Source organism: Mesorhizobium sp. WSM4849 (genome assembly GCF_055811385.1).
This window is the reverse complement of record NZ_JBVVPW010000016.1, coordinates 57,672-115,342: the sequence shown is the minus strand read 5'-3', so window position 1 is coordinate 115,342 and position 57,671 is coordinate 57,672. Positions and strand designations below refer to the sequence as shown.

Below are 57,671 nucleotides of genomic sequence, written 5' to 3'. Positions count from 1 at the left end.
TGCCTTGGCCGGCCCTTCTCGTCGAAGGCGTCGACCTTCAGCCAGCTGTAGTCGACAGCAAAGCCTGTCGCCCAGACGATCGCCGCTATCCCGGCCTCGGCCAGGTCGAGCTCGCGGACCGGATTGGTCACGCATTCCGGATCCTGGTCGACCCGACGGGCCGCGGGCTCTTCCGAGAGGTCGAGACGGTTGCGAGCAACATAGGCGTCGGCTTCATCCAGCAGCGACATCAAGCTTACGTCGCCGAGGGCAATGTTTTTCGCGAGATCGGGCGCGAAGCTCATCACGCCGTCCTGGTACTTGCTTGTCATACCGAGGAGCGTAAGCCCCTGCGCGGCCAGACGACCGAAGTCGATCGTCTCGCCGCCGCGCGCGCCGCTCACCGCGACCGTGACGTGTTCGGTGCCGGGTCCCGGGGTCTCGGCGTCCCACTTGCCGAGGACGCCCAGCCACCATTAGAAATCGCGCCCGCGATAGGCCCGCGGCGGGCGATCGTGACTGGGATCTGGAAAGGTCCGGTCGCGGCGACGATGCTGTTGGCTTCGATCACGCCGTCCGTCGTCTCGACGCGGAATCCGGGCCGCCCGACATTTCTTTGCCCGAGTTGACCTCCACGCCGTAGCGGATCGCGCATTGATTTGCTTTGCATAAGCGACAAAATAGTCGGCGACCTCCTCCTTTGGAGGCAAAGTCATCGGGACCGGTCCCCGGAAACTCCATGCCCGGGAACCGGTCATACCAGGCCGGGCCATTGGCAACGAGGGAGTCCCACCGCTGCGAGCGCCAGCGTTCGGCAATGCGGCCGCGTTCAAGAATTAGATGAGGCACCCTGCACTTGCTCAGGTGCTCGCTCATAGCCACTCCCGCTTGGCCGCCGCCGACGACAAGCGTGTCCACTTTTCAAGAGTCATATCGTTCCTTTTCTTCCTGCCCAGGTGTCTGCGAATGCGGCGGCGGTCTGATTCTCGATTTACTGAATGGACCCAAATGCGCAAATTAGCATTTCCTGTGCCAAGGGTTAGCCTGTCCCTAATGTTCGGAGGGATTGCCGATGATGTGCAACGGACGGGATGTCCCGGATCAGCACCATTGGAGAAAAGTGATCGAACGGATGTCTGAATTTTTTGCCGTTCCCGCTCAGATCCTTTGTTCCTAACGTCGGCGTGCGTTGCCGACGCCGTTGTCTTCGGCGATCTCTACCCAAGAAGATCCCGTGGGGGGCCTTCGGGAAATTCGTCTCGGTCATTGGTTTGGTTGAAAGTAGGGACCCTGTCGGGTGAGGAGGGGCACCGGCAGGCGCGCCGCGCCTAAGTCGACCCGGATGGCGACCTAACAGCGATGGAGGCTGTAGAGACGTCGACACGGCCGCACAGCAGCTGGCGCACACACGACCGAATTGATCCTATCCCGATCCCGCCTCTCTCACCCGCCTCCTCTTCGGGCTAAGGCTTGAGTTTGATGACCGGCTCCATCACTGCGAAGACCGCGTCGTCCGGTAGGTGGCACTTGATATTATGGCTACCGGCAGCATTCGGACGGGCGGAACCTCGCGCTCACAAATTTCTCTGGGAACCAGATGCTTGCGCGGACAGCGCGTCTGGAAGGGGCAGCCGCTCGGCGGATCCATCGCCGAGGAAATGTCGCTTTCGAGCACAATGTGTTTCTTGACGACACAGGTGTCGGCAATCGGGCTCGCCGACAAAAGTGCATCGGGTCGTAGGGCGGCGACAATATCTGCTCGACGATGTGGCCCGAGATACGTGACCACCACACGGTCGGCGGTTTGGCATCTCGAATGTTCAGATGATTGGTGGCCGCCGCAGTGCAGTGCCATGCGTACTGCTCGGCGGAAAGGCGAAATGCAGGTGGGAACATTCATCGTGCAAATGAGAGCATAATGGCAATCGATTAGAGCGATGACTCGACGAGCGATATATGGCGGCGGTTCGTCGCTCGTGGCTGCATCTGGGAGAATTGAGATCAAAAAACTCATCCTACAGCTGAAACGGTTTTTTAGCGGTCAACCAGCTTCCGAAACCTTCGGCAACGAGCGCGATGTTAGCTTGGGTTCCAGTGGCATCGACCGGATCGCCGATTGCGAAGGCGACAGCCAATCTTCGACCCGGGAAAGCGATCACGGATCCTGCGGCGAGAAGGCATGGGACGAACTCTCCGGTGACAATGGCCGCGACGAACCGCGCATTTTTGGGAGGGACAATGACAAGCTCTGCGGATCCGGCGCAGATGTTCTCTACGCTGGAAGCAGCAAGCACTATCTGACCGCGGGCGTTCACTCACGGCTCCAGGATCGGATGAGCGGCTTCGACCCGAGGTTCGGGTGGAAGCCGCACATCATCGTGCTCGTCGATATCGAACGAGATACCTTCATTTTTCATAGGGTGGGGTTCTACAGAGACGGTTTTGGCCCGAACTCCGTCGACAACGCCAGCGTAGTGTCCGGCTATCCTGCGAGCTGGTTTTACAACGGCAAGCCACGTAGGGCCTTTGCCTCGGGCGCGCCGGACAGCGGCGCACCACGGCGCACCGCAACCATGCCGGCCGTGGCCGGAGACCAGAAGGGTTTGCCCTCCTGCGAGATCATTATCTTTCCCTTTAAACGAGCATGATTCCGAAGCGTGACAATCGGTCACGACCATTAGAGGAGCTGATCAAAAGTCGTCTTTGGCTTCCAACCGTGCTTGGTGGCCGCCTTAGCAGCCCCCGCCAATCGGCAGGTCCACCTCGGCCGGACCGAAATAGCCGCTTGTATCCGGATCAGGGCCTGTTACTCCTGCGTTAGCGGCCTACCTCGTCAATGCCTTCCTCTTCCAGACGATCTCCCTCCCAACACGCCTGAAGGCAGCCTCGACAAAGCTGCGGACCGAATGCGTCCCGCGGTCGCGAGCACAATCGTCAGCTCGTGGTGCTGCAGGATGCGCCAGGAACGCGAGCGGTTAAGTTGAGTGGTGTACCCTAGGCATCAGAACTGGGAGGACTCCGTTCCACTTTCCGCCTTGCGCATGACTGGAGAGATTTCCGGCGGGCGTCGCCTCCCGAGCAATGCTTTTCATGTTCAATGATTGTTTCGATGGAGCGCATCTACGGTATGAATGCAGGCATCACCGTTGAGCTTCGAACAGCATCGGTGCGGCTCCGGAGCCGTCATCGAGCCAAAAACAGCGGCAATGTCGGCTTTTCAAAAGTCCATCTGGTCACACCGCCAAACAGCCGCTCACGCAGCCGACGGCTGCCATAAGCGCCCATGACTATCATGTCGGCGGACGTGTCGATTGCGTGCTGCGCAAGCACCGTGGCCGCCGGTTTGCCGGCACTTGGCAACAGGTCAACCGACACCCGAGCACCGTGCCGAGTGAGATAGGCAGCGATGTCGGCTCCAGGCTCCGCGCCGTTCCCGTTATAGTTCGCCTTCGGATCGACCAGGGCAACACGAACTTCCTCAGCAGCGCATAAGACACCCAGCGCTTCCCGAACCGCACGGGACGCCTCGACTCGCGAATCCCAACCGACCAGGACGCGCCGTGGCCACAAGGTCGCCTCAGTGCCCTTCGGCACAACGAGCACCGGCCTTCCCGTATCGAACAAGCAGCCGTTGACAAGAGGAGGTCCGAGATTCTCGTCATTGAGGAGACACGGTCCGATGATCGTGAGGTCGGCGCAGAGCGCCCGCTGTCGTGCCACTTCGCCCAGGCTTGCCGGATCGCAATAGTCGGTGTCAACGTCATAGGCGAGCGACATAGCTCTCAGCAGTCTCTGGATATCTTTGGAGCGTCTTTCCATTCTGGCCACGTCCTGTGTAAATCGATCGATTTGTCGAAACCGATCATTCAATCTGGCAATTGCCTGTCCACGTCCTCCAGGCCATTCGGGGACACCATCTCCGATCGACGGATACGACATAAGCAGCATCGGAGGCGGTATAACCAGTACGGAAAGGTGCGCGCCGACTTCGGCACACAAGCCGGCGGCAATTCTGACGTCCTGATCGGAATTGTCAGCGCCGGTCGCACAGAGTACGCTTTTAAAAGCCATTTGCCTGCTTCTCCTGAGTATTCGTTTAGGGCGTTTCAGGCCGCAAGACCGGCTCACCGCGCGAGGGAATGGAGTGGCACCACACCCGCACTTGATTCAGTCGTCCGGCTTCTCGAGCGAGTAGCCGGCCGACCTGACGGTGCGGATGACGCTGCTGGGCGAAGCCGTTTTCAGGGCTTTTCTGATCCGGCTGATATGGACATCGACGGTGCGTGGACCGACATGGATGTTGGACGGCCAGGCCGCGCCGATAAGTTCGTCCCGGCTAAAGACCTTTCCGGGAGCTTCAATCATAAGCCGCAGCACGTTGAACTCGATGGGTCCGAGGTGGATGTCGTGGCCATTGCCGCGAACCCGGTGGGCGTCGAGCTTCATCTCGAGGCCGCCACAGGAGAGCCACCCGCCGTTTTCAAAGCCATTTGCGCCCCGCTTCGTCAGCGCCAGTCTCGCCCGTAGACAGTCGAGCAGCTTGGCCGGGGCGATCGGCCGCACAAAGCTCTCGTCAATGCCAGCCTTCAGGAGATCGAGGTGCTGGTTCTCGGCGCCGGGCGCGATCAGGGCAATAATCGGCAGCCCGCCGGTCCGGGGCTCGCGCTTGAGCCGGGCGCAGATTGCAGACCCGGTTATGCTCGCTGGCCCGCAGTCCAGCACCACGGCCTTGAATTCCCGTTCGTCGGCCAATGCAAGCGCTTCCTTGGCGCCGCCTGCCGGCTCACTGGCGAAGCCGTCCACCTCCAGTATGTGGCTCAGGAACAGATAGAACTCGGTATCATGCGAACAGATCAGGACAAGTGGCTTCATCGGCGCTACCCCAAGAGCCCCATCGGCCCGGACCGCGTCGGCTGCGCAGGCTGGCCATGGCGGCTGCTCAAGACTTGTCATGACCCCTTCGCTCGACACCTGCTCTCATCACGCGCGCGCTACCTCGGGATAGGTTTCGATGGCTGCGATTGCGTCGCCGACCAGTTTCGTGCCGGCCTCGGCGAGCTTGCGGAGGGTCTCGAAGCCGAACCGATGCACGTCGCGCAGGGTCTTGGACAGAACGACCAGACGCCCGGCGGTGAAAAGCACGCGCCCGAAGCCCTCATGGCTCATTTCGATCATCGGCGATGCCATCAGGCCGGAGCGCTCCTCGATCGCAAGGGCGACGGCAGTGTAGAACTTGTCGAGCCTCCACAGCACGTCCGGATCGGGATCGCCGATGATTGGAATCGTACGGCGCTGTTCCTTGCTGACGATGAAGTCGGCCAGCAACTCAGCGTCCGCTTTGCCGTCCCATGACCCGTGGGAATCCTGAGCCCGGATCAGCCGCACGAGGCATTTGACGAACGGGCTGGCAAGGGCCGCCTCGTCCTCGTTGACAGCAGGGCTAACCGCGACTTCAAACATTTCGCTCTTCCTCGTTTCAGTCCTCGTCCTCGAAGGACGGTTTCTCTCCGGCGACACCAGCTTCGGCCAGCACCTTGCGCAGCCAGGGCGGAGGACATGTCCTCAGCATCGTCTGCGTGCGCAACAGCACCTCTTGGATGGGTTGTGGCTGCGGCACCTTGATTGGATGGATTTTTGCCGAGACAAGCTTGGCTGCCGAAGGTCCGCCGATCGCCAGACAAAACAGGAGGTGGCAGCCCTTCAGCGCTTCCACCTTCGGTGCGATGCGGTCATCCCCCTCGGTCCGATGTTTCCCCCTTTCGTCGGAGACGTCGTCGAAGGCAAGGGCTTCCAGGAGGTTCCATTCCTCGCGCGTCACATCGTAGATGACAAAGCGCTTGGCGGACCCGAAATGTGCATTGAGCTCCTTCATGTCCTGGGTTGCGATTGCCACGCGCAAAGCGCCTGCTTGTCGTTCACGCATCGGACCTTGAACCTCGTCAGTGACGAGTGAGAGGCGACGAACGGGGCCCACCTGGCGTTTCCCGCTTGCGGAATGGATCAAGTTCCTCAGGCGTCGGCGCATGCCGGTCGGCTTGGAACATGTTGGCAACCTCGAAAACCAGATCACGGGTCCCTTGATAGAGGATTGAGAGCTTGTGCTGGCTGCCGAGCCGGTCGAACACGGGGAAGCCGACGCGCATGAGCGGAATGCCAAGGCGCTGCGACGCCTGGCGTCCATGTGAATGGGTGACCAGAAGATCAGCGCCGCCGGCAAGCGTTTCCAAATCGCCGAGATCGCCGATCTGAATCGACTCCGCCGGTACCTTTTCCAGAATTTCCGACATATCGGTCGTCGTGACCGCCGCCGCGATTTTGGAGCCCATGCCCGTGAAGAAGGTTGCGAATTGATAGAGTTGGTCTGGTTCAGCAGCGATAGCAATTTTCTTGCCTCCGAAATGGAAATGTCCGTCGAGCAGCGCATCCTGCAATTGCGCCCGCCGGCGGCGCACACTGGCCGGCACAGACTCGCCAGAAATCGTGGACAGCAGGGAAACAAACTGATCGGCGTCCTTCAATCCGGTCAGTGACTCGAACAGCACGTAAGGGACACCGGTCACCTTGTGCAGCACCTCGGCCGGCCGGCGCATATGCTCGCAGACGGCAATGCAGTGCTCGGCCGCGCCGAGCTCGCGGATGTCCTCGACGCTCGTACCGCCATAGGTGGTCGGGACCCAGTGGTCTGGTACAGTACCGTCAAGCGAGCCTGAGAGGTCCGGCAAAATCACCGGGTGCAGCCCAAAGCTTTCAACCATCTCGCGCAAATGCTCGATGTCAGCCACAGTGAGGTTCCAGCCGGGCAGGATTGCGATCTTCTTTGACTGGCGCGCCCGCTCGCCAGGCCGCGTAATGCCTTCAATCATCGCGGTGACAGCCTTGGCCCAGCCCTCTTCGAGGGCGCCGCTGAAATCCGGCGTGTTGGCCAGCACGATCTCCGTACCCGCGAGTTCTTCCGCCCGTTTCAGCCTGATGTCGGCGATGTCGCCGGCGGAATCTTCGCCCCGGGTTTCCACCAAAGCCGTCGTGCAGACCCCGATCAGCTTTGGCTTCGTGCGAGTCTTGAGATTGAGGATCGCCTCTTCCAGATTGTCTGACCCGCCGAGGATGGTTGTCACTTCGTCCATCGCGGTGGTCTGTAGGGGAATCGTTTCCTTGAAATGCCGCACGAAGAGCACGAGCGCGAAGCTGGTGCAGCCCTGGGTGCCGTGGAACAGCGGCACTGCGCCGTGGATCCCTAAAAAGGCCAAGGCGGCACCCAGCGGCTGTGACGATTTCAGTGGATTGACCGAGGCTGATTTGGTCTGGGCAAGGATTCGGGTCATCGGATTTCCTCAACACTCGCCGAAATCGTCGGCGTCGTGCCGGCGAATTCCTGGGCAGCGTGCACCGTCGCGGTCTCGTTCTTCGTGCTCGGCTGTTCGTCCTTCACATCAGGCCGGCAATCCCACGGGGCCCGCTCGCGCACCTGGCACCAGATCGGGTTGTGAATGGCGAGGTCGATCTGGCGTACGAGTTCCACCATGCCGTCGTAACCGGCGTAAGGGTGTTGGCGCTCCTGGTTGATGTCGAGCCAGGGCGTCTTGGCCTTGAGCGCGACGAATTGCGTGCGCCCACCCGACAGCATGATATCGGCCTTGCCTTCTGAGAGCATGGTGTAAAGGTCGCGCGCTGACATCTGCTCAAACATGTGGTTGTCGTCCTTGAGGATCTGTTTGATGCGCTCCTTGTCTTCGACCGTGGATTTCTTGACCGAGGTGCCCACGATCTCCATGCCGATCTCCATCAGCGCATGGACGACTGACCAGGACTTCACACCACCCGTGTTGAGCAGCACGCGCTTGCCTTGCAGCCCCCGCCGGTAGGCCTCGAGCTTCTCCCATGCAATCGCCTCCTGCTCAGCGATCAGCGTCTCTGTGCGGTCGAGGATCTCCCGATCGGCGCCCTTCCGCACCAGCAGCTCAGCAATTTTGCGGAGGGCTTCCGAGGTGTCCGAGATCCCGTAGAAGGAGCCCTCGAAGAAAGGGATGTCCCAGCGCTCGTCCATCTTGCGGGCTAGATTGATGAGGGCCGTCGAGCAGACCACCATAGCCGCCCGGGCGCGATGCGCGGAAGCAACGTCGAGATAGCGCGCGTCGCCCGGAATGCAGGCGCGAACCCGGATCCCGAGCCGATCAAGGAGCGGCTTTATCAGCCAGAATTCGCCGGAAAGGTTGAATTCACCAAGTATGTTGATGTCGTACGGACCGGCGTCGTCGGGTTCCACCGTGCCGATGACATGGTCGAGCAACGCCTCGGCGGCGAGCTTGTTGCCGAGGTTCTTGGAGCCGGCCAAGCCCGGCGCATTGATCGGGACTACGGCCAAGCCGAATTTTTCGGCGGCGCGTTTGCAGACGGCCTCGATATCGTCGCCGATGAGCGCCGTCACGCAGGTCGAATAGACAAAGACTGCGGGCGGCGCATACGCTTCCTTGATTTCGCGAATCGCCTTGAAGAGCTTCCGCTCGCCCTGCCCCATCACTACATCAAGTTCGGTAAGGTCGGTCGTGAAGCTTGTGCGCCATAAGCTGGGCCCAGACGAAGCTGCACCGCGGTTGTCCCAGGAATTGCCCTCGCAGGCGAGCGGCGCATGGACCAGGTGCGCAACGTCAGTGATCGGCTGCAGGACGATTTTGGCCCCGTCAAACGCGCAACCGCCCGCTGCCGCTCCCGGCGTCAGCGGGCTTGTGCAGCCCTCCTTGCGCGCCTTGGCATCCTTTCCACGGTTCTTGTCGCAGGCAGGCTCGTCGAAAACGTCCTGGATCTTGGCACTGAGCGAGGTCATCGCGTCAGTTCCCAAAGCCAATTCGGCAACGACCCGCCTGGGCGAAAAGCCGGCCGTGTGTTCTAGCGGGTGAGGTCATAGGAATAGTCCGTCACGCCCGTCTGGCCCGTCTCGCGATCGAGCTTGTCGAAGATCTTGTCGAGGATCGTCGTCAGCACGCGTAACCCGCCCTGGTAGCCCATGAGCGCAAAGCGATGGTGGTGGTGCCGGTCGAAGATCGGAAACGTCAGCCTGATCAGCGGCGTGCCGGTGTCGCGCTCCAGATACTTGCCATAGGAATTGCCGATCAGCAGGTCCACTGGCTCGGTGAAGAGCAGCGACCGCATAGCCCAAAGGTCTTTGCCCGCCCAGACCTGAGCGTCCTTGCCGAAGGGCGAGGATGCAAGCAGTTCCTTCAACTCGGCTTCCCACGCCGAGGTGCCGTTGGTGGCGAGGCAATGTGTCGGCTCGCCGCCCGTTTCCATGACGAAGCGGGCCATAGCGTACACGAAGTCCGGGTCGCCGTAGATCGCGTATTTCTTGCCGTGCAGCCAGGACTGGCTGTCCGCCATGGCATCAATCAGTCGGCCGCGCTCCAGCCGGATTGCTTCGGGGATTTCCTTCCCGGAAAGCGCCGAGATCTTCATCAGGAATTCGTCAGTCGCCTGGACGCCGAGCGGATAATGGAAGGAAGCCGTGGCCTGCCCGACTTGCCCGCAGTAGTCGAGGGTTTTTCGGGTGTTGTAGTACTGCAGTGAAACCGTCGCCTCGGCGTCGAGTGCCCCCTTCACCTCTTCGATCTTCGTGCCGCCGTCATACATGCGGTATTCCCCATCCGATGGCGTGTCGAACTGGTCAGACGCGTCCTGGATGAAGGTGTAGGACACACCCATCACATCGAGCAGGCGTTTGAGTTCCCGGTTGTTGCCAACGCAGAAGCCGTCGAAGCCCGGAATGACGTTGATGGTTCCCTTGGCTTCCGTGCGCTCATGGCCTTTCCAGAAGTGCTCCAGAATGCCCTTCAGCATGCCATCATAGCCGTCGACATGGCTACCGACGAAGGCGGGCGTGTGGGCAAAGGGCACGTCAAAGTCGCGCGGGACCGAATTTTCGTCTTTGGCGTTCTCGATGAAGCTGTGCAGGTCGTCGCCTATGACCTCCGCCATACAAGTCGTCGACACTGCGATCATCTTGGGATCGTAAAGCTGGTAGGTGTTGGCGAGCCCGTCGACCAGGTTCTTCAGGCCGCCGAACACTGCCGCGTCCTCGGTCATCGAGGAGGAAACCGCCGAAGCAGGCTCCTTGAAATGGCGCGAAAGGTGCGAGCGGTAATAGGCCACGCAGCCCTGGCTGCCGTGGACGAAGGACATGGTCCGCTCGAAGCCGGCGGCCGCGAACACCGCGCCGAGCGGCTGGCAGGCCTTGGCGGGATTTATCACAAGCGCTTCCCGGGCGAGGTTCTTTTCGCGGTATTCCCAGGTCTTGGTAAATTCGCCTTGATCGGTAACGATCTGATCCGGGTGCGGACATTCGAAATTCAGCTTCTTCTCGGCCAGCATTTGCCTGTATTCCGGCTCGCGGAACAGGGGAGCGTGGTCGAGAATCTTTTCGGCCGATTGCGGCATTGATATTACCTCTTTTTAATCTGGCCGCGCCATTCGGCAGCTCAGTACGTCGAGACGTTTGCGGTAATCCCGGGGCTCACAAGCCCGCGGGGTTCGTGGTCTCTCTGGGGAGACCAGGCCAGGACAGGGCGTCTATTCGGCAGCTATCGCCCGCCCACTGCGCGGGCTTTCTTTCCAAGGGGCCTGGTAGAGATCCCAGACCGGATTGTTGATGGCAAGATCCACGTCGCGTGCGAAAATGGCAAAGCCGTCATAGCCGTGATAAGGCCCCGAATAGTCCCAGGAGTGCATCTGACGGAACGGAATACCCATCTTCTGCACCGGGTATTTTTCCTTGATGCCAGAGCCCACGAGGTTGGGGCGAACTCCCTCGATGAACTTCTCCAACTCGTAGCCGGTAACGTCGTCATAGATCAGCGTGCCGTTCTTTACGTAATGACCGGTGCGCTGATAGTCATCGTTGTGGCCGAACTCGTAGCCGGTGCCGACGATCACCATGCCGAGGTCCTCGTAAGCTGTGATGACGTGGCGGGGGCGCAGGCCACCGACGTATAGCATGACGGTATTGCCTTCGAGACGCGGCCGGTACTTGGAGATGACGGCGTCGACAAGCGGTCTGTACTTGGCGATCACCTTCTCGGTTTTCTCCTCGATTTCCGGCCCGAAATGCTTGGCTATGTTGCGCAGAGAGGTCTCGATCTGGGACGGTCCGAAGAAATTGTACTCCATCCAGGCGACGCCATACTTTTCCTCCATATGTCGGCAGATGTAGTTCATCGAGCGGTAGCAGTGGATGAGATTGAGCTTGGCCTTTGGCGCGCGCTCAATCTCGGCCAGTGTTGCGTCGCCCGACCAGTTGCCGACCACGCGCAATCCTATCTCCTCAAGCAAGATGCGCGAGGCCCAGGCGTCGCCGCCAATATTGTAGTCGCCGATCACGTTAACGTCGTAAGCACCGGCCTCGAACTCGACGTCCTTCTTGTCGAAGACCCAGTCGCGGATCGCATCATTGGCGATGTGGTGGCCGAGTGATTGCGAGACGCCGCGGAAGCCCTCGCAGCGCACCGGCACGATAGTCTTTTCGTACTCCTTGGCTTTCTTGCGAGAAACTGCCTCGGTGTCATCACCAATGAGACCGATCGGGCATTCGGATTGCACGGTGATGCCGTTGTTCAGCGGAAACAGCACCTCAATCTCGTCGATGATCTGTTCCAGTTTTTTGTCACCGCCGAAGACAATGTCTTTCTCCTGGAAATCGGAGGTGAACTGCATTGTCCCGAACGTGTCGATGCCCGTTGTGCCCACATAGTAATTGCGTCGCTGTGACCAGGAATATTGGCCGCAACCGACGGGGCCATGTGAGATATGGACCATATCCTTGACTGGGCCCCAGACCACGCCCTTTGAGCCGGCATAGGCGCAGCCGCGGATTGTCATGACCCCGGGGATGGACTTGATGTTCGATTTGACGTCGCATTCGGAAAGGATCTCACTTTCCCCGCCAGCCTCATCCCCGCTCTTTGCGATGCTCAGGTGTTTTTTGCGGCGCTTCGCCGCCTTGTCGGGATATTGCGATAGCACCTCCTCGATAAGCTTCGCATGGAGAGCACCATCATTCTCGTATTCCAGGCTCATGGGACCCCTTTCAAGGTGTCTGATGACGCGTCACCGATGAAGCGCCGTTCTTTGCAAGGCGCCCCAACCCGAGAGGCGACCAATATCGGTCGTTACTGGGCGGCCGCCTTGGCCGCTTCCTTGGCCTGAAGCTCGGCAAGCATCTGCTCGTCGGTCTTCATGATGCCGAAGTCGAGCAGCATGTCCTCGAGCTCCTCCATGGTTATCGGCGTCGGGATGGTGCCCTGGCCAGAATTGGCATGGATCTTCTCGGCCAGCGCGCGATACTCTCCGGCCTGCTTGGAATCCGGCGCATACTGGATAACTGACATCTTCCTGAGCTCGGCGTGCTGGACGATGTTGTCGCGCGGCACGAAATGGATGAGCTTGGAGTTGAGCCTGGAAGCCAGGGCTTCAGCGAGGTCGAGCTCACGGTCGGTTTGACGTTCGTTGCAGATCAGGCCTCCGAGCCGCACGCCCCCCGAATGGGCATATTTCAGGATGCCCTTGGCGATGTTGTTGGCCGCATAGAGCGCCATCATCTCCCCGGACATAACGATGTAGATTTCCTGCGCCTTGCCCTCGCGTATCGGCATCGCGAAACCGCCGCAAACCACGTCGCCGAGCACGTCGTAGGAGACATAGTCGACATCGTCATAGGCGCCGTTCTCTTCGAGGAAGTTGATTGATGTGATGACGCCTCGGCCGGCGCAGCCAACGCCCGGCTCCGGGCCGCCGGACTCCACGCACTTGATGCCTCTGTAGCCAATCTTGAGCACGTCCTGCAGCTCGAGATCTTCCACCGAACCTTCCTGTGCCGCAAGATGCAGGACAGTATCCTGAGCCTTCGAGTTCAGGATAAGGCGGGTGGAGTCGGCTTTGGGGTCGCAGCCGACGATGAGGATTCTCTGCCCAAGGTCGACAAGGGCGGCGAGCGTGTTTTGGGAGGTGGTGGACTTGCCGATGCCGCCCTTTCCGTAAAAGGCGATCTGACGCAGACCTGACATTATAGATTTCCTTCCTTCGTTCCATCCGTCGCGGCTGGCCGCAATATGAATGCCGATGGGCAGCTCTTGCCGCCTCACACCGAAAGGGTCTCAAGACTCGTGCCAAGTAGCTTGCTGATAACCAAAAAGGTATTTTTTCGTTTGTGCCCCGCGAGTTAGCTTGAGCTCCAACAAGTGTTTGCTGCCAGCGAATTGTCGGAACAAGCCCTGTAGCGGACCCGACAATGCCCGACACAAGGCGTCAGCTTCGAGACCGACACTGGAAGAACTCGGGCCTTCGAGCTAGAGCCGACCTTTGGCTGCATACAGGCGGCGGCAAAGCGACCGGCTTGCGCGCCTCCCGCCGCGGGACATCAGACGTGCGTGCTCGGTAGCTGGTTGCGCATGGCTGGTTCGAGACTGGCCCCGCGAAGTCGGCATGGAACATGCCTGATGCGACGACTGCCGACGATCACATCCTCGTCCGGCTCGGAGAACCGGCACTGATATTGCACGCGGCGCTGTCACAACATGTCGGGCAGCGATGAACATTCCTTTCGTGCGACGCCGCCGGCAACGGCGTGCTCCTGGCATGAATGCGGGTCGCTGCTGCGAACCCATGTTGCAGTTGCACCCAAGCTGGCGAGCTTATTCATGACCGAATCCGCGACAGGCTTCATGGAGACTTTTCTGCACGGCCCAGAAAAGCCGGATCAACGATCTCGTCCCGCATGGGGCGCGGTCATATCGCTTGCCCTGGGCACCTTCGGGTTGGTGGCGGCAGAGCTTTTGCCTGCCAGCGTGCTGACGCCGCTCGCGCATGATCTGCATGTCACAGAGGGTGCGGCTGGACAGACGATGACAGCGACGGCGATTGCTGCGGCGATCTCTGCGCCGACGATCGCCTTCATAACAAAGCGCCTGGACCGCAGGATCGTCCTGTGGGCGATGATGCTGCTTCAGATTCTGTCCAACGTTCTGGCGGGTGTCGCGTGGTCGCTGCCGGTTTTCCTAGCGGCACGCGTCGTGCTCGGCATTGCGCTTGGAGGCTTCTGGTCGATTTCGGCATCGCTGGCGATTCGGCTGGTTCCAAATCACCTCCTGCCGCGCGCCCTATCAATCATCCTCACCGGCGTTTCGGTCGCTATCGTTTGCGCGCCTCCAGTCGGCGCCTATGTAGGCGACATCTGGGGATGGCGAGCCACCTTTATGATCGCCGCAGCCGTCAATGGCGTTACATTGCTGGTGCAACTCGTAACCATTCCGACGTTGCCGCCGGTTGAAATGGCTGGACTCCGCGGTCTGCTGAATGTGATCAAGAAGCCAACTATCAGGGTCGCGCTTTTGGTCGTACTGCTGGTCGCTTCTGGGCACTTCGCCAGCTTCACCTATGTCCGGGCCTACCTCGAGGAGATTCCCGCCATCCGAATCGAGACGATCTCATTGCTGTTGCTCGTTTCCGGCGTATGCGGCTTCTTCGGCAATTTAGCCGGCGCATTCCTGGCGAAACACAGCCTCAAGGCAGTCGCGGCGCTGCCGCCCCTGCTCATGGCGATAGCCGCTGTCTCATTGCTGATGCCTGGAGCATCGGCCTCCGCCTCGGCCATTGCGGTTGCTGTATGGAGCTTTGGCTTCGGTGCGGTGCCGGTGGGGGTACAGACTTGGATGGTGCTGCGCGCCGTTCCCGAGCAGGCCGAAAGCGCCGGTGTGCTGATGACATCAACGTTCCAGATTGCCATCGCAGCCGGCGCGATCTTCGGCGGTTTGCTTGTGAACAATGTTGGCGTCGCCAGTGTGTTTGCCTACAGCGCGGTTGCCACGTTCCTCGCAGCCCTCACGGTGTTCCTATTCGGCCCGAAACGCACAACCTAACCAACCTCTGACGGGAAAGACCTTCAGCTCAGCGCTCGCGATGCAGCCGCACCAGCCGCGCGGCGCGATCCCGCCCACGACTACTTTGTCGGTTCAGGCCTTCGTCTCGCCTAGATATGACCTGGGTCGCGGCTACCACCCGATGGGGCCTGGACCAGTGCCGGGCGCCTCGCCTCGCCGGTTTCACCGTTCGCGGCTACAGGAAGTGCATCAGCGTTCGCCCGGGCGGAGTTGGTCAGGTTACGCAGCCCGGGCGAGCGCGGGTCGCGCTAGGCAGCTGATGGATGACCAGGTGCCGTTCTTGAGGCGTAGCCTCGTCGATGTCCTGAGATTGCAAGGTGTCAGCGCTAGGGCTTCACCGTCGCGGATAACTATGTCCGACAGCCTCATGGCATGGACTCTTCCCACTGGCGGAGCCGACGAGCTTGGGAGATAGGGCGTAATCTGCTCTTCAATCATCGTTTGAAGGTCAGGCATCGTATGTTCAGCAACCGCGAGCTAGCGAGACGTCAAATCATCTCTTGCCACGCCGACGTTAGGGCGCAGCCGAGGGTCTCGCTCGAATTGCGGACGTCCCACCGACAAGATCATCGACCGCAATTTGCGTGCCCGGGTGGCGCTCCGTTTGCGTTGCGCCCCTTCCCGCTAACCAGCGGCGGCTTGGCGACGTTTCGGTCGGCCTTGCGACAATTCTAGTTCCGTTTCCGACACAGAGGTTTCGATGGACGCGCACGGCGAAGCCAGTTGGAACGCCAAGCATGTCATGATCGTGGCCGAGCCAAATTCGATCCTCATCGACTCGGGATCATGGCGATTGCCGAAGAGCGGCCGCCATGAATTGCTGTCACAGGCGTGCGTTCGCGTCAGTCATGCCTCTGCCAACACCGCTACTAGGAGCGCACTGTGCCCCCTCGCTGCGGTGGTGCCCGCGGCTGCGCCGTGGGCATGGGCATGCGCTGTGTGGTGTTTGCCAGCCGGCGGAAGCGCAAATATCCGCGCTACACACCGACGGCTATGGCGCGCATCCCGCGTGGCGAAAGACGTCGTCCGAAAGGGGAGTGCAGAAGCAGCTTCATTGCAAATGGCATGTCTCTTGCTGCTCGTGCTCAGAGCCCATTGAACACGATGAAAGCGGATACCGAACCATGGCTGGCACGCGAAGCTCTAAACGATCGGCGAAGGCGGCGGTGGTTGTCCTCGCTGAAGACTGCGCATCGCCCGGTTTGGAGATCCGAACATCTGGAGCCGGGCCGTTCCCATAGACCAGAAGGGGGAAAGAATCGGGAGCCGCGTAGGGCATTGTCTCGCGCCCTGGCCTGGCAGCACCCCAGCGCGGCAATCCGATAGCCTCAGTAAAATCCAGTGCGCCAGTTTCTTCAAAAGGAGCAAGTTGATGACCGGTCAAAAGAAGGTCCCATTCGTCACGTTTCTGACGCGTGTTCGCGATGATTCAATCCAGGGGCCAAATCCGTACCGTTGGGAAGAAAAAACATCCGACGACTACTTTGCCGGCAAACGCGTCATCCTGTTCTCCCTGCCTGGCGCTTTCACCCCGACCTGCTCGACCTACCAACTGCCCAATTTCGAAGATCTCTACGAGGATTTCAAGAAAGAAGGAGTTGACGCGATCTACTGCCTCTCGGTCAACGATGCCTTTGTCATGAACGCATGGGGAAAGTCCTTGGGGCTGCAGAAGGTCGAGCTGATCCCGGACGGGTCTGGCGAGTTCACGCGCAAAATGGGCATGCTGGTTGCCAAGGACAATCTGGGCTTCGGTATGCGCTCGTGGCGCTACGCGGCTCTGCTTAATAATGGCGTGGTGGAGCAGTGGTTTGAGGAGGAAGGTTTCTCCGACAACTGCGAGACCGACCCCTATGGCGTCTCATCCCCGCAGAACGTCCTTCAATCATTGAAGGACGCTGCGTGACCTGGTGCACATCGACCATGCGCAACTGCGTTTTGGACGACACTGTGTGCAGAGCGCAAAGCTCTGGAGGCGCGCGGCCCGTGAGGTCGTTCAAACGTGACGCGGCTTAGAAGCGTCGACCTGTGAGAGATCTAATTAGCCACCGCCAAGAGCTTCTTTGACAGGAATACCGAACCGACCATGAAATCGTCCTTCAGCCTACTTCAGAAACAGTCTCTTGCGGCATCGCCTCAACTCATCGAGTCGATTCGCCTGTTGCAGCTGACGCATGCCGAACTGCATCAGTTCGTGGACCAGGAGCTCGAGAAAAATCCGCTTCTGGAGCATGCGCCAAACGACGAAGGGTGGTCTGGCGAGGTTGAAGGACCGAACTGGGCTAGGTCCCCGGACCTGCCCAGGCAAGGGAAATCCCAGCTCAGCACGACGAACACCACGCCGGGCGAGCGTCCTGCCTACGAGGAGTTTGTCGCCTTAGCGGAAACGTTGCACGACCATGTCGCTCGTCAGATCTCCCTCACCGCCTTCACACCGCACGAGCGGCTGATTGCTCATCAGCTTGCCGGGCATCTGGATGACACTGGCTATCTTCGGGTAAGTCCTTCGGACTTGGCTGACACCCTAAACGTCGGGCTGGCCCATGTGGAACGGGTGCTGGGCGTCTTGCAGCACCTCGATCCACCGGGAATTTTCGCACGATCGCTCAGCGAATGTCTCGAGATACAGTTGCGCGAGCGAAACCGGTTCGACCCGGCGATGGCGGTTTTGGTTGCCAACCTTGAGATGCTTGCGCGACGCGATTTTCAGACATTGAAGCAGCGTTGCGGCGTCGATGAAGAAGATCTTCTCGACATGTTGCAGGAAATCCGTGCGCTTGACCCCAAGCCTGGAAACAGATTCCAGTCGGGAACGCCGGAATGCGTGATACCGGACGTATGGGTCCTGCGCTCGCCAGGAGGTGGATGGCAGATCGAACTTGATCCGAACACGCTGCCCAAGGTGCTGATCAACCAAAGCTATGTCGCGGAGGTTTCCTGCCGAGCCGCCAAAAAATCGAAAGACATGACGTTTCTCAATGAATGCTTGCAAAACGCGAACTGGTTGATCCGCAGCCTCGATCAGCGCGCCAAGACGATCCTTAAGGTTGCCACCGAAATCGTGCGCCAGCAGGATGCCTTTCTGGAATATGGCGTCGCCCACCTACGGCCCCTCAATCTCAGGACGGTCGCTGACGCGATCAACATGCATGAGTCGACTGTAAGCCGGGTGACCTCGAACAAGTACATGGTTACCCCACGCGGCGTGTTCGAACTCAAGTATTTCTTCACTGTCGCGATCGCCTCCTGTGAAGGCGGTGACGCGCACTCCGCCGAAGCTGTCCGCCATCGGATCAAAGCGATGGTCGCCGAAGAATCGCTTGACAACATGCTTTCTGACGATGACATCGCCGACCGGCTCAAGGAATGCGGCATAGATCTCGCTCGCCGCACGGTCACCAAGTATCGCGAGGCGATGAATATTCCCTCCTCCATACAGCGCCGCCGGGAAAAGCGCTTGTGGCGCGACGGCGATCAAGGCCTCAAGGCCTCGTGACCAAAAGCGGCCCCTAAATCAAATGTGACGCGTTCTTCACATTCGCCCTCCTCCGGGCCGAAGCAACCGTCGAAGTCGCTACATTCCCGGCAATTGGGCGCAGTGCATAGCGAAAACCCTTCGGCCTCACAGAGTCTGCGGTAAAAGTACTTCTTCCATTTCATGTTTCGGGTATTGCCGGCCGCAAGCATCGGAAAATGCGTGGCAAGCAGGCGGTTGAGCTCGGCCCGATTGAGAAGACCTAGATCCTGCCAAAGATGGTCATCGCGCATGGCGCGCCGGGCGACGATCTTAGCGAAGCGCGCGCTCGCCGGGTCGCTCGGCCGGGCATGCGCCATAAGAAGGCCGCGCAGAAGTTCTTCCTCCATGCCCGGCTCAGGATCGCTGACGTCTTCCAAGGCTAAGGCCGCCATAGCGGTTGCGGACATACCCCGGGGCAGGACCTCGCGCAGCTCGGCAAGGGAAAGCCCTGTTGACTCCGTCGCTGTCGCTTCGCCAGCCTCGACCTCCTTGAGCGCACACGAGAGAACGCAGGCAAGGACATGCTCGTCAAACCCCCTCTCCGGCTCGACGGTGGGGCATTGGCGGGCGCCGACACATGCGTCTTTATGGACGGACATTCCCGTTCTCCTGGTTGTTTAGATGCGGCGGCCCTGCCGCGAGCACATGGGTCAGATTTCGGGCACGCGCCGGCGAGGGCTCACCGCAACGCAGTGGCCGGCCGGTCGACTGCCATGACGACGCCTTGAGCTCGCCTTCGAAGTCACCGCGCTACCGTCGCAAGCGCGAGGACTTCACTCTGGGTTTTGAGCAGACCCCTTCAGCAGCGGCATTACCCCGTGCAAGCAAAGCCCTCGGCAGGTGAGATATTCGGGCAGCCCGTCAGGAGCCGTCCAGGGTGACGAAAGCGCTACTCATCAGAGGCATCTAGAGGGTCCGGTCATGAGCGGCCGGTGGACGTTCGTTATGCCATCTGAACGGCCAAGAAGCCGCAAGAAGTACAACCCGTTGCGAACTCAAACCCACGCATGACCCAGCGCGTTGTTGATGGCGGGAATGGCACCACAATTCGGTCTGGCAGCATTGTCCCTGGTCGAATGGGTCTGTAACACGATCTGGCCGGTTCAGGACCGATGAGCGGCTCTGCTAAGCTCCAGCAAATCGATGCAGACCGGCGTCCTCGGTGCGCTCATGGTTTCAGAGCAGAGCGCTGTCGCGGTCACGCCGGCGCGGGGTCCCTGCCGGCCATCTTTACCTTGCAGGTGTCGCGGTGGCGTTGGAAAGTTGTCATAGTCCGTAGTCCCACTGATGCGGTTCCGAAGCTGTGAAGGCATTGTCATGAGAAGCAATGCGACGCTTCCCGAGCGCATAGATTGGATCGTCCGGATACGGTGCTCCAATCGGCTGTCGCGGGCCGAAGCGTTCTGCCTCCAGCACCGACGATGGGATCTGCTCCTCGAGCCAGTCATAGACAACGGTCCGTTCGGCAATCCGCCACTCCCCTGCCCTCTTTTGAAACAGATCGCAGTAGCGCCCGCATAGAAACATCTGACGCACTTCTCCGTCTTTGTCCGGTCCGCGTTGCAGCGCGGTGAAATAGCTCTCGACCGTGGCCTCCGCCGCGTTGATGAATTCGATCAGGATGTTCGTGATCTGATGGATGTTGCGCGGTCCGGTCTTGAAGACATCCAGCGCATACCGAATGAAGCCCTCGGCCGAGCCGCGATACGCCCCGTGGCTGTCATGCGCGTCGGGCCAGTACGCGCTGCGCAGCACCGCCTCATCGGCGCGGTCTGTCCCGCGGCAATACCGGTAGAGGCAGTCGCGGATCGCCTCGCGGTCGAGCAGTTCGACAATTTTTGCTTGGCCCGTCTGGTCTGTCGCAAATTCGGCGGTTCTGACGTGTTCCGGGACCTCTGTCTTCGGTTTGAGGGTGGCCTCCGAAACGATTCGCGCAGCGGGTGGATCGTCGATTTCCAGCGCAAGTTCGGGGCAGGATCGCACCCCATCCGACGCAAGCAGTTGCTCCCCGTCCGCAACCTCGATGTCACCGGGGAGGATGTAACCCGCCTCATCCAGCTTGAAGACTGCCGGCGCTCGCGCCGCGCATTGCGCATGACCCTGACATCTGGCTTGGTGAACGATGATGCGCAAGGCGACCTCCAACGTCTGTGCCCCGGCTTCAGGCCGGGCTAGGTTTAGCCCCACTCCAGGATCAGATTTTCAATCCCGAACAGTTGGCCGCCATGGGTGATGGGTGCTGTTCCCTCCTTGATCCGAAAGGGCGGCAGGCGCGCCAGCCACTCCTCCAGGCCAATGACAATTTCCCGCCGGGCGAGATGTGAGCCAAGGCAACGGTGGGGACCATAGCCAAAGGAGGCGTGGCGGATGCCTTCTCGGGTCAGGTCGACCGTGTTGGGAGATTCGAATTCCGCCGGGTCACGATTTGCAATCATGGTGGCGCAGGAAACAAAGTCCCCCTTGCGGATCGGCGCGCCTTCGAAGTCGATATCTTTCCGTGCCACGCGGATCAAATGGACGGTCGGAAAGGCGCGCAGCAGTTCTTCGGCTGCGCGCACGATCCGGTCCGGTTCTTTTCGGAGCAATTCCTGATCTTCCAGGTTTCGCGCGAGGTAGGCCAAGTCAAAGCCTATGGCTGTAGCGACCGTGTCGAGCCCGGCCACCAAAACGAGCACGCCAATGCCACGGACCTCTTGGTCTGTCAGCCCGCGGCCCTCGACCTGCGCCTGCACAATGAAGCTCATGAAATCGTCGACGGGCTTTTTGCGGCGCATCGCCGCCAGCTCGTCTATGAACGCTACAATCGTCCGAGCCGCCGCCGGCCGTCTCACATCATCGCCGTGGAGCAGATCTCTCGCCCAGGCAACAAACGTCTCAAGGCGGTGCTCCGGCAGTCCGATGAAGCGAAGGAAGATGCTGACTCCGAAAGGGTAGGCGAAATCTTTCATCGCGTCGCAGCTTGTGCCCGAAGAGGCGATCCTCGTGATAAGCGTTATCGCTCGCTCGCGGATGGCGGGCTCCAGTTCCGTTACACGCTTCGGCGAAAAGAGCGGATTGAGCAATGAGCGAAAGACTGCATGGGAAGGGGGATCGAGTTCGAGCGGGATCGTCGGCCAGTCTTCGCCCAGCGCGGATGCGAAGACGTTGCGATGACTGGAAAAGTTTTCGGTCTCCTGCAGCACCCGGCGCTGATCTGCGGCGCGAGTGATGACCCAAGCACCCTGCCCCGTACGCGTGTTCCAGGGCGAATAAAAGATTCGCGGTCCGGCATGCACGCAAGCGACTGCTGCGTGCGGGTCGCCGTTCGGCGCCGGAGCCATGCCTGGCGACGAAAAGAGGCTGAAGTCGCCCACCATTTCCGGCGGGACATGATCTGGAACCGGGTTGGTCTCCATTTGGTTCTCCTGCGTTCAGGCGTTTACGCGCTCGACAGAGATCGCAAGGCTGTTCGTCACCGCTGGGCTCCGCGACGCACCGCCGACACGCCTCCGATGACAACGTCGAGCAAATTGCGTGCCGAATAAGCGCACCATTGGCGCTGCTCATATCTCCGTTGTAGCTGCCCTTCTGAGGCTAACCTTGGTACGAATTTCGACATTCATGACTGTTCCAGACACGACAAGGTTTTGCAGAAAAGAATGCTAGCGAGGAGCCGAGTGAAGAGGCTAAGTATCGAACGAGGTCACCTGCGAGAGAGGGTAGTAGCTCGGCGGTAGCGAAGCCGCTCGCGAGCGCGCCCTCCACGAGCGCTGTAGCGAGCGAGCGGCTTTGCGGTCGTCATCGATACTTCGTCGGTAAGGTCGGGTTGCTGACCCAACTAATTCGAAGGACGATCGATGACCGACGGCATGGTGAACCTGCGCGCTCGAGGAGAAGGCTCCGGATCCCGATCTCTTGCGCGAGATGATTTGTATGCGGTCGAGCGCCTGAGCGAGTCGGAGACGGGGCCGCGATCGGCCGCGCCTATGGCAAGAAGAGGGCCCCACGTCCGCCGGCGCCGAGGCCATCAGAGCGCCCGCAAATAGCTCACTGCGGAGATCGGCAGCCCCAATTCTTCTGCGTCAGGATCACATCGGCCTGACGATGGCGATCGCCTCGTGGGGGTATCTGCTGGTAGCCGGAGAAATCCTCGACCGCACTGGTCGCATCGGCAACCTGGCCGTTGACTGCTGTGTTGCTGCTCTTGGCAAGAATCTAGCCGCGCTGAGCCGAGAGCGCGAACAGGATGCGCTAAGCGTTCCTTGATAATGCGGGCTGCTTTGGGGCGTGTTCAGCTTTGCATCCGTCTCGGACGTTACCTTTTCGAGCTTGGCATGAGACGCCGAGGGCTCTTGCCGGCGAAGGATCATTCGAGATGCCTTTGTGGAGGCCGTCCTCTGGAATCTTGACGGAGGGACCAATCGACTTCACTTCGAGCAATTCCTCCCGCCCGCTGCCGTACATCTGGGATGTTGGACAATTGACCGACAACACACCCGTCCGGGCAGCTGACGCATTTGCCTGCATTAAGTAGCTTTACCGCGGAGTTCAGGTTGTGGCTCATCGCAACGGGAGCAATGATGGCGATCCTCGCCAAGCGCGGTGGCCCTCGGGAATGGCGCCTCCGATTGAGGTGATCCTCGGCGGGCCGCAAAAGGCAGCTGTGCCCTCGTTGGCCTCGGCAGGCAAAGCGGTGGTCAGCAAATCCAGAGTAGCGGCGCATGCCGAGCGAAACGGGAATCGATATGCATCGGCCTCACCTCAAGCGGCGGTTGAACGGGGAATGCGCGGCAGGTTCTCGGCCAGTAGCCGCCAGTCGTGGCGCTCGGGTTCGCCTTCCTTGCGCGTCCCGAAGAACTGGACGATCATCTTGCCATTGGCGCCATAGGCTTCGAGTGACGTGACGTGACCGTCCCTGGTCGGCTTGCGCACGGCCCAAACCTCACGGATGTGGTGGGCCCTGAGATGCAGGTGGAAAGTCTCGTCGAGCACATTGATGCAAGGCCCGATCTGCTTGACCGACTTGATAGGGCCGGAATGAATCTGGATGCAGCCACGATTGCCGACGAAGCACATGATCGGCATCTCGTCCTCGGCCGCACGATGGAACATGGCGCCAACGGCAGCATTGTCGAGCAGCCAGGCGTAATCCTGGCCGACCATGCGCACCGCCTGGCGGCGGCTGAGGTTCAGGGCCTTCAGCATGCCGAAGAACTGGTGCACGTCGGTCAGCCGGCTCCAGTGCTCCCGCAGGTCATCGACTGTAGCGGCTTGGTCCGCAATCTTTGCGACGTTTACGGCTGACCTCCCCTTAACCGACACGATCGGCTCCTGGTTCGAGGATTGGAGCTCGTCTGTCAGTTTTTGATAGGCATAGAGGTTGGAGGACGACCTCAGATGCACCTTGTGCACTGCCTCGCCTGCGGCGTCAAAGAATTGCAAGCTGCGGTGGATCTCCCCGCCATCGCGAGTCTCGACGGCAAAGCCATGCGCCCACAGGTTAGCGAAGATGCGCAAATCAATGTCATTGCCGAGCACCATGGCGTGACGCTTGCCGGTGAACACCTTATCGTAGATGCCTATCTTCTCATGCACGGCACTGGCATTGCGGGTCAGCGCCATTACCTCGCCGACCGCCTCGAGACCGGTTAGCACATCATTAACGCGGGGCTCGATGCGCACCGTGCCAAAACCGCAATGTGCCGCGAAAAGCTCCGCTTCCGAAATGCCCAATTGGGCGGCGAGATCGCGGTCGCGGATTGTTGGGCTGTCTTCGCGTGCCCGCCGGATTCTCTCCGCCGAAGGTTTCTCGCGCTGGTGCATGTCTTGACCCCTGGTTGCGCATACTGTCGGTTGGGCGTCTTCGCCCTCGCCAAAAAAGAGCTCAAAAGTCGTGCCAACTGCTCGAAGCGCTCGGAAACCGACTTACATGCCAGTTCACAGGGAACTTGAGCTCATCCCCCTGTGGCGGTCTCGACAAATCCGACAATACCTGTCGATTGTCCGACGCCTTCGCGGTAACAGCCGAACCAGAATCGTGGCCGCGTTGGCGATGTCGCACTGTCCGGAAACGGTTTTTCCCATTGGCACGGTCCATGCACGGTGATGCCCAGACCGTCACGCACTGAGGAGAAACGAGCGATGATTACGCTCACCGACAAGGCCGTTGCCGCCGTTAAAACCGCTCTTTCCAAGGCTAGTGAGCCGGCAGAAGGCTTTCGCATCATGGTCGAGGCCGGCGGCTGCTCCGGCTTCAAATACTCGATGGGCCTAGAGAGCGTCCCGCGCGAGGGCGACGCGATCATCGAGACGGATGGGATCAAGGTGTTCGTAGACGCCGGCACCCAGCCGCATGTAGCCGGCATGGCCGTCGACTTCGTCATGGGTCTCGAAACCTCCGGCTTTGTCTTCGACAATCCGAATGCGAGCGGGAAGTGCTCCTGCGGCAAGTCCTGTAGTTGATTGCCGAAGAAGGAGAGAGGGCGCCTGAGGTGAGCTTGTCGGTGCGATGGCGGCCGAATCTGCGCCAATCTGGGGGCACCTGCACCGCTTCTGGATCGTCTCCGCCAACAACGGCATGCGCAAGGCTCGATGCGACCGGGTTGCGCCTCACGTCATTCGATCCATTGAGGACCATAGCCCATGAAAGTTGTCTATCTCGACAACAACGCAACGACACGGGTCGATCCCGCGGTCGTTGAAGCGATGTTGCCGTTGCTTACGGATCAATTCGGCAACCCTTCGTCGGCGCACGGTTTTGGCGCCCTTGCCGGCGCCGCGTTGAGCAACGCGCGGCGTCAGTTGCAGGCGCTGATCGGCGCGGAGTTCGACGATGAGATCACCTTCACCTCGGGTGGAACGGAAAGCGACAATGCGGCCATTCTTTCGGCGCTCGAGGTGATGCCTGACCGAACAGAGATCGTGACTTCCGCTGTCGAACATCCGGCTGTGCTGACCCTCTGCGCTCATCTTGAGGAGACGCGCCGCGCTAAGGTGCACAGGATCCCGGTGGACCGCCATGGCCGGCTGAACGTCGACGCTTACCGGGCCGTCCTCAACCCGAACGTGGCAATCGTCTCGATCATGTGGGCCAATAACGAGACTGGTACGATCTTCCCCGTCGCCAAGCTCGCCGAATTGGCCAAGGAAGTCGGCGCCCTTTTCCACACTGATGCCGTGCAGGCAGTCGGCAAGCTCCCGATGGACCTGAAATCAACCGCCATCGACATGCTGTCGCTCTCCAGCCATAAATTTCATGGACCAAAAGGGGCCGGCGCACTTTTCGTCAAGCGCGGCGTGCCGTTCCAGTCCCTGATCAAGGGGGGTCACCAAGAGAGCGACCGGCGCGCGGGCACCGAAAACACGCCCGGCATAGTCGGGCTCGGCATGGCCGCCGAACTCGCCTTGAAATTCATGGATGCCGAGACCACGCGGATAAAGTGGCTCCGCGACCGGCTGGAGAACGGGCTTGTCCAGCGTGTCCCAAACAGCTTCGTCAACGGCGATCCCCTGGAGCGCTTGCCCAACACCGCAAACATTGCCTTCGAAGCTATTGAAGGCCATGGAATCCTGCATCTCCTCAACCGCGAGGGTATCGTCTGTTCCTCCGGGTCCGCCTGCACATCGGGCTGTGCGGAGCCAAGTCACGTCCTGAGGGCGATGAAAATGCCACATGGCGCGGTCCGCTTCTCTTTCGCGCGTGACAACGGACAAGAAGAGGTGGACCGGGTGCTAGAGGCCTTGTCTTCAATTGTGGAGAAGCTGCGCGACGCCCACAGTTCCGGGTCGAATATACGGAGCGCCGAAGGCCTTCAATGCGTACCGGGTCTCAGCGGCAGATGAACCGGCGTCCATTCATGAGCAGTCGGGTCTTTCTCAAGGATATTACCCTGCACGAGGGCGAGCAGGCACCCGGCGTTGCCTTGACGGTGTCGGAAAGCTTGCGATCGAGATCGACGCAATTGCGCCGTGGTCGCACGGAGTGTCCCGGTGCGGCTCACGGCATGGCGCCGGATGACCTCACGGGATCTCCATGCATCGGTCGAGAGCGGCGTCCGCGCCCTCAATCTGTCGTTGCCTGCATCGGATATCCAGCTTGCCACCAAGCTCGGGCTAGTCCGGGAACGAGCGCTAAGGCTCATCGAGCATATGGTCGGGCGCGCGGCCGCCAGCGGCTTTTTCCTCGCCCTGGGCTCTGAGGATGCTCGCATACCAGCCCAGGACTATCTCGCCCGCCTTATTAAGACGGCGGCGCGCGCCGGCGCAAGCCGCGTCAGCCTGGTCGATAGTGTCAGCGCCCTCGATCCCCTTTCGACCTTCGAGCTTGTCACCCCGCTCGCAGCGAAGTCTCCCGTCGACCTCGAATTCCATGTGCATAACGATCTCGGCCTCACTACCGCCAACACGGTGGCCGCGTTCCGCGCCGGCGCGCGCCATGCCTCGGTCGTCCTTGGAGTCGGCGAGCGCGCGGGCAATGCCGCACGCGAAGAGGTGGCCGCCGCGATGGCTGTCCTTCAGGAGGCAGATATCGAAGTCGGCCTCACCGCATTGTCCCCCTTGGCGGCCGGGAGACCTCGGGCGGGGCCGAGCGCCAGGTCGAGGGCCAATCCGGAGACAGTCAAGCCCATCCCGCTCGGGCCATGCGGGCCCTTGCGTCAGCCCACCTCGCTCGCTTCCAAGCGGGGCCGGCTGCCTCCATGGAGATCGACCAGTTGTACCGCGCGCTACGTCCGGCCTCGGCACCGGAGGCAGTTGTGACGACGAGGCGATTGCCGCGCTGGCTCAGCGCATTCGTTCATCAGCCCGCGGCTTTCGGGGCTGCATGTCGAATGTGCGACCAACGCACCAGAAACCCACCGTTTCCGACAAAGGGAAAACGCAATGAGTTGTTCCGCTGACAGCAGTTCCATCGACGTCACCAACATCCTCACGCGACTGAAAGGCCTGTCGTCCGCGGAGGAGTTCTTCGCTGTCCTTGGCGTCTCGTATGATCCGAAGGTGCTCAATGTCTCACGGCTGCATATCCTCAAGCGTGTGGGCCAATACCTTGCCGAGGAAGATTTCTCCGGTCTGCCCGACCAGGTGATCGCCGCGCGCATGCGCGCCATGCTGGAACGCGCCTACGAGGAGTTCGCGCTTTCCTCGCCGCTCACGCACCGGGTTTTCAAGGTGCTCAAAGATCACAATCCGAACAAACCTCACACGCCAGGCCGCACATTCGTTCCGTTCGACTCCGTCCTGAAGCGGTTCGGCGAATAAACGCTACATAGTTGCGACGCGACAATGTCGACAAGCCAACAATTCGGGCACCGAAACCGGGGGGCCTCAGAAATGATCAATGGAATTTAAAAGGAAAGACGCTCGCAAAACACTTGGCACGAATGATGCAAACAAGAACTCGCACCGCCAGCTCGCCTCGGGATAACAGCATAGAGAACGCCAATGCACATTGTCGTCAGCATCAAGCAGGTGCCGGACTCGGCACAGATACGGGTCCATCCGGTGACGAACACCATCATGCGTCAGGGTGTGCCGACCATCATCAACCCTTACGACTTGTTCGCCCTGGAAGAAGCACTCAGGCTACGCGACGCTTATGGTGGGGAGGTCACAGTGCTCACTATGGGTCCACCCATGGCAGAGGACTGCCTGCGCAAGGCGCTCGGCTACGGCGCCGATCGCGCGGTGCTTTTGACCGACCGCTATTTTGCCGGTTCTGACACGCTGGCCACCTCCTTTGCTCTTTCCCAGGCAATCGCGAAGATCGGCGAGACGTTCGGCACACCGGACGTGGTCTTCACGGGCAAACAGACGATCGACGGCGACACCGCCCAAGTCGGGCCCGGCATCGCCAAGCGTCTCGATCTCCTTCAACTCACCTATGTCGCGAAAATCGCCTCCATTGATCTTGCTGCAGGCGAGATCACGGTCGAGCGCCGTTGCGAGGGCGGCACCCAGAAGCTGAAGAGCAGGCTGCCTTGCCTCATCACCATGCTGGAAGGCACGAACGAGATGCGCCGGGGCTCGATCGAAGACGCGCTTTGCGCCGCGCGCAGCCAGATTGTGAAATGGAGTGCGGCCGAGGCCGGCATTGAAGACCTCACCAAATGCGGCTTGCGTGGCTCGCCGACGGTCGTCAAACGCGTTTTCGCCCCTAGCGCCCGTTCGGAAAAGGCGGAGCAAATTGAGACCGCCGAAAAGACGCTGCGCGATACCGCAGACGAACTGATTGGTGCAATCTTCACCCGCCAGCCGGCGCTGGAACCGGAACTCGCCTTCGAGGGCGCGTGACGGCAAGGAGCAGACCATATGTCGAGCACGAACTCAGACACCCCTCGCCAGCCCCCCGGCCGTGCCGGGATGAAGAAGGAGCTTCCTGAGCGTTTCAGGGACTATCGGCATGTCTGGGTTTTCATCGAGCTCGAACGTGGCCAGGTCCACCCGGTATCTTTCGAACTGCTTGGCGAGGGCCGCAAGCTGGCGGACAAACTTGGCGTCCAGCTCGCGGGCGCTGTGCTCGGACCCCCGGGAGAAGCCACCCAGAACGCAGTCGCCGAGGCCTTCGCCTATGGCGCCGACCTCGTCTACTTCGTTGAGGCGCCGGTGCTCGCCGACTATCGGAATGAGCCTTTCACCAAGGCGATGACAGATCTGGTTGCTACTTACAAACCCGAGATCCTGCTTCTCGGTGCAACCACGCTCGGCAGGGATCTCGCCGGTTCCGTCGCAACCACCTTGCTGACAGGGCTAACGGCCGACTGCACCGAACTTGACGTGGATGCTGACGGCTCGCTCGCCGCGACTCGCCCGACTTTTGGCGGTTCGTTGCTATGCACGATCTACACGCTCAATTACAGGCCGCAGATGGCGACGGTGCGACCGAGGGTCATGCCGATGCCCCAGCGGGCCGACAGAGCGATCGGGCGTGTCATCCCGCACAAGCTGTCGCTAACCGAGGATGAAATCGTCACCAAGGTGCTAGGATTCCTTCCGGACGGCCAGTCGGGTATCGCCAATCTCGCCTATGCGGATGTGGTGGTTGCGGGAGGGCTCGGTCTCGGCGGAGCGGAGAACCTGCAGCTTGTGAAGAGTCTCGCGCGAGTGATAGGCGCCGAATTCGGCTGTTCGCGGCCGCTGGTCCAAAAGGGCTGGATGTCGGCCGATCGGCAGATCGGCCAAACAGGCAAGACAATCCGGCCGAAGCTTTACATAGCGGCCGGTATTTCCGGCGCCATCCAGCACCGCGTTGGAGTTGAGGGAGCCGATCTCATCGTGGCCATCAACACCGACCCGAACGCGCCGATTTTCGATTTCGCTCACCTCGGGATCGTCACCGATGCCGTTCGCTTCCTGCCGGCGCTGACCGAGGCATTCACCCGGCGGCTGTCACCGCACAGTCGCGACAAGCTTGCGAGCTAAGGGAGATGGAGATGATCAAGGAAAAGTTCGACGCCATTGTCATCGGCGCCGGCATGTCCGGGAACGCAGCTGCCTACACTATGGCAAGCGACGGCTTGAAGGTGCTGCAGTTGGAGCGAGGTGAATATCCGGGCTCCAAGAATGTCCAGGGTGCCATCATGTATGCGAACATGTTGGAGAAGATCATTCCGGATTTCCGCGATGATGCACCTCTCGAACGTCATCTGATTGAACAGCGATTGTGGGTTATGGACGACACCTCCCACACCGGGATTCACTATCGGTCGGACGACTTCAACGAGGTAAAGCCCAATCGCTATACGATCATCCGTGCCCAGTTTGATAAGTGGTTTTCGCGCAGGGTGCGCGAGGCCGGCGCGACGGTTCTGTGCGAAACGACGGTGACGGAACTCGTCCGTGACGCCAAGGGCAAGGTGATCGGCGTCCGCACGGATCGGGCCGGCGGAGCTATCTACGCGGACGTAGTTGTTCTTGCAGAAGGTGTCTGCGGGCTGCTTGGCACGCGGGGCGGCCTGCGCAAGATGCTGAAGCCGGAAGCCGTGGCGCTCGCAGTCAAGGAGATGCATTTCCTGCCCGAAGAGGTGATTGAGCAGCGGTTCGGGGTCAAAGGGAGTGAAGGCTGCGTGATTGAGGCAGTTGGCACGATATCCCACGGCATGGCCGGGCTCGGGTTCCTCTACACGAACAAGGAATCGGTCTCACTGGGCGTCGGCTGCCTCGTCTCGGATTTCGCCGCGAAGATGGAGAGCCCATATGGCCTCCTCGACGCGCTGAAAAACCATCCTTCGATCCGGCCGTTGATCGCCGGTTCGGAGGTGAAAGAATACGCGGCTCATCTCATTCCCGAAGGTGGCTACAAGGCTATTCCGCAGCTCTTTGGCGACGGTTGGGTCGTTGTCGGCGATGCCGCGCAATTGAACAACACCGTTCACCGCGAGGGTTCTAACCTCGCCATGACCTCGGGTCGCATCGCGGCTGAGGCTATCATCCAGCTGAAGAGACGCAACGATCCTGTGACCAAACAGAACCTCGCGCTTTACAAGACGATGCTGGATAAATCCTTCGTGGTCAAAGACCTGCGGAAATACAAAGACATGCCAGCTTTACTCCACACTAACGCCTGCAATTTCTTCACGACCTACCCGCGGCTAATGTCACAAGCCGCGCAGAACTTCATGCGTGTCGACGGCACGCCAAAGATTGAAAAGGAAAAGGCTACCACGGCCGCCTTCATCAAGGCGCGCTCGCGGTTGGGGCTGGTCAGCGACGCGATCCGGCTGGCATTGGCGTGGCGGTGAGGCACTCAACACATGACCAACCCAGTGAGGATATTACGTGTCGAGGACAAGCTCTACCAGAACCGCTATCTGGTGGACTCCGGCCGTCCGCATATAAAGGTGCGACCGCACAAGCAACCAAGCGCGAATCTGCTCGCGCTGACCCGCGTCTGTCCAGCGAAATGCTATGAGTTGAACGACAAAGGTCAAGTTGAAATCACCGCCGATGGCTGCATGGAGTGCGGCACCTGCCGCGTTTTGTGCGAGGCCAGCGGCGAGATCGAATGGAATTATCCGCGTGGTGGCTTCGGCGTCCTCTTCAAGTTCGGATGATCGGCTTTGGCACCGTGTCGGCGGGTGTGCACCTGTGTACTCCCGAACTCGCGACAAAGCGCAATCTTGGCGGCACCATCTCGCCAAATTGCGGAGCGAGTGAACTTCCTGAACTGATGAAAAGGCGCTTGGGAGGAGCACCCTGGACCACAACCGCTGAGGTGTTTCCATGGCTCACATACGGCCGGATGATCGGGTCAACGGAGTAGGACCTCGAGACACCTTCCGCAAACCCGCCAGTGATGGGATGTTCGAAGCAGATGACTGGCTCAAGGGAATCTACGAGGTGTCGAAGGCGCTGACGGCTCCCGACCGGCTGGAGGTTACGCTGGCCAACGTCGCGAACACTCTCCCGTCGTTTGTGCAAATGCGTCATGGAGCAATCTTTATCCTGGACTCTGAAGGTGAGCAGGAGATCGCCGCGAGTGCCGGCAGCGGCCCATCAGGCACTCCCCCCATCATACCAAAGGCGGCAATAGATCAAATCGTCGCTACGGGCACGCGGCTCGTCATCGCGGACCTCAGCACGTCCGAGTTGTTTCAGGCCGACCTTCAAGCAGATCGTGGTGTCAATTCCCTCCCAATGGCCTTCATCGGCGTCCCGGTTAAGGCTGAGGACAGGATCCTTGGGACGTTGTCGATCGTAAGAGACAGCGCAAACGGGTCCCGCTACGATGAGGACATCTGCTTCCTGACGATGGTGGCCAACCTCGTAGGCCGCACTATTCGCCTCCATCGCGGCTTGACTAGGGATCGTGAGCGGCGCGTCGATGAGAGCTGGACAGCGGAGAATTCGTCCGATGAGGACCGGACCGACCCCGTCCCGCATGCACCCGTCAAGATGGATGGGATCATCGGGGAGAGCCCCGCACTCAAGCAGGTGCTCGAAACCGTCTCCATTGTAGCAAGGACGAATTCCACCGTGCTTCTGAGGGGCGAGAGCGGCACCGGCAAGGAGTTTTTCGCGCAAGCCATACATAGGCTCTCGCGCCGGCGGAGGAAGTCTTTCGTCAAGTTGAACTGCGCCGCACTGTCGGAAAGCGTTCTGGAGTCGGAGCTGTTCGGACATGAAAAAGGCGCCTTCACAGGGGCAATTTCCCAGCGCGCCGGCCGTTTTGAATTGGCAAACGGGGGAACGCTGCTACTCGACGAAATCGGCGAGATTTCACCTGCATTCCAAGCCAAGCTGTTACGTGTCTTGCAGGAAGGCGAACTGGAGCGTGTTGGCGGTACCAAGACGCTGCAGGTCGACGTGCGACTTATATGCGCCACCAACAGGGATCTCGAGTCGGCTGTCGTAAGCGGGGAGTTCAGGGCCGACCTTTATTATCGCATCAATGTGGTGCCAATCATCCTGCCTCCGCTCCGAGAGCGACCGGGGGATATCCCTCGCCTTGCGAACGCCTTCCTCGAACGATTCAACAAGGAGAACCATCTCGAACTCGCCTTTGCGCCGTCGGCGCTCGAGTTTATCTCGCAATGCTACTTCCCTGGAAATGTCCGCGAATTGGAGAACTGCGTGCAAAGGACGGCCACGCTAGCGCGTTCAAGGACAATCGCTCCATCAGATTTTGCCTGCAACAATAACCAATGCCTATCTTGGCTCCTCTGGAAAAGAGCTGATCATTCGCACAGCGGCAATACCGGCAACCAGCGCTTTCGAAGCAATATAATGCCCGCCGGATTGCCGATGCCGGCCGGGCGCTTCGGCGCCCCGCAGGATAACGTGCGACCCCATACTGCCGACCCTGCAAACGATCCCGCTCTCCCTGCAATAGGCCCGCGCCTGACGGAACGCGACCGGCTGATCGGCGCGATGGAGAAGGTCGGCTGGGTTCAGGCCAAGGCCGCCCGTGTCCTCGGTGTTACGCCGCGACAGGTCGGATATGCTTTGCGCCGACACGGGATCGAGGTGAAGAAATTCTAGCGTTCTCATGAGGTGGAGAACGAGAACACTGCGCCAGCTACGCGAAATGTGTCGGAGCCCGGGCCAAAGCTGCGCGAGTGTGTGATGCTGTCACCCCTTCATCACCCGCCCTTGCCGACGTCTTGCCGATCGCAGAAAGGAGTCACCCCACTCTCCTGAATCGGAACCATGCAGACCCAAGTGAGCAGTGGCAACTTCACCGCGGACGAGCTCGCCGTCGCCGAGACCGACATCCTCGTCGGAAGACCGGTCGGGAGTTGTGCCGAGGGCGATCACGGCCGAGCGGTCGACGCGGGATTTCTATCTTGAACTGATGTCCGGCCGGGTCGTCTTCCTCACCTTCTAACATAGTCCTGTTAGAAGTCCGACAAAGCTATGTCGGAGCAACTCCATGATATCCGACGCGCAAAGCCAATTCGTGAACTAGCGCCACCTTTTCAGTTGGCATTGCTCTTGCGCTTCGAACCGCGACGTTAACCCGTAACGGAGCCGTTCAATGGCCGCACCGGCGATTTCAGTTGAGAGCCTGATCGGCGCGAGGGTCTCCGACCAGTTGCTGGTGAGCGCCAAGTCGGGTGGCTGTGCATCTTCCTCCTGCGGATCGTCGACAAGGCCGGACGATGTGGACCCGGCCATCTGGGACAAGATCAAGGATCACCCGTGCTTTTCAGAAGAGGCGCACCACTATTTCGCGCGCATGCACGTCGCCGTCGCGCCGGCCTGCAATGTCCAGTGCAACTACTGCAATCGCAAATATGATTGCGCCAACGAAAGCCGGCCCGGGGTTGTCTCGGAAAAGCTGACGCCCGATCAGGCAGTACGCAAGGTGATCGCGGTCGCCAATGAAGTGCCGCAGCTTTCCGTGCTTGGGATCGCCGGACCGGGCGATGCCTGCTACGACTGGGAGAAGACGAAGGCGACGTTCGAACGCGTCGTCAGGGAAATCCCCGACGTCAAGCTTTGCGTCTCTACGAATGGGCTCGCGCTGCCCGACCACGTCGACGAGCTTGCCGACATGAATGTCGACCACGTGACGATCACGATCAACATGGTCGATCCGGAAATCGGCGCAAAAATCTATCCCTGGATTTTTTACGATCACCGCCGCTATTGCGGCATAGAAGCCGCCAGAATTCTGCACGAGCGGCAGATGCTGGGATTGGAGATGCTCAGCGCACGCGGCATCCTCACCAAAATCAATTCGGTGATGATCCCCGGAGTGAATGACCAGCACCTGATTGAGGTGAATAAGTGGGTCAACCAGCGCGGCGCGTTTCTGCACAACGTCATGCCTCTGATTTCGGACCCGGCGCACGGCACGCACTACGGATTGACCGGGCAGCGCGGCCCAAATGCAATGGAGATGAAGGCTCTTCAGGATCGTCTTGAAGGCGGCGCCAAGTTGATGCGCCACTGCCGGCAGTGCCGGGCAGATGCCGTCGGCCTGCTGGGCGAGGATCGTGGCCAGGAATTCACGCTCGGCCACATCCCCGGTGAGCTCACCTACGATGCCAGCAAACGCGAAGCCTATCGGGAGCTGGTCGCGGACGAGCGCCGTGATCACCTCGCGGCTAGGAGCGAAGCGATCGGAATGGTCAAGACTGCGAGCTCCGGCAAGTCCCTCCTCGTCGCGGTGGCAACTAAGGGCGGCGGCCGCGTCAACGAACACTTCGGCCATGCCAAGGAATTCCAGGTGTATGAAGCCTCGCCGATGGGGATCAACTTTGTCGGTCACCGCAAGGTTGAGCAGTATTGCCTCGGGGGGTGGGGCGAGAACACCACTCTCGACGGCGTCATCGCTGCGCTGGAAGGCATAGACGTCGTGCTTTGCGTTAAGATTGGAAATTGCCCCAAGGATCAGCTCGCGGCCGCCGGTATCCGAGCAACCGACGCTTACGGCCATGACTACATCGAAACGGCAATCAGCTCGATTTACGCCGCCGAGTCCGGCGTCCAGGCACTCGCCGCGACGGCCTGAACATCTCATTTACTCGAATCAGGAATCAAAATGGCTTTCAAGATCATCGCATCCCAATGCACACAATGCGGCGCCTGCGAATTCGAATGCCCGTCGGGTGCGATCAAGTTCAAAGGCGAGAGCTACGTGGTCGAGCTGCAGAAGTGCACCGAATGCGAGGGAGCTTTCGACACGCAGCAATGTGCTTCGGTGTGTCCTGTGCCGAAGACCTGCGTTCCTGCCTGAGTCCACTGGGTACCCACACAACTGGCTGCCCCGGGGAACGCCTGCGCGCCTCATCAATGACACTAGCCTCAGAGAACCAAGGAACCGCCATGCGGCTCGCACGCGAACAGGAGGTGGAAATCCGCAGACCTCCCCAATTTCAGCCGGGAGAGCGGGTCCGTGCCACTCGTCACATAAAGAACGACGGCACCTATCCTGGCAGGGAGATCGGCGAAAATCTCGTGCGCAAGGGCGAAGAGGGTTATGTGCGCGACATTGGCACGTTTCTACAGCAGTTCTTCATCTACGCGGTCGAATGGATCGACCGTGGGACGGTCGTCGGCATGCGAGCGCGTGAATTGACGAGCCTCGACAAAGCCGACGCTCCCTGCAGTGCCGAAGAAATCTCCAATAAAGGAACGGCCGCATGAAAGTAATGATCCGCAGGACCGAGGCCGGGTTGTCGGCGTATGTCCCGAAAAAGGATCTCGAGGAGCCGATTATCAAGTTCGAGAACCAGGACCTGTGGGGCGGGGTCGTAACGCTCAGGAACGGCTGGCGGCTCCTCCTTCCCGATCTTCCGCCGCATACGCGTCTGCCGATCACCGTCGAGGCAAGGAAGCTTTCCAACGGGGACTGATGCCGCCCGCCAATGAGAGGCGTCAAGAGGAAACGAGCATGAACACGATCCCGACCTCGGGCCACCTAGTCGTCGTCCGGGACAGTTTTGCCGGAAAGCTGCTTGAGCTGGCCAGACGAGCGTTAGTCTCCGATCAGGTGATCCCGTATCTCGGTCCGGGTCTCCTCCGGCTCAGCTCTGCTGAGCCGCCTGTGCCGTGTACCCCCGAAGCCGTTGCCGAGGCACTCAACACGCGGGCGCCAGCCCCCTCGAAGATCCGCACCAATATGTGGTCGGTCGCGCAGTTCATTGAACAGCGCCGGCATCGCCGCACACTTCAAGCTTGGATGACTGATATATTTGCCGGGCCGGCGGCGCCGAGCATCCTCCACGCCTGGCTCGCAAAACTCCCGCTCTCCCTCATCATCGACAGCTGGTACGAAGGCGCCATGCGCGCGGCGCTGGCAGAGGTCGGCCGAACCGACGTCGTCGAGATACAAGGCGTCACGCGGGCGAACGAAGTTGGCGACATTTGGACCAGAACTTACGACTTGTCGGGAAGGGAACTCGAGGCTGGAGCAGCGACAAAGACGGTTCTCTATGCGCCACATGGCAGTATTAGGCCGGCCGCAAATTTCCTCATCGCCGATTCCGACTATGTCGAAGCCCTGACTGAAATCGACATCCAGACGCCTATCCCTGATGTGGTCAAGGAACGACGCGTCGACCGGGGGTTTTTTTTCGTCGGCTGCCGCTTCAATGATCAGATGCTGCGCACTTACGCCAGGCAGATCATGAAGCGCTCAGAAGGCCCCCGTTATGCGATAATGGACGGGCAAACGCTGACCAGAAACGAAGCCCGTTTCCTTGCGGCAAGCGGAATTACGGTGATCGACATGCCAGCGAGCGAAGCCGTGGCGCAACTCGCCAGATCAGCATCTTGAGCCGATGGTGGCCAGGATCAACTTGGAGGGACGTCTTTGATGTGAGTCTACCGGCTCGCTTCCGAAGGCGCAAAATTCAGTCGGGGGCACTCGGTGGGCAGTGATGCTGTTGGCACGACCTCTCTCAAATCGTCCGCGCATGTAAAAGCGGCCGGGTGGGGCCGGGGCTTGAGCACGCTACTGCGCATTACGCGCATGAATTTGAGGCACCCGTGGCAGGTCGCGTTAGCTATCGGTTCGACGATGGTAGCCGTAATCCTGCAGTTGCTCATTCCCCAGCTTCTCGGCCGGGCTGTCGACCAGACCCAACTAGCCATCGGGGGCGGTGTCACGGTGACGGCTGCAGAACAAGCCCTCTGGACTCCTGCTCTCCTGCTGCTCGGCGCGAGTACGCTACGCGGCCTCTTTACGATGGCGCAAAACTACTTTGCCGAAGCCGTCGGGCACCACGTTGCGTACGAACTGCGGCTTGCTTGTTACGACAAGGTCCAGCGCCTGAGCTTTTCCTTTCACGACCGGGTGCATTCAGGCGACCTGATCACCCTCGGCATCCTCGATCTCGACGGCGTGCGGATGTATTTTTCCACCGCCCTGGTTAGGTTCTTTCTGCTCACCATGCTGATCGGGATAGGCGCCTGCATGATGATCTCAACCGACCCGGTGCTCGGTTTGATCGCGCTGAGCTTCGTGCCTTTCGTAGCCTGGCGATCGTCGGTCACCCAGCTTAAGCTACGCGCCATCTGGCTCGACCTGCAGGAGCGGCTTTCCGTCCTGGGCCGCGTGATGGAGGAAAATCTCGCGGGCATCCGCGTGGTCCGGGCGTTTTCGGCACAGGCTTATGAGATGGCGAAGTTCGACATCGCCTCGACAAACGCGCTCGAACTCGCGCACGAGCAGGTTGACGTGTACGTGCCCAACACGTCGGCTATGACCCTGGCCTTCTTTGTCGCCATGGGGTTGGTCCTCTGGATCGGTTGCGACAAACTCATCGCCGGCCAGATCAGCGTTGGAACGCTCACCACGTTCCTGACGTTCATGACGATCCTGCAAATGCCCGTCCGCCAGATCGGACTGATGGTCAACGGCTTCGCCCGCGCTTACACTTGCGGTTCGCGCCTCTTCAGTCTGCTCGACCAGGACATCACGATCGGGGATGCTTCCGGTGCAAGACCGCTCGAGATCGGTGAAGGCACTCTGCGCTTCGACAATGTCTCGTTTGCCTATCCCGGCACCGGAAACCGCGTCATTCTAAAGAATATTACCTTCTGCGCCCGTAGGGGCGAGACGATCGCGATCGTGGGTCCGCCGGGTTCTGGCAAGTCGACAATTGCTCACCTGATCCCCCGCTTTTACGACGTCACTGGTGGCACCATCATGCTTGACGGGCAGGACATCCGCGGGGTCACCCTCGCATCGCTTCGCAAGGCGGTCTCGGTCGTACAGCAGGATGCATTCCTGTTCACAACCACGATCGAGAACAACATCGCTTATGGCGACCCCTGGGCGAAGGAACACCCGATCGAGCGCGCTAGCGAATCCGCGCAGTTGCACAATTACATTCTCGGCCTCCCCGCTGGCTACAAGACGGTCGTCGGCGAACGTGGCGCCTCTCTCTCGGGCGGCCAGCGTCAGCGTCTCACCATAGCTCGCACGATGATGTTGCGCCCATCAATCGTCGTTTTCGACGACTCAACGGCCGCGATCGACGCCGCCACAGAGCAGCGCATCCGCGCGGCGATACGGCGTTTCGCCAAGGATAGGGTGACGATCATCATCGCCCACCGGCTGAGTTCACTCAAGCACGCCGACCGGATTCTGTTTGTCGACAACGGCGAGATCGTGGAACGCGGCACCCATCAAGAGCTTTTGGCCAAGCGAGGACGCTATAAGGCGCTTTATGATCTTCAGTTGCGCCCGGGAGATGACATTGCGACCACGTTTGGAGGCGCGCCCTGATGGCCAAGCGGCACGCCAACGAACTCGAAATCGAACCGAATGATAGCGGTAGACGCCCTCCGCGCGCGGTCGTCGGGTCCCATCGCATCGAGGAGGAGATCTTTGGCCGGGCTTTCGACAAGAACATCATTCGCCGCATATGGGCCTTCGTTCGTCCCTACCGAGCCATGGCGGTCGTCTCGCTTGCCGCATTGCTGATTTTCACTGGCACGCAGCTTCTCATCCCGCTGATCATCCGCTACGCGATCGACCACGCCATAACTCCGGTAGGCGCTGATGCATCCGCCCTTCTTGAGGCCGCCCTCGCGTTTGCGCTTGCCATTCTGGTTAATTTCGGCGCCGCCTACGCGCAAGAAACCGTGGTAGGGAAAATGGCCGAGAACGTCCTCTTCGACATCCGCCGCGCCATGTTTGCCCATCTGCAGAAGGTATCGCTCTCCTTCATGGACAAGACCGAGGTAGGACGCCTGATGTCTCGCCTTCAGGGCGACGTCAACTCTATCCACGAATTTCTCGAAAACTCGATCTACTCCATAGGCGACATTGCGCTTCTCTTCGGCATCATCTTCGTAATGCTGTCGGTCAACTTCAACCTCGGCTTTCTGACGCTCTCGGTCTTGCCGGCCCTGTTGATTATCCGCATCGTGTGGCTGCCGCGTGCCCGCGAGGCCTTCATGGCTGCACAAGAGACCAATTCAGTCGTCAACGGCGCATTGGCCGAAGCGATTCAAGGCGTCCGAACCGTCCAGTCCATGGACCGCCAGTACGTCAACTTCGTGTTGTATGACGACAGGGCACATGCCGACCTCACGACTCACCTGACCGCTGCCAAATATGCACAGGTCATGGTCCCGATCGTCGATGGCCTCACCGGCCTCGCCATGGCTGTCGTCGTTGTGGTCGGCGGCTCCATGATCATGAATGGCCGCGTCGATGTGGGCGTATTGGTTGCCTACATATTCTATATCCAACGCTTCTTTGACCCAATTCGCTCACTTACTCTGCAATATTCCGTCATGCAGCGCGCAATGGCCTCCGGCAAGCGCCTGACCGATGTGCTCGACGTCAGGATCGAGATCCAAGACAAACCGGATGCCGAGATCCTTGCGCCCGAAATGGACGGCTCGGTCGAGTTCAGGAGCGTCACGTTCGGGTACGATCCCAAACAGCCGGTGCTGAAAAACGTCTCTTTCCGGGTCAATCCCGGCGAGACGGTCGCCTTGGTCGGGCCGACCGGCTCTGGTAAATCGAGCGCGATGGCCCTCGTCCACCGCTTCTATGATGTTCAGCAAGGCCAAGTGCTGGTTGGCGGACATGATGTGCGCGATCTCACCCAGGAATCGCTCGGCACTCAGATCGCTATGGTGCTGCAGGAGCCGTTTCTGTTCACCGGGACGGTTTTTGAGAATATCCGCTACCACAAGACGGAAGCCACGCGGGAGAAGGTGATCGAGGCCGCCAAGGTGGTCGGCGCCCACGACTTCATCATGAGACTTTCCGACAGGTATGAAACCCAACTCGGCGAACGCGGCGGCAACCTTTCTCTCGGCCAGCGCCAGCTTGTCAGTTTCGCCCGCGCTCTCGTCGCCGACGCCAAGATCCTTGTTCTTGACGAGGCCACCGCCAACATCGACAGCTACACGGAAATGCTCATCCAGAAAGCTCTCAGAAAACTCCTGGAAGGCCGCACCGGGCTTGTCATCGCCCACCGTCTCGCCACAATCCGTGGTGCCGATCGCATCATCGTGCTTCAGAACGGCCAGGTTATTGAGACCGGCAACCATGACAAACTGATGGCTATGGGCGGGGTCTATTCCAAACTCTACAATCTGAACTACTCGTCATTCGACGACATTCCCGAAGAGGAAGCCGATCCGACCGGACAAGCCGCCTCTCGTACCTGATGCTCCTCGCGAGCCAGGGCACCGGCGAAAGCGCGGACAGCGATTGCGCTAGATCCCGGACGGCCATGGGAACCTGATCACCACCGGCCAGACCGGAGCCGGCAAGTCGTGGCTGGCCGGCGCCTTTGGCCGGCAAGCAGTAGGGCGATCGTTTCGTGCTCTATGTGCGCGTGGCCCTGTTGGAGGATTGCGCTCGCCCATCTCGATGGACGCTTCCCACGCCTCTTCGACAAACTCACCCGCGCGCGCCTGCTCGTCCTCGATGGCCCACTCCCCTACCGGCCAACAGCGCTCGCATCTGTTCGAAATCGTCGAGAAACGATATCGCCGCACCGGCCATGTCCGCTGGCCACTCATCGCACCCACCGTCGCCGACCCCATTCTCGAACGGATCGTGCATAACGCACACCGCACACCGCATGGTGCTCCAGGGCGACAGAATGCGGAGAGCAAAAAGGCCGCGCCCCTAAACCGGCCTCAAACCGGCGAAAGCAACCATCCGTGAACGCAAAAGGCACCCAAGGACGGTCGCCGCCGGAGATTGGCGAAACACTGTCCGGCTTTTGCGAAATGCGCATCGATGCCCAATCGGCATTCACCAGGCAACATGGAGCTCCCAGGTTTAGCGTCGAACCGCCTGCTTTGTCCTCACCAAGTCATCTTACCCGAGCCGGACTTCCCATGACCTTCGCCCCTGCGGCAACATCTCGAGTGACCACGCTGCCAGCGCCGACGGCCGCATCATCGCTGAATCGTGACGCCCGGCAGAATGATTGCTCCATCACCGATCCAGGCACGACTGCCCCATCCGAACAGGACGCCCGAACTGCATCCCAGATTGTCTCTGCTCGGGATCATGTTGATGATCGGCTGTATCGATCTGCACGGCAGGGCCAATTGCCGTTCCTTTGCCAATTCTCACCTTTGCCACGTCAAGGATGACGCAGTTGAAGTTGAGGCAGACGTCGGCCGATGGAATTGAAACCTTAATCGCAGAAAAAGGCGGACGGATGACCGCTCCGGGTCCAATCTCTCCGAGCCGCTCGGACAAGAGCGTATGCCAATGATCCGCAGTCGGCCCAGTCCATCATGGGCGCCACGGCTCTATCGTCTTGATTTCGCGATTTTTTCTCTAACATCAAATCGTTAGAAACTGCCGAGTGCACACAAATTTATGCCCGAATACGACCCTTTTCGCCATGTTCGATCTCTCAGTGCACACGGAGCGCACACGAAAAAATGGCTACCTACACAAAGCTCTCGTCCGGTTCCTTGCGTGTCCAAGTCCGTCGCAAAGGTCGCTACGTCAGCGAGACCTTCCTGCGCCGAGACGACGCACGGCGCTGGGCGACCGAAACCGAGCGCCAAGTCGATCGCGGTGAGACGCCGACTAAGTCCCGTATAGCGCGCCTGAAAACTTTCGGCGAACTCATCGACCTTCAAATCGACGACATGTGCGATGTAGGCAAGTCCCCTCGCCGCTCCAAGGCCGCAGCCCTCGATATGCTGCAGAGGCATCTTGGGAAGTGCAGCATCGCCACACTCGATCGCGAACGGCTCATTTGCTTTGGCCGCGATCGAGCCGCCCAAGGTGCCCGACCGATGACTCTCGGTATCGACATCGGCTTTGTAAAACTCATTCTGGCTCACGCCGCTGCGGTGCACGGCCTGCCTGTCAAGGTCGAACCGGTTGATCTCGCACGCGGATGCTTCTCATCCATGACTGGAAAGACCCTCGGAACAAGAACGGCAACAACCAGCGCATACCGCTATTCGCGGCAACTAGATATGACGCATGGGCCGTTGTCGAGGACCCACTGACGAAGCGAAGCAATGACGATGATCGAATTTTCCCGTTCAATCTCCGTCTCTTCGAAGCTGGATTCACGATCGAACAGGTAGCGCTGGTGACCGGGCACAAGGATTGGAAGATGTTGCGACGCTACACGCATCTCAAGCCGGAAATGCTTCACACTATCCGAGCAGCAAGGGCAGCGTAACTTGTGCAATTGAGGGTTGGTGGTCAGCAACCCAGCAACCTTGAGCCGCTAAGAGATGGAGGTCCACCCGAAGAACCTTGAGCCGTCACTCTCGGCAGCCGCTGGAGCTTGGACCCGCCACCACCTGGCGGGGATTACCGCAACGCCTCAGGCAATCGGTAGAGAAGCCTCCTCGCGCTGGCCATCCGGCCTCGACAAACACTTCAAGGACCTCAACCAGAGAGACCCGTCGCCCTATGTCGTCGAAAATCGTGCTATGGTCTGCGATCGCCTTGCCGATCATCTTCGCAAAAAGGTCGGCCCCGATAGATTCAAATTGATAGCCGTGAAGCTTGCCGGCTTTCAACAGCGCGTGAGAGGCGAGATCGAACACGGCCGCTGGATCGCTGGGCATGATGAAATCGAGCAATTGAAGCAGGTAGTGGATTGTCTTGGGAATGCCAGCGTCACCAACCCCGCATCAGCGTGCCGAAATTGTCGGCGATGAACCTGCGTTGCTCGGAGAGGTTGGCAAGCGCTCGCGGCTCGCTTCCCTCCCTTATTTCGGTCGGGCCTACCGCGAAAAGAAACTGGTCGGCCATCCGGTCGAGAAGCTCTGCTTCGTTAGAAGCGCTTGCTTGCATCTCACTCGTGCGCGCAGTCGCGGGTATGGGTCCTGTTCGGACGTCACTGTCATTCGCCGATAAGATCGTCTTGCGGGCCTACGCTTGCCAAGGTTGGGGTCGAGCGTTCGAATCGCTTCACCCGCTCCAATTTCCTCAAGGTCCATTCTGGACACATAGGTTACGGTTTATACCGGAGACATGGGTAACACTGGTCGTGTCCCACCGCGTGGTGTAGGTCGGCGATAGCGAAGCCGCTCGCGAGCGCGCCCTCAACAGCGCTGTAGCGAGCGAGCGGCGCAGCGGCGGTCATCGATGTTCTTCGGTAGGGTTGGGTTGCTGACACAACCTGATTCGAAGGAACCACCGATGACCAACGACATGATGAACCTGCGCACGCTCGTAGAGAAGACCCCCGATGCCGATATCCTGCGCGAGATGATCGGCTTTGCCGCCGAGCGGCTGATGGAGCTGGAGGTGGGCGCCGCCACCGGCGCGGCCCATGGCGAGAAGAACCCACTGCGGCTTGTCCAGCGCAACGGCTACCGCGACAGAGACTGGGAGACGCGGGCCGGCACCGTCGAGCTGCGCATCCCCAAGCTCAGGAAGGGCTCTTACTTCCCGAGCTTCCTTGAGCCGCGGCGCATGGCCGAGAAGGCGCTGATCGCCGTCATCCAGGAGGCCTACGTCCAGGGTATCTCGACGCGCTCGGTCGACGACCTGGTCAAGGCGATGGGCATGAGCGGCGTCTCCAAGAGCCAGGTCAGCCGGCTGTGCGAGGAGATCGACGGCAAGGTGAAGGCCTTCCTCGACAGGCCCATCGAGGGCGACTGGCCCTATCTGTGGATCGATGCCACCTACCTGAAGGTGCGCGCCGCGGCGGACGCATCGTCTCGGTCGCCGTCATCATCGCCGTCGGTGTCAACGCAGACGGCCGGCGCGAAGTGCTGGGCATGGAGGTCGGCACGTCTGAGGCCGAGCCGATCTGGACGGAGTTTTTGCGCAAGCTGACCCGCCGCGGCCTGCGCGGCGTCAAGCTCGTCGTTTCCGATGCCCATGAAGGCATCAAGGCGGCCGTCACCAAGGTGCTGTGCGCGACATGGCAGCGCTGCCGGGTCCATTTCATGAGGAACGTGCTGGCGCATGCCGGCAAGAGCGGCCGCCGCGTCGCCTCGGCCTTCATCGCCACCGCCTTCGCCCAGGAGACGGCCGAGGCCGCCAGCACCCAATGGCGCGCCGTTGCCGACCAGATCCGGCCGAAGGTGCCCAAGCTCGCCACCATCATGGACGATGCCGAGCCCGACGTGCTTGCCTACATGACCTTCCCCAAGGCGCACCGTGCCAAGCTGCATAGCACCAACCCGATCGAGCGCCTCAACGGCGAGATCAAGCGCAGGACCGAGGTCGTCGGCATCTTCAATGACGATGCCATAGTCCGTCTCGTCGGCGCCTTGCTGCTCGAACAGAACGATGAATGGGCCGTGCAGCGGGCGCGCTACATGACCCTTGAGACCATCAGCCAGATGAGCGATGATCCGCTCATCAGCCTGCCGGCAGTGGCGCGCTGATCAGTCCGGCCCTTGCCGGAGAGCACGGCGACCAATGCCGTTACCTACACCACGCCATGGGGCACGATCGTAACACTTTTGGCCCGAAAGGGTTTTGGAGTGGTTCGAGCCTGCATGTCTCATCGTCGAAATATCCCAGATCATAGTCCACGAAGCTGACCAGCCAGATATGGTCCTCGACCTGTTTGATGCCGACGGTCCGGAGCGGATCCCTTGTGTCAGATGGCGCCCATCAGCGTGCCGGCGCCATGCGCTTCAACTTCCGTTGCACCGTTCATCGATGCGCTCCCAGCAGCTTGCGATCCTTGATATGAGCGCGCCGGGCTGCATCGCTTCGGTTCGCTGCGGCATCGCCGACATAGAACGTTCCGTCGCTCCACATGGCGCGCATGATCACCGCCAGCTTGCGCGCCACGGCGACACAGGCCTTGCGGTGGCAGGAGCGTTTGGCGATCGCCTGGCCCCAGCTCTTGACCTTGTCCTTGCCCTGGAAGCGCGTCATTAGCCCCGACGCTGCCTCGTAAAGCGAGCGTCGCACATCAGCATCACCGGCCTTCGATATGCGACCCTGAACGTCGATCGAGGTACTCGACTGCCAGCGCCGCGAGGTCAGCCCGAAGTAGGCCGCGACGTCGCGTGAGCGGCGGAAGTGCGACGGATCATCGATGGCCGTCATGAACGAAAGTGCTGTGACGGGGCCGACGCCGGGAATTGCCATGAAGCGTCGGCACAGTTCATCGAGGTACCCGACTGCCAGCGCCGCGAGGTCAGCCCGAAGTAGGCCGCGACGTCGCGTGAGTGGCGGAAGCGCGACGGATCATCGATGGCCGTCATGAACGTGCTGTGACGGGGCCGACGCCGGGGATTGCCATGAAGCGTCGGCACAGTTCGCTGCGGGCCACCATTTTGACGACGAGATCGTGCAGCCGGCAATATTGCCTCCACAGCGCTGCGCGCGCCGACAGCATGGCGTCCATCAGTTCGGCCTACAGCGGATCGTCCACCACAGCTCGGCTTACCGCCTGCTCGAATGCTCCGCGTCCGACCTTGCTCAAGCGGATGCCGAACGACTTCAGCGAGTGTCGAATGGCATTCTCCAGGTCGATGGAACTTGGCCTTCAGATTGCGCCGGTGTGTCAGCAGAAGCTTCGTCCGGTAGCAGCTTTCCGACTTGATATGAGCCTGTCGGAACCAGCCGGTGCGCATGATATGGGCTATGCCGAGCGCATCGGCCTTGTCGGTCTTGTTGCGCTGCGCCGACATCGCGGCGCGCACGTGCTGCGTCTTCAGGCCGGCAGGCCAAGTTTCTTGAGTTCGGGATGCAGCCAGGGCAACAACGCGCCAGCCTCGTGGCCCACACGCCGCAGGCGCGGCAGAAACGGCTTCAACGTCGCAAACAGCGCGTCGGGATCAGTCACGGCTGTCGTCTCAAGATGCACCGTGCCATGATCATCGACCACGCACACCGCCGTCTCGTCCATCGCCACGTCCAGCCCACAAAAGAATTCCATCGTTCGCCTCCTGCGTTGCTTCACAGGAGCAGATTTTGCCGCCGAGTCGCCGGCGATCGCCAGTTGACCCGCGGTCGACGCACAGTTTTGCTGCTCGGCAAGGCGCTCGCCCCGATTACGGGCGGCCATCTTAATCAGCTGTGCGGTGATGTATTTGCGAGAATTGATCAATATCGTAACTCATCTTCTAAACTGCGATTATTTCACGAGCCTAGTCGCAACGCTACGATTCCGCTTTTTTGACGTCGAGTCGTATTGCGCCGTGCAGTCTCCGCGCTCGTCGACGGGGTGTTTTGAGCTGCACGACAGCAGCGGACGAACGATCCTGGCGCACTCTTCCATCGGGCTGACGGAGCATGGTCACAAGCATCCAGTTCGGTCGAGACATCTGTCGATCGGCGCGGCCACAGGAAGGACAACCTGCGGTCCGTCGTCTTTGGTCTACATCGGTCCTCATCCGCCGGAGTGGGTCTCCTTGTCTCAGTCCGTTTCCACTACGCTCCCGCCGCTCATCGATGCGCGCCCGACGGATCGTCGATCGCAATTATGAAGCTGGAGCGCCCCGCTAGGAATTGCCAAGAAGCGACGGCAATGCAGGCGCCGCACCACGAACTGGAAGCATCAGCTTGTGCAACCGGCAATACACTTCCCCTGCGACACGCAAGCGTCGGCATCGCAGCTCTGCCGCTTACGCATCGCCCGCCATCGTTTCGCGGGCGATCCTGTCAAAGCCCGGTCTATTCGCGCATTTGATGCGGATGCCGAAGGCCTTCATCGAGGGCCGAACGCGTTTTGAATTTCGAAACTTTGCGCTTCCAGAAACGTTAGCCCCCAATACTCGAGGTCTAATCACTTGTCTGAACGGTCGTAGGTCGCGCATATTTCAACCCGCCGTCGCGAAGCAGTGTGCGTGGAGATAGGGAGGGGAGAGATGCAGCCTGATCGGCTCGAATGCGGTGTACCCGCATGGTAAGCCTGCGCGACCTCGGCATGGACGAGGATGGCGGGATGAACGAGGCTGTCTCTATCCTTGTCGGCCCGAATGGCTCGGGAAAGAGTTCGGTGCTCCTGGATGTTGCCACGCGTTACCGCAGTGGTCGCAACGTGGCGGTTGTGTGCAACACCCCGCATGATCGATTCACCGGTCTGCGAGGAGTTAAACGTATTTCGGTCGGCCGGAGTGACCAGTCACCCAAGAACGTAGTGAAAAAGGCTGTCGCAGATACTCTCAACGAAACTGGCTCTGCATTTTTTCAGATCAGTGCGATCTTAGATCATTGCGGCTACGAGGCACGGTTCGGCTTCGAGATCAGCCCTTACGTCTACTACAGGCTAACGACCGATGAATTACGCGAGCAGTTGCGCGCCCAGTTTTATCCGGACATTCCCGATCGGGGTTTCGATGTGCCGGAAGGGGACGCTGTCGTCGAAATGGTGATGTCCTTTCTCCAGCGGCACGAACCTGGGGAACGGATTTGGATCGATGCGAGAAACTCCGTGTTCGAGTTCAGCCGCGCACGCGAGTTTGCGTCAGTGCTCAAGCTGGAATCAACACTCCGACGCTGGCGCGTGATCGGCGGAATTCGAGTGCTGCTCGAACGGAAGAACGGCGGGGGTGTGATCGAGATGCAGCACGCGAGTTCTGGCCAACTCGCGCTGATCTCTTCACTGCTCTTTTTGATCACCAATGTCGGCGACAAGCCACTCATTATAATCGACGAGCCTGAGAATAGCCTTCATCCAAGCTGGCAGCGGGATTACATTGGGAAGATTCTTGCCGCGATGAACTTCCGCAGCGCTTCGCTCGTCGTGGCTACCCATGCTCCACTCGTTGTGACTGGGGCGCTTGCCGACAGTCCGGACTTGGTTTCCGTATTCGAGGTGCGGGACGGAGCTACGAAGCGGCTCCCCATAGAAACGGACCCCGCTTCGCCAAACAGCATTGAGGAAATCCTCTGGCGGGCGTTCGAGGTCGTGACTCCGGCCAATCATTTCGTGAGCGAGCAGATCGTCGATGAGATATCTCGCTTCGAGAAAGGCGAGGTCCCAAAGGATCAGGTCCTGTCGCTTATCGAGAGGATGGAGGCAGAGAGCTTCGACGAGCGTCAGAAGGGATTCTTCGAGGCGGTTAGGGGTCTGCTGGATAAGATCGAAGCCGGGTTGGCCGAGGGAGCGGACGGCGATGAATGACGCCTACACGCCGACGCTTAAGGAATTCGCATTCACCGATCCAGAAATGGAAGTGATCACGGCGGCGCTCGAAACCGAGAAACCTTGGGACTGGAAGGCAGGCGATGAGCGGGACGAAACGGTCAAGCTCATCAAAAAGAAGATAGAGACTTTTCATCTGAATCGGCACAAAGACCAGTGCTGTTACTGCAGACGGCACCTCGGTGGGGCTGGTTATTTCATGATCGATCGCGAGCACGTGCTACCAAAGTCTGTCGGCGCTTTCCGGCTGCTCTCGTTCGAGATTTGGAACCTCGGCGTATCCTGCAAGCGGTGCAATATGCAGTACAAGAAAGAACGGATCGACTTCGTCATCGACCAGGCCGATGAAGGGGCTCGCAAGAGCAGCCACAACTATCGCTTGATCCACCCGAACTTCGATGACTACGAGAAGCACCTCGACCACTATATGCTGCAAAAGAGCGGCGTGACCTTGCAGAAATTTACAAGGATGGAAGGCAGCGCAAAGGCTGAGTATACGTATGACTTCTTCAATCTTCGTGGCCTCGAGGTGGGCAGCTTCGACGAAGCACAGGGTGTGGCTCAACAGCAGCAAGGTTTGGGAAAGGGAGCGCTCGAAGCTCGCTCCCTGGCCGAGGATTTTGGCCAGTAGTACGGTCGGTCGGCGATAGTGTCGGCCTCGAGCGGATGTTTTCGCAGATGCCTAACGTAGCTGAAGCCCTGAGAATATTCGCGCCTGAAAGATGGGGCGAGGTGGATCGCTTTCTCATCCTATGGCCCACGACATATCAGTTCCAAGGCCATCAGAAGCGCGTGCTTGCGGGCGTCAAGAACCACTTCCATAAGGCGCTGACCCTTCTCACCATGGCGGAATCGCTTGTGCCAAGTCTTCAGATTGACGAAGCCGAGCTCGATAAGCATGGGTTCACGCAAGCGCAGAATGCCAGAAACCTGGCTGCTGTGCTGGAGGCCGTGATTACCGAGCTGTACTCGGTCATCGACTGCACTGCGAAGGTTCTACACATCGGATATGGACCGAGCTCCACGCGATATCGCGACTCCACTCGGCGTCTCTTCGCCGAGGTCGACGCAATCACGGGATCGTTTCCCGAAAGGCTTAAGGCCGCAGTCCGGGCGGCGACTTGGTATGACGACCTACGTCATATGCGCGATGAGCTGACCCACCGTGACGTGGGAAGCTGTTCGAAAGATCGGGAGACCGGGGTTATCAGATACTTCCATTCCAGCTTGTGGGAGGGGGAGCGGCAAAGGCCCATCGACGACATCTTTGGCTGGACCAAATCCAACGTCGACGCCGTCAACGCGTTCATCGGTGTGACCTTCAACGAATTGAACGCCTCCATCACCAGTGGAACCGTCACGCAAATGTGCGGGATGGTACAAGGGCGCATGTTAATGCGCGTGTTGGACGTCTCGGAGCCGATCGATTTCAACAACGGGGTGTGTCTGTCTGCGCAATGGTTCACCCAGCCGGGCAATCCCTATTGTCCATTCGCCGAGAACTGCGGCGCGTTTCAGCGTCGAGCAAGCGCTGACTAGTTTCACGACGTGCGAGGGGAACCTTGATCGCGCCCTTCAAAGTTACTCCGCTCGATTGATAAACGCGGCGCGGTCGTCCCGCGTCGAAACAACAAAGCTGAAGGTGGCTGGGATGGGTGTCCACCTCAGCCAAGAGTTGTCGACGTTGATCTCGGTCCAGGGCAACCGGACGGCAAGCGCCAACGGACCGCGATCCGGCGTGGCCGTCTTTGAACTGAGTAGCCGCGTTCTGTTGATCAGGAGAAGTTAGGCGGCCCGTTCGTGAGCGCTGCACAGCCGAGCTCGGTGCTGATCCAGCGGAGCGCAAAAAGGCCGTATTTGGCAATACTAGCCTCCATTCAGTGGCCGCAGGTAGAGCGCCGCTATCTTCTATCAAGCTGCCGGCAACTTCCGGGCTAGCACAATTGCGTTTGATCGGCTCTAATCATCATCAACATGGGTGGAGCTACGGGGGATAGCGCTTGGGACTTCGCGCGACGACGCTTGTCGATCTATCAAACGAGGTGCTCGGTCCGAGGGGCGGGCCATTCGAACTGATGACCGACGACCCCAGGACGGAATACGTTGCCGGCGTACTGCGACCCGAACCTTTCGGCAACTCGTCGCCTCCCGATCCGGACGGCCAGGCTCCAGAGCTACTGTCGGACGCCGTCGGCGAAGAGGATGAGGATGATGTCCTAGTGGGCACCGCTCCCACGTCTCCTTCCATCGATCCGAGCCAACCGCCACGATCAGCCGGTCTTTCGTTCATCGTCGAGAGTGTCGCTCCTACTATGAGGGTATGCGCGACCTGGGCGCGATACACTGCCGAGGACAACGGCTGGCGCCGTCGTGCCGAGTTGATCTTAACCAACTGGCTGGATGCTTTTGTCACCCAACGAGTCTTTGAGCGCGATGGCGTTGAGCTCAGAGTTGAAACTAGCCCGATTCGGACTGGGGGACGTCGCGTCAGTATCTGGTTGATCAACGTACATCGCGAAACGGAGCGGGGCCGCTCGGGACCTAGCGAGCATATCTTCCAACCTCAAATCCGCGTCTTGATCGGTCGAGAGACTAAGCTTCTGCCCATGAAGAGCGCTGTAGCAGCGGCTGACGATGAGCAACGTGGGCTCGATCTTTTGTATGACGGGCGCGAAGCGTTTGCGCGCGGCCACATGTGCGGAGCGGTCTGGCGGGCCGTGGACCCGGAGCGCGGCGCTGGTGAGCTCGAGGCCGAGCGCCCGCCGGCCGCACCTTTCGCATTTACTGACGCTCATCTTCTCTCTCCTGATGACGTGACAGCGTTTTCGCCGCCGGACGTTAGGACCGAATACCTCCCTATGTACGGAGTCGAGGCACCGGAAACAGCGTGGTCTGCAGAAGGCGCTGCGCCGGAACTCCGAGCGGGAGCTCTCGCGGAAGCCTGGGAACCGGAAGCGATTGAATCTGCGTTGCGACCGCTCGCCAACGGGTATGCAGCCTGGGTGTCGCATCTGAGCCAGCACATCGAAGCACTGCGACCTGGACAGCGTCAGGCGGCCCGCGCTAATCTCGAACTCTGTTCCGCCCTGGCGAACCGATTGCACGATGCGGTGGACCTACTGCGTGCCGACGAGAATGTTAGGCTAGCGTTCTGCTTTGCGAACCGCGCAATGTCGATGCAGGGGACATGGTCGCGGGGGCGGCCTCTCGTCTGGCGCCCCTTCCAGCTTGCATTCCTAGCCGTTGCGCTTCGCTCTACTGCGGATCCTCACGATTCCGGGCGGGACGTGTGTGATCTTCTTTGGTTCCCTACCGGAGGGGGCAAGACGGAAGCCTACCTGGCACTCGCCGCGTTCACGCTGGCGTTTCGCCGACTACGCTCACCATTGGGGGGTGGCACCGGAGTCATCTCTCGCTATACGCTACGTCTTCTGACGATCCAGCAGTTCCGCAGAGCGCTCGCTACTGTGACGGCGTGCGAAGTTCTGCGCGTGGACGGACTTAGCGATCCGAATAGCCAGGCGGTTGGCTGGCGCCCGGCAGCGTGCCAGCGTCGCGACACATTCCTTTGGGGGGGAGCGCGGTTTTCTGCTGGTCTGTGGGTTGGCGGAAACGTCACTCCCAACCGCATGGATACGATCGCTGCCAGGATCGATAACAGCCTCCAGATCTATTTGGGGGCGATAGATATTCTGCGTGGAGCCCGCTTCGGGTATATAGGGCCTGACGCCACCCTCGCGCGCCTTGTGCGGAGCGGTCGGGTTCATCAAGGCGGCGAACCGGCACAAGTGGTTAACTGCCCCTGCTGCCGTGCCCTACTTGCAGTGCCCCAGTCGAATGGCAGCGCGAGCGGGCTTGGCACGGGAGAGCATCGCGTACACGTTCCTCACGCAGCCCCAGGCCGACGGATCTCAGTGACGCGGCTAGTCGCGCCGGCACCCGGCGTCGAACTCGTTGGAGCGGAATCAGCCGGGCTTGTCGATGCCTTCTCAACGACACTCACGTTCCGGGTTGCCGAAGGAGCTACGTTGACGGGCGAGCGGCTAGATGAGTGGTGGCATGATGCAGTTGCGCCCACCCTTCACCCAGGCGAGCTCCTTTGCGCGCGTCCGGCCCGGCCCGGTTATACGCTTGTCCGAAGGAACGGGCCGGCATCCGCGATAGTCGGTTTCGAGGTCCTATGTCCGAATCCGGAGTGCGAACTCAATAGGAGCGCTTGGGCGGAGAACGTTCCCGTCCTGCGCTCCGCGACCCGCGCTGTCGTGGCGACAGACCGATCCTTCCGTGCGCCCGAACACGCTGCGCTACCATCGCTGGATGGTAGCTGGCAGGATCCACCGCTCGATTATGGACGGGTTTCGGCGCGCGTGTTCGGGCGCATCCCGATACCCGCCTGTACGGTCGACGAACAGATTTACGCCCGGTGCCCTGGGCTGTTGGTCGCTACCGCCGATAAGTTCGCGAGACTGGCATACGAGCCGCGCGCCGCTGGCATCTTCGGTAACGTCGAGCGCTACCACGCGATCGAAGGCTATTACCGCAGAGGCGGGTGGCAGCCAGGCCAACCCCAGACATATCGCCCTGATCCTCCGGGTGGGCCCGGGGGACACACAGCCCTACACGTAGGCGTTCCTGCCTTCGATCCTCCTGAACTTGTCATCCAAGATGAACTTCATCTTATCGAGGGTCCGCTCGGCAGCATGGTTGGGCTGTATGAGACGGCGATCGAGGCGCTTAGTCGCGGTGCGGACGGGCGCCGCGCAAAGTATGTGGCGTCCACCGCGACAGTGCGGCAGGCCGGACCTCAGGTTCGAGCTCTTTTCGATAGGGAAGTGGCTCAGTTCCCGCCGCCTGGGCTCAATGTGGATGACTCTTTCTTCGCGCGCACCTCGGAGCCGCATCCTTTGAATGAAAAACATGCAGGGAGGCTCTACGTCGGACTCTCCGCTCCTGGGAAGGGTGCTCAGACGCCAATCGTCCGCATCTGGTCCAGCCTTCTCCAATCTGCCGTGACGACCAGACTCGCACCTGTCGAGGAAGATCCGGATCGTCTTTGGACTTTGGCAGGATATTTCAATGCCGTAAGGGAACTCGCTGGTGCCGCAACACTCTACCGGCAGGATATCCCTGAGCGCATGCGCCGACGCTACGGAGCTGCAGCTCGGTCTACCGAGCCCATTGGCTACATGGAGCTATCTAGCCGGGTTGATTCGGTAGACCTTCCCAGCATGCTCGACGCGCTTGAGACACCGTTCGGTGTCGACGTAGTCTGCGCGACCTCAATGTTCGGTACGGGCGTCGACATCGACAGGCTGGGGCTTATGGTCGTCCATGGTCAGCCCAAAACGACGTCAAGTTACATTCAAGCTACGGGCCGGGTGGGGCGGCGGTCCGGCGCGTTGGTAGTTACGTTCCTCCGCGCATCACGGCCGCGAGATCTCGATCATTTCGAGTTCTTCTGCGGTTATCATCGCGCGTTATACCGTCACGTAGAGGCGATAACGGTGTCTCCTTTCGCACCGAAGGCCCGCGACAGGTGTCTCGGACCGCTATCCGTAGCGCTGCTGAGGCAGGGAGCGTCGCTCGACGGCGCCGCGGTTCACGATGACTGGAGAGTCGAGCAAAGGCTGGCTGGCCAACGCTATCATAGCGAGGCTATGCGGATGGCTGCGCACCGGCGCGATGCCGAGGTGCTTGCCCTTGGGGCCATTGTCGAACGACGCTCCCAGATCCAACCGGCCGATATACGACCTATCGCGGGCCTGACCCAGGTTGAGATGGAATCCGAACTTGACCGCTGGCAGATGCTTGCTAGGCGAGCCGCTACGCGCGACCATCTAGTGTACAACGAATCCGCGATGGTCCGGGCCCCGACCCGGGAGGTCGTGCTCGGTGACCCGCAACACACCGGCGCCGGTCTGGCACAAGCTTTTGAGAACGCACCTCAAAGCCTGCGCGCTATTGAGGAAACAACCACTTTCAAGATTTAGGTGTCGACTTGGCCGGACAATCCATCCGTCGTTCTCAGTTCATCACTACCTACGGGCCAGGAGCCATCTTGGAGAGTGCCGAAGGTCCGAGGATCATACGGGGCCTTGAATGGGCGGAGATATTTGACAACGCTCGTCCCGACGATCATGAGATTACAGAGCGGCGGCTCTCCGAGGGCCTGTTGAACGGCGCACGGATTGTCGCCGTCCCATCCAACGCGGAGCTCGGGGTCGAGGATAGCAGAGGCGTTTACCGGACTCTGCCTTTCCCTAAGTGGTCGCTGTGCGTCCGACACTCCGCCCTTTACCGAAAGAGTGACGGCGACAGCCGCACGTGCCCGCTCTGCCCTCCCTCTCAGAATCAGTTTGACGCCTGGCGCAAGGCGGGTGCCGAGAAGACACGCTTCATCCAAGTCTGCAGGGCTGGCCACATGCAGGACGTCGACTGGAATTACGTCGTCACGTCCATGGGAGGCCGCTGCAACGGCGGCTGCCGCCCGGACTACTTCCGCTGGGAAGGCGGTGGCGGCGCCCTCGCATCGGTGCTGGTCAGGTGTCCTAATTGCGGCCAAGCCGCTAATCTCGGCCAGGCCTATGCACGCGACTGGCGCTGCTCCGGTGACTTCCCGGAGGAGGGCGGGAACATTCGACCGCCGTGTCCTACCCACGGTCGAATCGTGCAGCGAGGCGCCTCGAACGTGTTCATTCCGGAAACGGTCACAGCACTGACCATTCCGCCGGCGGCGCTTGAGTTACACCGCCTTCTTGACCAGCGTGCTCTGCGACTGCTTTTCGCTGTTATGCGACCAAACGACTTCGCGGCACTCGCCAGCCTACTGCAGCGAACTGTGGACACGGGAAATCTCGGGCAGCACGTCGTCGACGCGATCTTGGATTACCCACCGAGCGAGGTTATGCGCGCGCTCGACGAGGTCACCAGGCCGGTGGAAGCGCGCTCGGAGGCGGAAATGCGACTCGACGAGTACCGCCGACTTCGAGACGCCGCAGCCGAGGGTTATCCTCTGCAGCCAGGAGTAGCGCGTTCGCAGTTTGAAGTTGTTCTCGACGACGTCCGTCAGTTCGATGTGGTTGGCGCGGGTCGCTTCCGGGTCACGCCCGTCAGCAGGTTGCGAGTCGTAATGGCGCAAACAGGCTACCGGCGGCTCGACGGCCAGCCGGTTGACCGCAGAGCATGGTTCGACGGGGATGCATGGTATCCCGGTGTCGAACTATTCGGCGAGGGCGTGTTCATCGACTTGGTCGATGACGACGGCGAACCGGCTCCTATCCCGATCAACGGTGCTTCAGCACAGGCGTGGGCCGCTAATGCAGGCGCGAACTGGGCCGCCGATCCCATTCAACTCGATCCAGCCTTTGTTTGGTTGCACACGCTATCCCACCGATTGATTTCCTCGCTGTCGCTGAGCTGCGGGTACTCTTCGGCGGCGCTCCGCGAACGTGTCTTTATTGACAGACAACCTGGTGAAGCAGCATTCGGAGGAGTGCTTCTCTATACCGTTCAGCCTGGCGGCGACGGTACGCTTGGTGGGTTGGTGTCATTGGTGCCCGGTTTCCGCCAGATACTCGACGGCGCGTTAGAAACCCTTGACTCTTGCTCTAACGATCCCCTCTGCGGACGGGAGCGCTTCGGTCCCGAACGCGTGAACGGCGCCGCGTGCTATGCTTGCCTCTTCCAGTCCGAGACGTCCTGCGAACACCGTAACATGTCCTTGGACCGCAACGTGCTACTAGGGCGATGAAGCCGGGCCTCTTCGTGTCCGGTTTCAGTTGGGTTGGCGCGGGTGTTCGCTCTATAGAAACCGGGCTCTACGAACTATTCACTCGGGCTCGACGCCGCGTCGTGGCCTCCACATACTCCATCGGCGGAGCCGCCTTTGATCTTCCAGAACTCTGGATAGCCGGGGCACTTGATCGTGGAGTGGAAGTTGTGCTGGTAGTGAACCGCTGGGATGAGCAGCCAAAGGCTGCCCTCGCTCCGCTGCAGCGCCTGGCTCGACAAGACAGTCGGCTGGCGCTGTACAGTTGGGACGGCCCAAAACGGCATGAACTTCACGCGAAAGTGGTGGTCCAAGACGAGAGCTTCGCTATGATCGGCTCGTCGAACTGGTCTGGAAACGGTTTTCTCCGCAACCACGAGATGGCTGTAGTAGTGGAGGGGGAACCTGCGCGTACGGCGGCTAGACTCATTACGTCCCTCACTGGTTCGATCTACGCCCGAAGGCAAGAATAGCGGCTAACCATGGTTCAAGACCTCAAGGAAGATCTACGTCTACTGCATAGCGCCATCCAAGACTCCGAGCCGGAACCTGTAGCCGGCGACGAACCGGCGGAGTGCTTCACCCGCTTCGTAATCGACCACCTGATCGAAATCGGGCGCGTGGACGACGGCCACGTAGCTTTTTGGGAGGGGCCTGCGGGCCGTGGCGCCGCCCGCATATCCGGCTACGGCATCGGTGAGCAACGCGACACACTCGATCTTTTCATCGCCGAGCTCGGGTCGTCAGACGACCTGCGCTCGGCGCGGGCCGACGATCTGGACAGGCTCGCCGGCCAGGCTGGTCGTTTTGCGGAGATGGCGCTCAGGTCGGGCGCGAACGCCAATGTCGATACGGCAGCCGGTGCAATGCTGTCTGGTATCCACGAGGTGAGCGGTAGGCTTCGGCGCGTGAGAATCTTCATCATCACTGACGCGGTATCCGCTGCGCGTCGGATGCCGAGGCGCACGGTCGCCGCTTTGCCAGCCGAAATCGAGGTATGGGACCTTCGCCGCCTCACTCGCAGCATGTCGGTGGAG

The 57,671-nt window shown here is 60.3% G+C and carries 42 protein-coding genes, 1 tRNA gene and 8 pseudogenes (2 of these 51 cut by a window edge); 31 read left to right on the top strand and 20 right to left on the bottom strand.

Going from position 1 to position 57,671, the window contains the following annotated elements:
• Together AC0L3L_RS19665 and AC0L3L_RS19660 are read right to left on the bottom strand one after the other, a co-directional pair.
• Nucleotides 1-855: pseudogene (locus AC0L3L_RS19665) on the bottom strand (NAD(P)-binding domain-containing protein) (it extends 132 nt beyond the left edge of the window).
• A gap of 587 nt (nucleotides 856-1,442) precedes the next feature.
• Nucleotides 1,443-1,780 (bottom strand): annotated as a pseudogene (locus AC0L3L_RS19660) (oligopeptide/dipeptide ABC transporter ATP-binding protein); the annotation flags it as partial.
• Nucleotides 1,781-1,916: 136 nt separating this feature from the next.
• Here AC0L3L_RS19660 and AC0L3L_RS19655 point away from each other — a divergent pair.
• Nucleotides 1,917-2,627 carry a hypothetical protein gene (locus AC0L3L_RS19655; RefSeq protein ID WP_473638796.1) on the top strand — a complete coding sequence of 237 codons (711 nt, stop codon included), beginning with the start codon at nucleotides 1,917-1,919 and terminating at the stop codon, nucleotides 2,625-2,627.
• Between the two features lie 535 nt (nucleotides 2,628-3,162).
• On the opposite strand, the gene AC0L3L_RS19650 is transcribed toward AC0L3L_RS19655, so the two are convergent.
• From AC0L3L_RS19650 to nifH, 9 genes are all read right to left on the bottom strand, one after another.
• Nucleotides 3,163-4,050, bottom strand: a complete 888-nt coding sequence (locus tag AC0L3L_RS19650; protein ID WP_473638795.1) for a universal stress protein — start codon at nucleotides 4,048-4,050, stop codon at nucleotides 3,163-3,165.
• 96 nt (nucleotides 4,051-4,146) lie between these two features.
• Nucleotides 4,147-4,851: a response regulator transcription factor gene (locus tag AC0L3L_RS19645; RefSeq protein ID WP_473638794.1), complete on the bottom strand. Its 705-nt coding sequence runs from the start codon at nucleotides 4,849-4,851 to the stop codon at nucleotides 4,147-4,149.
• Between the two features lie 108 nt (nucleotides 4,852-4,959).
• Nucleotides 4,960-5,439 (bottom strand): NifX-associated nitrogen fixation protein, encoded by a 480-nt coding sequence (locus tag AC0L3L_RS19640; protein ID WP_473511887.1) that lies wholly within the window; start codon nucleotides 5,437-5,439, stop codon nucleotides 4,960-4,962.
• A gap of 16 nt (nucleotides 5,440-5,455) precedes the next feature.
• Nucleotides 5,456-5,953 (bottom strand): nitrogen fixation protein NifX, encoded by a 498-nt coding sequence (gene nifX, locus AC0L3L_RS19635; protein ID WP_163603092.1) that lies wholly within the window; start codon nucleotides 5,951-5,953, stop codon nucleotides 5,456-5,458.
• The gene (gene nifN / locus AC0L3L_RS19630; RefSeq protein WP_473638793.1) at nucleotides 5,919-7,301 is read right to left on the bottom strand and encodes a nitrogenase iron-molybdenum cofactor biosynthesis protein NifN; all 1,383 of its coding nucleotides are present in this window, start codon (nucleotides 7,299-7,301) and stop codon (nucleotides 5,919-5,921) included. The genes nifX and nifN overlap by 35 nt, the downstream gene beginning before the upstream one ends.
• Nucleotides 7,298-8,800, bottom strand: coding sequence for a nitrogenase iron-molybdenum cofactor biosynthesis protein NifE (nifE, locus tag AC0L3L_RS19625; protein ID WP_473638792.1), 1,503 nt, complete (start codon nucleotides 8,798-8,800; stop codon nucleotides 7,298-7,300). Before nifE ends, nifN begins: the two co-directional genes overlap by 4 nt.
• Before the next feature lie 62 nt (nucleotides 8,801-8,862).
• On the bottom strand, nucleotides 8,863-10,404 hold the full coding sequence (gene nifK / locus AC0L3L_RS19620) for a nitrogenase molybdenum-iron protein subunit beta (protein WP_473638791.1): 1,542 nt from the start codon (nucleotides 10,402-10,404) through the stop codon (nucleotides 8,863-8,865).
• 132 nt (nucleotides 10,405-10,536) lie between these two features.
• Nucleotides 10,537-12,039, bottom strand: a complete 1,503-nt coding sequence (nifD, locus tag AC0L3L_RS19615; protein WP_473638790.1) for a nitrogenase molybdenum-iron protein alpha chain — start codon at nucleotides 12,037-12,039, stop codon at nucleotides 10,537-10,539.
• A gap of 92 nt (nucleotides 12,040-12,131) precedes the next feature.
• Nucleotides 12,132-13,025, bottom strand: coding sequence for a nitrogenase iron protein (nifH, locus tag AC0L3L_RS19610; protein WP_065010720.1), 894 nt, complete (start codon nucleotides 13,023-13,025; stop codon nucleotides 12,132-12,134).
• A 633-nt stretch (nucleotides 13,026-13,658) separates the two neighbouring features.
• On the opposite strand from nifH, the gene AC0L3L_RS19605 reads away from it, so the two are divergent.
• From AC0L3L_RS19605 to rpoN, 3 genes are all read left to right on the top strand, one after another.
• Nucleotides 13,659-14,876, top strand: a complete 1,218-nt coding sequence (locus AC0L3L_RS19605; RefSeq protein ID WP_473638789.1) for an MFS transporter — start codon at nucleotides 13,659-13,661, stop codon at nucleotides 14,874-14,876.
• 1,393 nt (nucleotides 14,877-16,269) lie between these two features.
• Nucleotides 16,270-16,803, top strand: coding sequence for a peroxiredoxin (locus tag AC0L3L_RS19600; protein WP_065010713.1), 534 nt, complete (start codon nucleotides 16,270-16,272; stop codon nucleotides 16,801-16,803).
• 180 nt (nucleotides 16,804-16,983) lie between these two features.
• On the top strand, nucleotides 16,984-18,393 hold the full coding sequence (gene rpoN / locus AC0L3L_RS19595) for an RNA polymerase factor sigma-54 (RefSeq protein WP_473480587.1): 1,410 nt from the start codon (nucleotides 16,984-16,986) through the stop codon (nucleotides 18,391-18,393).
• Here the strand turns inward: rpoN and AC0L3L_RS19590 are convergent.
• From AC0L3L_RS19590 to AC0L3L_RS19570, 5 genes and pseudogenes are all read right to left on the bottom strand, one after another.
• Nucleotides 18,372-19,013, bottom strand: a complete 642-nt coding sequence (locus AC0L3L_RS19590; protein WP_473638788.1) for a nitrogen fixation protein NifQ — start codon at nucleotides 19,011-19,013, stop codon at nucleotides 18,372-18,374. The genes rpoN and AC0L3L_RS19590 overlap by 22 nt on opposite strands.
• A 667-nt stretch (nucleotides 19,014-19,680) precedes the next feature.
• The gene (locus tag AC0L3L_RS19585) at nucleotides 19,681-20,250 is read right to left on the bottom strand and encodes a nuclear transport factor 2 family protein (RefSeq protein WP_473638832.1); all 570 of its coding nucleotides are present in this window, start codon (nucleotides 20,248-20,250) and stop codon (nucleotides 19,681-19,683) included.
• Nucleotides 20,251-20,424: 174 nt separating this feature from the next.
• Nucleotides 20,425-20,601 (bottom strand): annotated as a pseudogene (locus AC0L3L_RS19580) (ferredoxin); the annotation flags it as partial.
• Nucleotides 20,592-21,809: a cytochrome P450 gene (locus AC0L3L_RS19575; RefSeq protein ID WP_473638787.1), complete on the bottom strand. Its 1,218-nt coding sequence runs from the start codon at nucleotides 21,807-21,809 to the stop codon at nucleotides 20,592-20,594. The pseudogene AC0L3L_RS19580 and the gene AC0L3L_RS19575, both read right to left, overlap by 10 nt.
• A gap of 1,345 nt (nucleotides 21,810-23,154) precedes the next feature.
• Nucleotides 23,155-24,216, bottom strand: coding sequence for a hemin-degrading factor (locus AC0L3L_RS19570; RefSeq protein WP_473638786.1), 1,062 nt, complete (start codon nucleotides 24,214-24,216; stop codon nucleotides 23,155-23,157).
• 318 nt (nucleotides 24,217-24,534) lie between these two features.
• On the opposite strand from AC0L3L_RS19570, the gene AC0L3L_RS19565 reads away from it, so the two are divergent.
• The 16 genes from AC0L3L_RS19565 (at nucleotide 24,535) to AC0L3L_RS19490 (ending at nucleotide 40,974) form a co-directional block, all read left to right on the top strand.
• A complete protein-coding gene (locus tag AC0L3L_RS19565) occupies nucleotides 24,535-24,855 on the top strand; it encodes a HesB/IscA family protein (RefSeq protein ID WP_473488626.1) in 321 nt (106 codons plus the stop codon).
• A gap of 180 nt (nucleotides 24,856-25,035) precedes the next feature.
• Nucleotides 25,036-26,235 (top strand): cysteine desulfurase NifS, encoded by a 1,200-nt coding sequence (gene nifS / locus AC0L3L_RS19560; RefSeq protein WP_473638785.1) that lies wholly within the window; start codon nucleotides 25,036-25,038, stop codon nucleotides 26,233-26,235.
• A gap of 147 nt (nucleotides 26,236-26,382) precedes the next feature.
• Nucleotides 26,383-27,150 carry a beta/alpha barrel domain-containing protein gene (locus AC0L3L_RS19555; protein ID WP_473638784.1) on the top strand — a complete coding sequence of 256 codons (768 nt, stop codon included), beginning with the start codon at nucleotides 26,383-26,385 and terminating at the stop codon, nucleotides 27,148-27,150.
• 123 nt (nucleotides 27,151-27,273) lie between these two features.
• Nucleotides 27,274-27,651 (top strand): nitrogenase stabilizing/protective protein NifW, encoded by a 378-nt coding sequence (nifW, locus tag AC0L3L_RS19550; RefSeq protein ID WP_473480599.1) that lies wholly within the window; start codon nucleotides 27,274-27,276, stop codon nucleotides 27,649-27,651.
• 183 nt (nucleotides 27,652-27,834) lie between these two features.
• A complete protein-coding gene (locus tag AC0L3L_RS19545; protein ID WP_473629454.1) occupies nucleotides 27,835-28,683 on the top strand; it encodes an electron transfer flavoprotein subunit beta/FixA family protein in 849 nt (282 codons plus the stop codon).
• A gap of 18 nt (nucleotides 28,684-28,701) precedes the next feature.
• Nucleotides 28,702-29,811 carry an electron transfer flavoprotein subunit alpha/FixB family protein gene (locus AC0L3L_RS19540; protein WP_473638783.1) on the top strand — a complete coding sequence of 370 codons (1,110 nt, stop codon included), beginning with the start codon at nucleotides 28,702-28,704 and terminating at the stop codon, nucleotides 29,809-29,811.
• Between the two features lie 11 nt (nucleotides 29,812-29,822).
• The gene (locus AC0L3L_RS19535; RefSeq protein ID WP_473638782.1) at nucleotides 29,823-31,130 is read left to right on the top strand and encodes an FAD-binding protein; all 1,308 of its coding nucleotides are present in this window, start codon (nucleotides 29,823-29,825) and stop codon (nucleotides 31,128-31,130) included.
• Between the two features lie 12 nt (nucleotides 31,131-31,142).
• Nucleotides 31,143-31,442: a ferredoxin family protein gene (locus tag AC0L3L_RS19530; RefSeq protein ID WP_473638781.1), complete on the top strand. Its 300-nt coding sequence runs from the start codon at nucleotides 31,143-31,145 to the stop codon at nucleotides 31,440-31,442.
• A 247-nt stretch (nucleotides 31,443-31,689) separates the two neighbouring features.
• Complete coding sequence (nifA, locus tag AC0L3L_RS19525; protein ID WP_473638780.1) at nucleotides 31,690-33,369, top strand: nif-specific transcriptional activator NifA; 1,680 nt, start codon at nucleotides 31,690-31,692, stop codon at nucleotides 33,367-33,369.
• A gap of 496 nt (nucleotides 33,370-33,865) precedes the next feature.
• Complete coding sequence (gene nifB / locus AC0L3L_RS19520; protein ID WP_473638779.1) at nucleotides 33,866-35,347, top strand: nitrogenase cofactor biosynthesis protein NifB; 1,482 nt, start codon at nucleotides 33,866-33,868, stop codon at nucleotides 35,345-35,347.
• Between the two features lie 30 nt (nucleotides 35,348-35,377).
• Complete coding sequence (locus tag AC0L3L_RS19515) at nucleotides 35,378-35,572, top strand: 4Fe-4S dicluster domain-containing protein (protein ID WP_008878193.1); 195 nt, start codon at nucleotides 35,378-35,380, stop codon at nucleotides 35,570-35,572.
• Between the two features lie 89 nt (nucleotides 35,573-35,661).
• Nucleotides 35,662-35,982: a nitrogen fixation protein NifZ gene (locus AC0L3L_RS19510; RefSeq protein WP_473638778.1), complete on the top strand. Its 321-nt coding sequence runs from the start codon at nucleotides 35,662-35,664 to the stop codon at nucleotides 35,980-35,982.
• The gene (gene nifT, locus AC0L3L_RS19505; RefSeq protein WP_473638777.1) at nucleotides 35,979-36,191 is read left to right on the top strand and encodes a putative nitrogen fixation protein NifT; all 213 of its coding nucleotides are present in this window, start codon (nucleotides 35,979-35,981) and stop codon (nucleotides 36,189-36,191) included. The genes AC0L3L_RS19510 and nifT overlap by 4 nt, the downstream gene beginning before the upstream one ends.
• 38 nt (nucleotides 36,192-36,229) lie before the next feature.
• The gene (locus tag AC0L3L_RS19500) at nucleotides 36,230-37,114 is read left to right on the top strand and encodes an SIR2 family NAD-dependent protein deacylase (protein ID WP_473638776.1); all 885 of its coding nucleotides are present in this window, start codon (nucleotides 36,230-36,232) and stop codon (nucleotides 37,112-37,114) included.
• A gap of 93 nt (nucleotides 37,115-37,207) precedes the next feature.
• Nucleotides 37,208-39,070, top strand: a complete 1,863-nt coding sequence (locus AC0L3L_RS19495; protein WP_473638775.1) for an ABC transporter ATP-binding protein — start codon at nucleotides 37,208-37,210, stop codon at nucleotides 39,068-39,070.
• The gene (locus tag AC0L3L_RS19490) at nucleotides 39,070-40,974 is read left to right on the top strand and encodes an ABC transporter ATP-binding protein (RefSeq protein ID WP_473638774.1); all 1,905 of its coding nucleotides are present in this window, start codon (nucleotides 39,070-39,072) and stop codon (nucleotides 40,972-40,974) included. The genes AC0L3L_RS19495 and AC0L3L_RS19490 overlap by 1 nt, the downstream gene beginning before the upstream one ends.
• 656 nt (nucleotides 40,975-41,630) lie before the next feature.
• On the opposite strand, the pseudogene AC0L3L_RS19485 reads toward AC0L3L_RS19490, so the two are convergent.
• Nucleotides 41,631-42,055 (bottom strand): annotated as a pseudogene (locus tag AC0L3L_RS19485) (DapH/DapD/GlmU-related protein); the annotation flags it as partial.
• A gap of 158 nt (nucleotides 42,056-42,213) precedes the next feature.
• On the opposite strand from AC0L3L_RS19485, the gene AC0L3L_RS19480 reads away from it, so the two are divergent.
• The 4 genes and pseudogenes from AC0L3L_RS19480 (at nucleotide 42,214) to AC0L3L_RS19465 (ending at nucleotide 45,144) form a co-directional block, all read left to right on the top strand.
• Entirely contained in the window at nucleotides 42,214-42,795 is a 582-nt protein-coding gene (locus AC0L3L_RS19480) for a hypothetical protein (protein ID WP_473638773.1), read from the top strand.
• Between the two features lie 234 nt (nucleotides 42,796-43,029).
• Nucleotides 43,030-43,461, top strand: coding sequence for a hypothetical protein (locus tag AC0L3L_RS19475; RefSeq protein ID WP_473638772.1), 432 nt, complete (start codon nucleotides 43,030-43,032; stop codon nucleotides 43,459-43,461).
• 155 nt (nucleotides 43,462-43,616) lie between these two features.
• A tRNA-Ser gene (locus tag AC0L3L_RS19470) sits at nucleotides 43,617-43,726 on the top strand.
• 219 nt (nucleotides 43,727-43,945) lie between these two features.
• Nucleotides 43,946-45,144, top strand: a pseudogene (locus tag AC0L3L_RS19465) (IS256 family transposase).
• Between the two features lie 40 nt (nucleotides 45,145-45,184).
• On the opposite strand, the pseudogene AC0L3L_RS19460 reads toward AC0L3L_RS19465, so the two are convergent.
• The 3 pseudogenes from AC0L3L_RS19460 to AC0L3L_RS19450 all read right to left on the bottom strand — a co-directional run.
• Nucleotides 45,185-45,346, bottom strand: a pseudogene (locus AC0L3L_RS19460) (IS481 family transposase); the annotation flags it as partial.
• A gap of 72 nt (nucleotides 45,347-45,418) precedes the next feature.
• A pseudogene (locus AC0L3L_RS19455) lies at nucleotides 45,419-45,883 on the bottom strand (transposase); the annotation flags it as partial.
• Nucleotides 45,877-46,655: pseudogene (locus AC0L3L_RS19450) on the bottom strand (IS110 family RNA-guided transposase); the annotation flags it as partial. The pseudogenes AC0L3L_RS19455 and AC0L3L_RS19450, both read right to left, overlap by 7 nt.
• Nucleotides 46,656-47,621: 966 nt before the next feature.
• On the opposite strand from AC0L3L_RS19450, the gene AC0L3L_RS19445 reads away from it, so the two are divergent.
• The 7 genes from AC0L3L_RS19445 to AC0L3L_RS19415 all read left to right on the top strand — a co-directional run.
• The gene (locus tag AC0L3L_RS19445; RefSeq protein ID WP_473638771.1) at nucleotides 47,622-48,845 is read left to right on the top strand and encodes an AAA family ATPase; all 1,224 of its coding nucleotides are present in this window, start codon (nucleotides 47,622-47,624) and stop codon (nucleotides 48,843-48,845) included.
• The gene (locus AC0L3L_RS19440; protein ID WP_473638770.1) at nucleotides 48,838-49,497 is read left to right on the top strand and encodes an HNH endonuclease; all 660 of its coding nucleotides are present in this window, start codon (nucleotides 48,838-48,840) and stop codon (nucleotides 49,495-49,497) included. Before AC0L3L_RS19445 ends, AC0L3L_RS19440 begins: the two co-directional genes overlap by 8 nt.
• A gap of 47 nt (nucleotides 49,498-49,544) precedes the next feature.
• On the top strand, nucleotides 49,545-50,405 hold the full coding sequence (locus tag AC0L3L_RS19435; RefSeq protein WP_473638769.1) for a hypothetical protein: 861 nt from the start codon (nucleotides 49,545-49,547) through the stop codon (nucleotides 50,403-50,405).
• Between the two features lie 461 nt (nucleotides 50,406-50,866).
• Nucleotides 50,867-54,856 carry a DISARM system helicase DrmA gene (gene drmA, locus AC0L3L_RS19430; RefSeq protein ID WP_473638768.1) on the top strand — a complete coding sequence of 1,330 codons (3,990 nt, stop codon included), beginning with the start codon at nucleotides 50,867-50,869 and terminating at the stop codon, nucleotides 54,854-54,856.
• Between the two features lie 8 nt (nucleotides 54,857-54,864).
• Nucleotides 54,865-56,616 (top strand): DrmB family protein, encoded by a 1,752-nt coding sequence (gene drmB / locus AC0L3L_RS19425; RefSeq protein ID WP_473638766.1) that lies wholly within the window; start codon nucleotides 54,865-54,867, stop codon nucleotides 56,614-56,616.
• Nucleotides 56,613-57,107 (top strand): phospholipase D-like domain-containing protein, encoded by a 495-nt coding sequence (locus AC0L3L_RS19420; RefSeq protein WP_473638765.1) that lies wholly within the window; start codon nucleotides 56,613-56,615, stop codon nucleotides 57,105-57,107. Before drmB ends, AC0L3L_RS19420 begins: the two co-directional genes overlap by 4 nt.
• 9 nt (nucleotides 57,108-57,116) lie before the next feature.
• Nucleotides 57,117-57,671, top strand: the beginning of a protein-coding gene (locus AC0L3L_RS19415) for an AIPR family protein (protein WP_473638763.1). It continues 1,497 nt past the right edge of the window; the window shows 555 of its 2,052 coding nt (coding positions 1-555); it begins with the start codon at nucleotides 57,117-57,119; the stop codon falls past the right edge of the window.

Bases quoted from the DNA above. Each gene is read 5' to 3' on its own strand.
- AC0L3L_RS19530 (WP_473638781.1), top strand. From the start codon at position 31,143: ATGACCAACCCAGTGAGGATATTACGTGTCGAGGACAAGCTCTACCAG.
- AC0L3L_RS19440 (WP_473638770.1), top strand. From the start codon at position 48,838: ATGAATGACGCCTACACGCCGACGCTTAAGGAATTCGCATTCACCGAT.
- AC0L3L_RS19590 (WP_473638788.1), bottom strand. From the start codon at position 19,013: ATGTCCGTCCATAAAGACGCATGTGTCGGCGCCCGCCAATGCCCCACC.
- AC0L3L_RS19565 (WP_473488626.1), top strand. From the start codon at position 24,535: ATGATTACGCTCACCGACAAGGCCGTTGCCGCCGTTAAAACCGCTCTT.
- AC0L3L_RS19515 (WP_008878193.1), top strand. From the start codon at position 35,378: ATGGCTTTCAAGATCATCGCATCCCAATGCACACAATGCGGCGCCTGC.
- AC0L3L_RS19500 (WP_473638776.1), top strand. From the start codon at position 36,230: ATGAACACGATCCCGACCTCGGGCCACCTAGTCGTCGTCCGGGACAGT.
- AC0L3L_RS19655 (WP_473638796.1), top strand. From the start codon at position 1,917: ATGACTCGACGAGCGATATATGGCGGCGGTTCGTCGCTCGTGGCTGCA.
- AC0L3L_RS19545 (WP_473629454.1), top strand. From the start codon at position 27,835: ATGCACATTGTCGTCAGCATCAAGCAGGTGCCGGACTCGGCACAGATA.
- AC0L3L_RS19535 (WP_473638782.1), top strand. From the start codon at position 29,823: ATGATCAAGGAAAAGTTCGACGCCATTGTCATCGGCGCCGGCATGTCC.
- AC0L3L_RS19490 (WP_473638774.1), top strand. From the start codon at position 39,070: ATGGCCAAGCGGCACGCCAACGAACTCGAAATCGAACCGAATGATAGC.
- AC0L3L_RS19540 (WP_473638783.1), top strand. From the start codon at position 28,702: ATGTCGAGCACGAACTCAGACACCCCTCGCCAGCCCCCCGGCCGTGCC.
- nifA (WP_473638780.1), top strand. From the start codon at position 31,690: ATGTTCGAAGCAGATGACTGGCTCAAGGGAATCTACGAGGTGTCGAAG.
- nifT (WP_473638777.1), top strand. From the start codon at position 35,979: ATGAAAGTAATGATCCGCAGGACCGAGGCCGGGTTGTCGGCGTATGTC.
- AC0L3L_RS19575 (WP_473638787.1), bottom strand. From the start codon at position 21,809: ATGGAGACCAACCCGGTTCCAGATCATGTCCCGCCGGAAATGGTGGGC.
- nifN (WP_473638793.1), bottom strand. From the start codon at position 7,301: ATGACCCGAATCCTTGCCCAGACCAAATCAGCCTCGGTCAATCCACTG.
- AC0L3L_RS19605 (WP_473638789.1), top strand. From the start codon at position 13,659: ATGACCGAATCCGCGACAGGCTTCATGGAGACTTTTCTGCACGGCCCA.
- rpoN (WP_473480587.1), top strand. From the start codon at position 16,984: ATGAAATCGTCCTTCAGCCTACTTCAGAAACAGTCTCTTGCGGCATCG.
- AC0L3L_RS19640 (WP_473511887.1), bottom strand. From the start codon at position 5,439: ATGTTTGAAGTCGCGGTTAGCCCTGCTGTCAACGAGGACGAGGCGGCC.
- nifK (WP_473638791.1), bottom strand. From the start codon at position 10,404: ATGCCGCAATCGGCCGAAAAGATTCTCGACCACGCTCCCCTGTTCCGC.
- AC0L3L_RS19475 (WP_473638772.1), top strand. From the start codon at position 43,030: ATGGAGGTCCACCCGAAGAACCTTGAGCCGTCACTCTCGGCAGCCGCT.
- AC0L3L_RS19570 (WP_473638786.1), bottom strand. From the start codon at position 24,216: ATGCACCAGCGCGAGAAACCTTCGGCGGAGAGAATCCGGCGGGCACGC.
- nifB (WP_473638779.1), top strand. From the start codon at position 33,866: ATGGCCGCACCGGCGATTTCAGTTGAGAGCCTGATCGGCGCGAGGGTC.
- nifS (WP_473638785.1), top strand. From the start codon at position 25,036: ATGAAAGTTGTCTATCTCGACAACAACGCAACGACACGGGTCGATCCC.
- nifW (WP_473480599.1), top strand. From the start codon at position 27,274: ATGAGTTGTTCCGCTGACAGCAGTTCCATCGACGTCACCAACATCCTC.
- AC0L3L_RS19645 (WP_473638794.1), bottom strand. From the start codon at position 4,851: ATGAAGCCACTTGTCCTGATCTGTTCGCATGATACCGAGTTCTATCTG.
- AC0L3L_RS19480 (WP_473638773.1), top strand. From the start codon at position 42,214: ATGGCTACCTACACAAAGCTCTCGTCCGGTTCCTTGCGTGTCCAAGTC.
- AC0L3L_RS19420 (WP_473638765.1), top strand. From the start codon at position 56,613: ATGAAGCCGGGCCTCTTCGTGTCCGGTTTCAGTTGGGTTGGCGCGGGT.
- AC0L3L_RS19650 (WP_473638795.1), bottom strand. From the start codon at position 4,050: ATGGCTTTTAAAAGCGTACTCTGTGCGACCGGCGCTGACAATTCCGAT.
- AC0L3L_RS19445 (WP_473638771.1), top strand. From the start codon at position 47,622: ATGGTAAGCCTGCGCGACCTCGGCATGGACGAGGATGGCGGGATGAAC.
- nifH (WP_065010720.1), bottom strand. From the start codon at position 13,025: ATGTCAGGTCTGCGTCAGATCGCCTTTTACGGAAAGGGCGGCATCGGC.
- AC0L3L_RS19435 (WP_473638769.1), top strand. From the start codon at position 49,545: ATGCCTAACGTAGCTGAAGCCCTGAGAATATTCGCGCCTGAAAGATGG.
- nifD (WP_473638790.1), bottom strand. From the start codon at position 12,039: ATGAGCCTGGAATACGAGAATGATGGTGCTCTCCATGCGAAGCTTATC.
- nifE (WP_473638792.1), bottom strand. From the start codon at position 8,800: ATGACCTCGCTCAGTGCCAAGATCCAGGACGTTTTCGACGAGCCTGCC.
- AC0L3L_RS19510 (WP_473638778.1), top strand. From the start codon at position 35,662: ATGCGGCTCGCACGCGAACAGGAGGTGGAAATCCGCAGACCTCCCCAA.
- AC0L3L_RS19600 (WP_065010713.1), top strand. From the start codon at position 16,270: ATGACCGGTCAAAAGAAGGTCCCATTCGTCACGTTTCTGACGCGTGTT.